Genomic DNA, 57,671 nt, shown 5'->3' with positions numbered 1-57,671 from the left:
AGCATCTTTAATTTGCTGACGCACCCGCTCATAGCTTTCAATCGTTGTGCCATCATAGTCTTGATTATAAAGGGGCAAGTCTGCAATATTGACTTCATTTACCGTGACACTTTCTGGTAACTGCGACACAATATATTCTGCAAACTTGCGGTTAATCGACTCTTCTCGCAAACTACCGATGACTAAGGCAATGGTCGTTGCTGCGCTCATAGCGACTCCTTTTTGTGATGAAATTTCAATGACTATACTGAGGTTTTGCGAGTATGGCTATTATCAATTGAATAAGCCCCCGGACCATGAGCAAATATCATTAGGAAACCACCAGCCATCGCAATGTTTTTCATGAATGGATTCATTTGTGACTCATCCAACCAAAATTGGTGGAACATAAACGCTGATAAAATACTGAAACCTGCAATTAAGACAGCAAACAAACGAGCTTTGAAGCCGATTAGAATAGCGATACCACCTAGCAATTCAAGCGCAATGACTAGCGGTAATAGCATACCAGGCACACCCATCGAATCCATATAACCTTGCGTCGCTGCATAACCTGAGATTTTACCAAAGCCTGAAAAGATAAAAATCATCGATAAAAATAGGCGACCAATTGGTGCGCTAAGATTCTGTAAATTGTTCATAAGTATTCTCCAGTAAAGTGTTTGTTAGTGTTTGACTAAGTAATAGCGCCATTGTATATATTGACTGAACCTAGATAAACGGCAATAATCACAAATATGAGTTCTGATTTTGATAACAATTGTGAGGCATCAATAATGGGACAGCTAGAGGATATGGCGATGTTTGTACGCATCGTCGAAGCAGGTAGTATCACTAAAGCTGCAGAACAGCTAAACATTGCCAAGTCTGCCGTCAGCCGTCGTTTAAAGGATTTGGAAACACGTTTGGGTAGCCAATTAATCAGCCGAACCACGCGCCAATCCAACTTAACGCAGGCTGGTGAGCAATATTATCAGCAAGTGAACAATATCTTGAGTGAGGTGGATGCGCTCAATGAGCAAACCAGTGGTGCCCCCACGCGTATTGAAGGTACGCTAAAAATGACCGCGCCCTTGTCATTTGGACTGATGCACTTAAATGATGTCATCGCAGAATACGCCGACCAGCATCCTAACCTGAACTTTGAATTAGACTTTTCTGATCGACACGTTGACTTGATTGAAGAAGGATATGAGTTGGCCATTCGTATTAGGGAGCTACAAGACTCCAGTTATCAAGCAAAGCGTATGGCGCTGATTCGTTATGCACTCTGCGCCAGCCCTGAGTATTTAGAAAAGATGGGTATGCCTGAGACACTAGAAGAGCTACAAGAACACGAGTTTTTGCAGTATGGTCTTAGTAAAACCAGCAATCTCGAGCTGACTGATGCGACAGGAAAAAAACATAACCATACTATTAATGCCAAGATCAAAGCGACTAATGGTGAGTTCTTAGTTGATTTGGCGGTAAAAGGCCACGGCATCGTTTTTATCCCAACTTTTATCGCTTATAAAAGATTGGCCAAAGGTGAGCTAGTACCTATTCTCAAGCAATATAAATTACCCACACTCCATGCCTATGCCGTTTACCCAAAGAACCGCTTTTTATCACAGCGCTGCCGCTATCTAATTGAATTTATTGCAGAACGTTTTGGTGATAACCCTTATTGGGATGAATTTTGATACGCTCAATAGAGCTATTTAATATGCCTTATTAACCTACTTGATAAAACTTGGTAAACCTAGCAGTATTCTAAATACTGCTATCAAGAACAAAATAATGTTGCTACTATAATCTTCAGAAACCTATCCATTGGTCATAAGGAGATGCATTATGGATTTAACATCAATCGGCATGAAAGCCATTCAGGAATTTGATGATATTCGTCAAAGTCCATTACCACAAGAGCGGCTCAATGCCGCCCGCAAGCAAGCATTGGCATTTAGAGAGCGCTTTATTGATGAGCCTTGCGTTCAGTTTTACCAAAGTGCGGACATGGTTAGAGTCCCCTATCCCACTTGGTATGCCTACAGTGGCGTCTATACGCAGAGTACTTATAAATTCCCCTACCTTCACATCCTCAATCGTCTGTTCATCGTGCAGTTCCGTAACTTTTTGGGCGAATTAAAGACCTTGCTATTTTCGCCATCTGACATCGATGCTGACCGTGAGACGCCTTTTTTTAAACGCCTAACGAATAAGATGCCGAATTGGTCACCGCTCGAAAACATGGTCGCCCCCATCACTCGTGACGTCACACAGGCACTAGCAGAAGTGGGTCTCGCCCCAGAAGATATTGACTACATCAGCTACGATCACTTGCATACTCAAGACGTCCGTCAATGGCTAGGCACGACGGCTGATACGACCGACCGACCCGCTTACTTTCCCAATGCCAAGCTATTGGTACACGAAAAAGAATGGCTTAGCGCCACAGCCCTACTGCCCGTGCAGGCGGAGTGGTATTGCCCTAATGGTATCGACGGCGTTGATCCTGCCAAAGTCATTAAATTTACTGGCAGCATTCAGCTGGGCGAAGGCTTGGCGCTAGTGCATACTCCCGGTCATACCGAAGGCAACCATTCATTGGTCGCGCGCGTACCAGACGGCATACGCGTGACCTCAGAAAACGGCGTCGGCGCAGACGCTTATGCACCTATGAACTCAAAGGTCAATGCTATCCGTGATTATGCCAAAAGCACTGGTATGGAAGTCATCTTAAACGGTAACACCTTAGAAGGCAGTAATGAGCAATATATCTCTATGGTCGTCGAAAAAACCATTGCGGGTCCGTCGAAAAACCCCGACTTTCCTAACTGTGCCTCAAGCAGTGAAGCAACTCCCTATTGGCTTATCCCCGGTCATAAAGTCAGCCATTTGATTGGTGAAGCCAAGTTCGGCACCTTACAGGCAGAGGCTTTAAGAAGTAGCTCGTTACAGAAGGAAAGCGCTTAATGGGTTATTTTACGAATAAAACGGTCTATATCACTGGTGCCGCTTCAGGCATCGGCTTTGAGACCGCCAAGCAGCTAATCCAGAAAGGTTCCAATCTAGTATTGTTCGACGTACAGTCGCTTGATGAAGCGGTATCTGCTTTGCAAGCCATGAATAAAAACGATGCCTCGATTGCAACTTATAAGCTCGATGTCACCGATGCAGAGATGACTACCAAGCAAATGACCACTGCCGCTGACATACTAGCGCCAGATATCTTGATGCATTTTGTGGGCATTACAGGTCCTTGGACGTTTGATGACATGAGCCAAGAGCAATTCGAGCGTGTCATGACTATCAATCTATTTGGCACGCGCAACGTCTTAGCTGCGATACGTCCGTTCTTATCACGTGGCAAGCAAGTGATGGTGACTGCCTCGATGGCATCGTTTACTGGTAGCTACGGTTACAGCTCTTACAGCGCCTCCAAATTTGCTATCTGGGGCATGATGCAGTCAATCAGCTTTGAATGGAAACCACTCGGTATCGACATCACCGTTTTTGCGCCGCCGCCGATAGACACACCACTCACGCAAGCCGAAGTCGGTGTCATGGCAGAAGCTGGCGTCGGTATGAAAAAGCTGGCAGGCGAGCTCAAAATTGAAGATGCGGTCAAATCCATGCTAAAAGGCGTAGAAAAACGGGAGTTCCTCGTGGTGCCAGGTGTCATGGCAAATTTAATTAGACTGCAGTTACGCTTTTTCCCCGTCAGTTGGGTCAATTGGATCGGCAATAAAACTGTAGCATGGTCTATGAAAAAGTAAGCAGTTTGAGGTTTGGATTCTAAAGATAAGCTGAGCGAATTGCTCGGCTTTTTTTATGAAAAAACAATCAGTAGTGCGTGATGTATCGATATTAGGGTCTGGAATAACTTTAGTGCTCAACATCTCCTAACAGCACTCTCAAATTTTACCCATAAAAAAAGCCTCACTGTGAAGTGAGGCTTTAGTGCTCTAAACGAGCCATATTTGGAGCGGGAAAAGAGATTCGAACTCTCGACCCCAACCTTGGCAAGGTTATGCTCTACCACTGAGCTATTCCCGCTTAATATCAAAGCGTAATGTTGCTAACAACTTGTTAACTACTACGTCTCGATAGGCTGGCTATTTTAGCAAATATTCTGTGTGTGTCAATCACTTTTTTCACATTTCTATCCAGTCTCAGCGTTTTTTGGTTGTATTTGTATGCACGCTTATCATAAACGTTTGATTTTACAATCAATCCAGCCATCAGAACTGTTAAAATTATTTAATAAAATAATAGCAAAATAACCACTATTTCTCTTTGTTTTTTTATCTGCCACGAATCTGACTATTAACAAGTCATTATCAACCCGCTGTTATATAGTCTTACGAAAAAAGATGAAAGGATGAAAAATGAATAAAAGTGACGTCATTCTTGTCGATACCTATTTCATTTGATCAATACCGCTTTATTACTGCCACTTACAATCATACGCTGTATTGTTACTTTTTCTGCCTTGGTTTTAGGTTGTTAACATTATTATACTTATGGCTTATTGTCATTCGGGTAAAATTTCACTGATCAAGTAGATTGGTAGACGGTAGTAAAACTTTAATAATAAACTGCCCTTCTATCCGCTCTGCTGTTACCGGACTACTCCGCTACTACTAACTTTGTTTAACTTTACTTTTTATCATTTACAGCGAGGATGTTTATTATGAAAAAAATACTTACCACCACCGTGATGGCCGCGTCATTGTCGGCACTTACTTTGACTGGCTGTACCAGCACTACCACTACTGGTGCTGTCGGCGTTGATCGTCAACAGCTACTTTTGGTCTCTAGTGAACAAGTACAGCAACTATCAGCGCAAAGCTATAATAAAAACTTGCAAGAGGCCAGTAAGCGCGGCGTGCTCGATACCAATAAAGCGCAGCTCAATCGCTTAAAAAGCATCTCTAACCGTCTGATCGGTCAAGTGGGTGTATATCGTCCTGATGCGGCTAATTGGAAATGGGAAGTACATACCATTAAATCCAATGAGCTGAACGCCTTTGTCATGCCGGGCGGTAAAATCATGTTTTACTCAGGTATTATCGATCGTCTAAACCTGACGGATGATGAGATTGCCGCGATTATGGGTCATGAGATGTCTCATGCCCTGCGTGAGCACTCACGTGAGCGTCTGTCACGCGAGTATGCTACTCAGACGGGTATCGGCGTCGCAGCGAGTATCTTTGGGCTATCACAAGGTCAGGCTGAGCTAGCAAACGTCGCTGGGGATTTAGGTTTGAGTCGTCCACACAGTCGTACCCAAGAAGCGGAAGCGGATCAAATCGGTCTTGAGCTAATGGCACGTGCAGGCTACAATCCGCAAGCAGCTATCAGCTTGTGGCAAAAAATGCAGCGCGCCAGTCAAGGCGAGCCACCACAATTCTTAAGCACTCACCCAAACAGTAGCAATCGCATTAGCCAACTGCAAGCATTGATGCCTAAAGTGATGCCACTGTACCAAAAGTCACGTCGTTAATAGCTATTTTGGCTAGTAGTTATCGGCTGTCAGTTATCAGCTGTCAATGTCTTATATAGAGGTTGATAGCTTACCAAAAGCAGAGTACAGCCCATGGGTTGTACTCTGCTTTTTTAGGTTTTTGACTGACAACTTAATGGCGGCATTAGTTTAAAGCGATTGGCTGTGTTATGGTCCGTCTAATAGCTTTCTGTACAGTTATCAGCGTCTGCTATAATGGTCATCATACGGTCTCAAATATTGCTTCAAAGACTGCTAAGCTTCACAAAATAAAGGATTCTTATGAGTACCCACTCACCGACTGCCGACGCGCTCCATCAGGAGCTACAGGGCTTACAACCGCAGCATATCGAATTAATCAATGAATCGATGAATCATGCAGGTTATTTCGAGGGTAAAGAGAGCCATTTTAAACTGACTATTGTGAGCGATGCCTTTGAAGGCAAACGTTTGGTCGCGCGTCATCAGCTCATATATGGCTTGGTTAACGCCTTATTGACCTCACAGGGTGGTCAAGTACATGCCTTGGCGATTCATGCTTATACGCCAACCGAATGGCAAGGTCAAAGTCCTGATAGCCCGCTATGTGCCGGACAAAATAAAAGCTAGGTAAGCTGTAGCCAATTTTTAAGTTAAATAACAATTATTAGAAACACGTTGCTCACGATGTGCTTGCCACTTAAACAGCTGACATCGCGTGCTTTTTTACAAACTTGCAAATTGCCCCGTTAAAGGAAATGACACTCGATGAAACATTTACATATGCTCATGGCAGTATTGGTGATTGTGCTATTTTTATACCAAAGCTATCTGGCATTAAGCGCCAATCGACGAGCGCCACGCGTGTTCAAAATAGCCACCCATGTCCTCTATGCGTTGCTCATCGTGTCAGGCGCCGTGATGCTGATGCAACTGATGAATGCCAATGCGCCAGTACAATGGGTATTTGCCAAAATAATCCTACTCGTAGCGGCTATTAGCGCCAGTATCAAAGCTTTTCATCCTCACGCGACACCGGGGCAAACCAAAATAGGCATTCTTATCGCTGCCGTGGCTTATATCGGCATTGTATTACTGGCCTTTAGCAAACCTGATAATTTATTTTAATCGCCACTCTATATCTGACTGAGCTTGAATAAAGTGATGGCGGGATTGCAAGATAAACGTCTACTAAGGCGTATATTTTTAATATCTTAATCCCGTTATTTTTGCTATCTTAAATAAATACAATGCCTTGCATGCTTGTTTAAGGCATGTTCGTTATTAAAAAGGATCATTTGCAAGCGAATAATTATTAGGGCGTGTCTTCATTGCAAAAATGGTGATAAAAATGAGATAAATTGCCGTCAAACAAGAAAAACAGCGTAGATAATATCGAGATATTAACCAGCTATTTGACGATGTTTGGCAAGATTTAGCCCATTTAGATGACTATCGATAAATTGAAGACACGCCCTAGCAAAGCAATTACGATTATTTGACTTAAAAGTTTAGCAACTGCACCTATCATTACTTAGCCCTATGGAGCCATTATGAAAAACCTTACTATAGCGACACTCTTGGCATCAGCCGGTATGTTGGCTCTCTCAGGCTGCGCCTCTACTGGTAATATCACGCCGCAATATGTGCCGCCAAGTACGTATCAGAGCTATGACTGCCAAGCACTGAGCCAAGAGTACACCCGCGTCAATCGTTACGTTGATGCCGCGCGTAATGAGCAATCAACCTTATCCGCGTCAGGCGTCGGTGTTGGAGTTTCAGCAGGACGCTGGGGCATCTCACCGAATATCAGTTTTGGTGTGGGCAAAAGCAACAATACCAAAGCCCGCGATGCCAAACTATCACGGCTTTATGGTGAGCGTGATGCGATTGTCCAATCGGCCCGTATTCAGCGTTGTAGCTTCGTCAATGGTGTTAAGATTTATGGTGAATAAAATCACTTGATGCTTATTCGCTATCGTTTTGATAGTATGCAGATACCACTGTTTCAGCATTAAAAAAGCCAATACATTGATAGCGTATTGGCTTTTTTGTGTCCAATCATTATGAGTAAAAACTCAAGCAATGCTTAAGAATTTAGGCTTCTTATCCACTGGACAATTTGATTGCTAGGAAGCGCCCCTGATTGACGCGCCACTTCTTTACCGTTTTTGAAGGCCACCATCGTCGGTAGACTACGGATATTATAGGGCGCTGCCGCCTGCTCATATTTATCCGTTTGGATTTTGGCAAACACTACTTGCGGCAGCTGACCAGCAGCGGCTTTGAACTCCGGTGCCATCATAATACAAGGCTGACACCAGCTCGCCCAAAAGTCTACGACAGTCAATAGCTCATTTTTTTGAATAACTTTATTAATACTTTGTCCGTTTAGCTCATGCGGGCTAGCGGTCAATAATGGCTGACCACACTTACCGCAGTTTGGATCAGCCGCCAACTTGGCAGCGGGTACGCGATTGGTGGCTTGGCAATGTGGGCATACCACGTGCGAGTTTTGCTCACTCATTGTATATCTCCTATTCTAATTATTTTGATGGTTTTATTGTCTTAAAAATTCAACTTTGGCATTTTCATCTATAAGCTATTTGCCCAAGTTGGTTGCATCTGAACCGCTGGATCGACACAGATAATATCACTTATTGCAGCACTATTTAGCTTATCCACCAAGGACATTGATCGGTACTTTCAAATAACGCGTGCCATTGTCTTCCGGTGCAGGAAAGTGTCCGGCATCGATATTAACTTGGACAGACGGGATAATCAGACGCGGCATCTCAAGAGTCGAATCGCGGCGCTCACGCATCTGCACAAACTCTGCCTCATTGATACCATCTTTCACATGAATATTTCCTAGCTTCTGCGCCGCTACTGTAGTGGTTGGACAGTGCTTGCGTCCTTGGCCTGGGTAGTCATGACACAGATAGATGACTGTATTATCATCGAGCGCGAGTAGCTTTTGAATAGAATGATAGAGCATTTTGGCATCGCCACCGGGAAAGTCGCAGCGTGCTGTACCGACGTCAGGCGCGAACAAGGTATCGCCAACGAAGACCACTGTTTTTTCTTTGTCAGCCGCCAGATAAGCCATATCCGCCCGTGTGTGACCGGGCACATACATGGCTGTGATCGTAATATCGCCAAGCGCTAACGTGTCGCCTTCGTCGGTCAAAATATCGAATTGGCTGGCATCGGTGCGAAAGCTAGTATCAAAGTTAAAAATTTGCTTAAATATTTTTTGTACTTCGGTAATATGCTGACCGATGACCAATTCTCCGCCGAGATTTTCTTTAACATGGATAGCCGCTGAGAGATGATCGGCATGCGCATGGGTTTCGATGACATACAGCAGTTGCCAACCGTGCTCACGTACAAACTCAATGACCTCGTCTACGCTCTTGGTGCTCGTACGTCCTGACTTTGAGTCAAAGTCCAATACCGGATCGATAATGGCGCACAGCTGCTGCTGAACGTCTGCGAGTACATGGGTATAAGTCTCGGTGTCGCTATGTAAGAACGAATGAACTTGCATGGCCGCCTCTCTGTTTTTATAGGATGATGTCAATCTTCCACCCATTCTTTCAGTATAATGGGTGGTCATATACAATGTTTAATACGTAAACGAACACATCTTGAAAATGGTTATAAATAGTTGCCGTTAATCTTAACGCTGACGGCAACATCAAGAACAATGTCGACATTAGCCTTCAGGTTTTAAACCTGTCCTAATATGCTTTCGTAACGTTAATACCAATATAGCAACCGTCATACAATTTATCAATTTATATAATGTAAATAATGATAACTTGCTATGGATTGCGATATCATTGATAATTAACGGTAATCACACATTACTTTTATACAAGCCGCACGACCTCTATCGCGGTTTTATATAAGGAGCTTACTCTGACAACTTCCACCTCAGCATTGGCTAGCTCTACTGACCGTACTATCGAGTCTGCGTCAGATAGTAACGCAGACTTTGCGCCGATAGATCTTGCCAAACAAATGCAAAAAGCGTCTATGCAAGCCAGCCAATTATTAAAGTCGCTCTCACATCCTGATCGCTTGCTCCTCCTTTGTCAGCTGACACAAGGCGAGTATTGCGTCAGTGAGCTTGAGGGTTTGGTCGGTGTTGGGCAGCCGAGCCTATCACAGCAGTTAGGTATCTTGCGTAAGGATGAGCTGGTCACGACACGGCGCGACGGCAAGCAAATCTATTATAGTATCGCCAGCGACGACGCTTTGGCGGTGCTACATTTACTGTATGAGCGCTTTTGTGCCAAAACAGATGCCTAACTGGTTATTGAGTTCTTAGCTGTTTTTAACTTTATTTATTGTGATGATGTATTGATATGACCTCTATCGCCGCTCGCCTCATTCCCATTTGGCTGCGCCAGTATCAGCTGGCTGCCTTGCCGACTGACGTCATCGCTGGACTGGTGGTGGGCGTACTGGTGATACCGCAGAGTCTTGGCTACGCCGTACTTGCAGGCTTACCACCCGTCTACGGTCTATACGCAGCGATTGTGCCTGTCATCGTTTACGCTTGGCTCGGCTCTAGCAATGTGCAAGCGGTAGGACCGGTTGCCATCACCGCTATTATGACTGCCAGTAGTTTGTTGCCTTACGCTGATCGGGGCCCGGAACAATATGCTCTAATGGCAAGTTTATTGGCACTGATGGTAGGGTCTCTGCTTTGGATCGCAGGATGGCTCAAGCTTGGCTGGATTATGCAGTTTATCAGCCGCGGCGTATCGGCAGGGTTTGTGAGCGGCGCGGCGGTTCTTATCTTCGTCAGTCAGCTAAAATACTTAACGGATATTCCGATAGCAGGTAGTAGCCTAATTAGCTATCTATCGACCATGCAGTTATATGCGCGCCAGCTACACCTGCTGACCTTACTGATTGGCGTGATCGCCTTTGCTCTCTTATTCACGAATCGCTACGGTAGCAAATGGGTGTGGCGAACGTGGCTGTCTTCTTCCTCTGCCAAATGGGCGGAGCGCTTGTTTCCGCTTATTTTACTGGGAATTGCCATTTTACTCAGTATGGCACTGCATTGGGATGCGCGTGGCGTCGCCACTATCGGTAGTATTCCGCAAGGGCTACCGAGTTTTACCCTGCCCCATCTACCAGATATCCAAGAAGCACTTAAACTCTTACCAACCGCAGGACTCATGGCGCTTATTATCTTTGTCTCCAGCAGTTCCGTCGCCAGTACTTATGCGCGGCTACGCGGTGAGAAGTTTGATGCCAATCGTGAACTAACGGGGCTTGGACTCGCCAATATTTCCGGCGGACTTTTTCAGAGCTTTGCCGTGGCAGGCGGGTTTTCACGGACGGCTATCAACGTCGACTCAGGTGCCAAGACGCCACTTGCCAGTCTCATGACGGTACTGGTCATGGTTTTAGCGCTGATAGCATTTAGCAATGCGCTTGCCCCGCTACCCTATGCCTTACTTGGCGCAACCATCATGGCATCAATCATTGGTTTAATCGATATTGCCACCTTAAAGTCCGCTTGGCAACGAGATCGCTTAGATGGGGCAAGCTTTATCGCCGCGTTTACTGGGGTACTGATATTTGGGCTAAATACTGGCCTTGTCATCGGTCTCATGGTGTCATTTGCCAGTCTCATCTGGCAGTCGAGCCAACCTCATGTCGCCATCGTTGGTCAATTGGCTGGCACGGGCCACTTTCGCAATATCAATCGTCACGATGTTGTCACTTTTCATAATTTATTGATGCTACGTATCGATGAGAGTCTGTTCTTTGGTAATAGCGAATCGGTACATCGGCGTATTTTAAATGCTTTACAACAGTATCCAGAAGCGCATGAGCTGGTTCTTATTATGTCTGCTGTCAACCACATTGATCTGACTGCGCAAGAAATGCTCAGCACCTTGAATCAAGAGCTTGCCCTACAAGACAAGCATTTACACTTTAGCTTTATCAAAGGCCCAGTTATGGATATCATCGAGCACACCCCACTGATCACTGAGCTATCAGGACAGGTGTATCTTAGTACCATGGACGCCGTCAATGAGCTAAAGCAAATTTGAATATTTAAGTTGAACATTTAATTTAAATACTGAAGCTGAATACTCAAGCCGTATTGAACATCCCCTAATATTTGCGTCAACCATACAATCACTATTGATGTCTGCAACAAAATATCGTTATGATAGAGCGTATAGTATGCTAGCTTGTTGTATAACTAAATTGAATCTCAACAAGCCAAGCTAAACCAAGCCAAAACGACATAAAACAGCCTCTAAACGTCAAATTGACGCCTTATTGTTTTTTACATTCCTTAATAAACGCAAACGACCCCTTTTATGACCAATGATTTAACGATTTATAAGCAAATTTATCCGAGCCAATGCATCAAGATTGCGGAACTGGGTTATCGCTCAGTGCTCAATATACGCCCTGATGCCGAGGTCGACACTCAGCCCAACAGCTGCGACTTTATTAATGCAACGGCAAAAGCGAATTTGACTTATCACCATCTGCCCTTTGATGATGAGCGCCTGAGTATGCTGACTGTAGAACAGTTTGCCGCCTTTTATCACGCGATGCCAAAACCCATATTGATGTTTTGTGGTACGGGTGCACGTGCCAAACTGCTGTATCAAAGCGCATTGATGCAAGGTCTGCTATAAAACGACTATAACGCTTACATACGGTCTCTTTAGAAATGACGGCAATAAGCCTACCCTTATATGCTGTATTTTTATAACAAACATTTTACTCTTTCATATAAACAATAAAAGGAGCTCCTATGAGCCACGAAATCAGTATTACGGGACAAATTACCCCTGATCAAGTCCCTATGCTTGCCGAAAACGGCTTCAAAACCATTATCAATAATCGTCCTGATGGCGAAGAACCGGGACAACCGACCAGTGCTGATATCGAAGCCGCTGCTACCGAGGCGGGGCTTGCTTATAAAGAAGTCTCATTCGCTGGTAGCGAGCTCAATCAAAACCACGTCGAGGAGTTTGCTGACTTTTTTAATCAAGCCGAGCAACCCGTCTTGATATTTTGCCGTACTGGTGCGCGTTCAACCGGTATCTATGAAGCCGCTAAGCGCATGGATTTGTTAGACGATTGATATTGATCTAAATACAATTACCGCTGTTTTAAAAACGCCCGTCCAAATTTTGGATGGGCATTTTTTATTGGGATTACTAAACTATAGACTGGTCAATTTTCAGCATTGGGTACATAATCAAATTTTATTTATATAATTTGATAGGATTTTATGATGCAAAAACCACTTCTCATCATCGGCAATAAAAACTATTCCTCTTGGTCATTACGAGCTTGGCTATTACTCAAAGCCTTTAATATTGATTTTGAGGAGCAAGTGATTGAGCTGTTTCATCCCTCAGCGACACCGATTCTCGATGAGCATGCGCCAACAGGTAAAGTACCCGTTTTAGTCTATGGCGAGAATGATGAAAGAGTTATGGTATGGGATACTTTAGCGATTGCCATTCACGCCAATGATTATTTGACAAACTTGGATATTTGGATAGGACTGAATAAGTCCAATATTGATAATAGCAACAGAATAAATAGCGCCTACTGCCAAAGTATCGTCGCCGAAATGCATTCAGAGCTGATGGGCATTCGTAGTGACATGCCGATGAATATCCGAGCTACAGCAAGGATACAACCCAGCGCTGCTTGCCTGACTGACATTGCTCGTGTCGAAGAGATTTTTGCAGATTGTTTAAAAAATCGCTCAAAAAACAGTTATCTATTTGGTCAATTTACGGCTGCCGATGCTTTTTTTGCGCCAGTAGTGCTACGCTTGCAGACTTATACTGATGCCTCTGACATAGTATTAAAACCAACGACCAAACAGTATTGTGAGACTATGTTAAACAATCCTCATATACAAGCTTGGATCGATTCAGCGTTAAAAGAGACACGCGTCATCAAAGAGGATGAAGCAGGTGAGATACTGTCGGTGGTTGGGGTGTTGGCTGACCAAAAGTGAATCATTGAAAACAAGCCTAATAATTATCTTTCAAAGGATATTCATTAGGCTCTATATAACCTTTGTCTTTTTGGTAGTTGATGGAAAAGATACTATTTTTATAGGTTTTACCCTGATTATATCCATTCACAGTTAGCTTTAGAGGGTAAAACCCGTTTACCGTTTTACTGGTATCAATTTCTAAATCAGCACTCCTATCATTACACAGACGCTGTCCCTTACCACCGCAACTGTCTGAACCATCACTATCAAAACCTGCGCCAATCCAGTTCTCCATTATACCGCGACCATTTGGCGTCAATATCACAAAGCTGGTACTCGTGTAACCTTGATGCGTATCACCATGCTCGTTCATAAAGCCCCACGTATTTGGGGCAAACTGTTCTAAACCCCAACCCCCTAAACCAAGCCCCCAACTACCTGCATTCATATAAGGATTGGCCGACTCAACTTGCCAACCTTCACCTTTAGGTTTTAAAACAAACATACCGACTAAACCACTAGCGCCATGACCGCGTAAAACTTCTTTACCATCTTCATCAAAGCTAACATCGCCTGTAATTAATATATATAAGCGTTTACCTTTATCCGTCTCTATGACTTTTTGCCGATCAATATCGATGCAATAGCCGGTCATATAAGGTTCTCTAGTTAAACCACTTACGGAACCAGAAGGGGCAATCGCACCATGACACCCTAATGCTTCATTATAAATCGGATAGTACGGCTTGAGGATATCCATCACGCTATCAGCAGCAGAGGCATTTGTGACAAAACCTAGTAATCCAAAACTAAGACATAACCTTAACATGAGTATTGATCCATATAATTTGGCGTGCATCATACCTACCTCAATTGGCTCAGTAAATGACTCTGATGATATCACTATACGGGATAATCTTTGGGCTTTTGATACCCTTTTTTCGGCTCGTATTTTATTTTATAGACCTGATTGTTATAGGTCTTTTTTTCTGAACCGTTATAGTTATACTTATGACCACTGATTGTAATCTCTAGCGGGTAAAAACCATTTATCAGCGTCGTTTTATCGATATTGAGCTTGGCTTTCAATAATGTGCAATATTCTACCTTTCTATCTTTACTACAGCCAGATGGTGCTATAGGATTGTTTTCTGTAGTTGCTTTCGCAGCTATATGACTATATATCACTTTTTTTGACTTAGGGTCTGGTGTCATTAATACGTATTTAGAAAAAGATTGAATGTAGTGCGAATCACTATGAATATTAATAAATCCCCAAATATCAGGGGCAACTCGTATCAGCTTCCAGTCTTTTAGTCCTGCACCAGAAGCGCCTGCATTCATCACTGGATTAGCGTATTCCACCTCCCAACCGGAACCTTGTGGCTTTAAAACGAACATACCCACTAGACCAGTATCAGCGTGAGAACTATATGCCGCAGCACCATTTTCATGAAAAGCGACGTCACCAATGACTGATATGTATAACCGTTTACCTTGCTTGGTTCGTACCTCCAGTTGTCTATCAATCTCTATGCAATATCCGCTTTGATGCGGTGTTTCTTCGCCAGATGATGAACCGTTATTAGCCATAATACCTTGACACTGCTTTGTCTCATTATAGATGGGATAGTATTCATTCAGAATCTCATTGACGGTTTGCCCTGCATAAGCATTGGTTACACTAAATATAAACGATATAAAAACCAGACATTTAGCCCAATGACTATTTTTGTTGATTGCACATTTATTTTTCACTATTAAGTTCTCATAAAAAAAATATTAACAAACATACGTCAACTTATATTATTTAACAAGCAGTAAAACATTTTTCACAAAAAAACCACCTCAAAAGAGGTGGCTTCTCAAACTAACTTTAAAGCTAAATAATCTACTGCATGACCAAGTACTCAAAAGCACTCAACGCCGCTTTTGAACCCTCGCCCATCGCAATGTTAATTTGCTTAAATGGCACAGTCGTGACGTCACCACAAGCAAAGATACCTTTGCGATCCGTACGGCAGCGCTCATCAATCTCAATTTCACCAAAGCGGTTTAAATCAACAAAGCCTTTGATAAATCCAGTATTAGGGACTAAGCCAATCTGTACAAAGACACCGGACAAATCACGCTCATGAGTTTCACCTGTTTTGCGATCTTCAAAGACGATAGAGCTGACTTTACCATCAGTAGCCTTAATCTCTTTGGTCGCCGCCCCAGTGATAAACTCGATGTTTGACTTCTCTTTGGCTTTGTTAATCAATACCTGATCCGCTTTTAGATCATCAGCGAACTCAAGCACCGTCACATGCTGCACGATACCCGCAAGGTCTAACGCCGCTTCGACACCGGAGTTACCACCACCGATGACAGAGATTTCTTTACCTTTAAAGAAGGGTCCATCACAGTGCGCACAGTAAGCCACGCCTTTACCAATGTTTTCTTCTTCGCCCGGTACACCAAGCTTACGCCACTGAGCACCCGTCGCTAGGATGATACTACGCGTCTCAAACGTCTCACCAGTGTTGAGGTGAATACTATAGTTCTCTTCCTTAGTCTCGCCAATTTCTTTGACGCTGACGTGTTCTTTCAGCGTGATATTGTATTCGCCTAAATGTTTGACAAAGTCTGCTGATAGATGCGTACCTGTCGTCAATGGTACAGAAATCAAGTTTTCGATATCTTGGGTATCTTTGACCTGCCCACCGATACGATCAGCGACCATGGTCACTTTTAGGCCTTTACGCGCGGTATAGATAGCAGCGGCAACGCCAGCAGGGCCTGCACCGATAATAGTGACATCTTGCTGCTCTAATTGCTCAGCATCGTCTGCACTACCCTCTGCCAACAAGTCAGGGAACTGCTCTTGCAACTTGGTAATCAACTTGGCCGTATCAATCAAACCATTAGCAAAAGGTTTACCATTTAAAAATACCGCTGGTACGCCTTGGATGTTATTTGCTTCTACTTGCTCTTGGAATAACGCGCCATCGATCATCTCATTGCTGATGCCGTCATTCAATAAGGCAAATTGATTCAACGCTTGCACGACTTCTGGGCAACTGTGGCAAGATAACGACACGTAAGTCTGGAACTGTAGTGGCTTATTAAAACGCTTAATCAGCTTTTGAATGCCTTCGTCTAGTTTTAGCGTATGACCACCCGCTTGCAAGATTGCCAAGATAAGCGAGGTAAACTCATGACCACCAGGAATACCGCTAAAGACGATACCCGTATCAGTCAACGCGTCATCAGCATGGCTGACGACTTTAAAGCTAATGGGACTCGATAAGCTGTCGTCATTAGCGTCGACATCAAAATTAATCTTGTCAGTCGTACCAGCAATTTTGGTCAAAAAATCAATCAACTCTGCGCGCTTTGCATGCTCACCGCTACCCAATACAAAGGTAATGGGACGGGTCATATTCTCGCTATAGCTTTTGACAGCATCTAATAAACTTTGATCTATCATGTTTGTTCCTCATTATTATTCAATATGTAACGACAACTAAGTGGTTGCACGTGTAAAGATGGAAAATCTGGAGTCAGTAATATTGTTTAAAGTGTTATTTGGATAAGGCTTGTACCTTTCGATGTCCCTATTATCATAGGTTTCATGAGTTTGAGCAAGCTGAGAAACCCAAATCTTATGTTTTATAAAACCAATCATTAACTGTCATTTTTAATTAAATTTAAACTTACAAGAAGATTATTCTCATAGTATCAACAGGGTTTTTTCGCTACAATCGAGTAAGAGCAATAGGAATAATTCCTGTTTTCTAGCGGAAACCTGGCTTTTATGCATGCTTATTAAAGGCTATTTTTGCTTGTATTAAGCCTTATCACTATTGAGAGTAATAGCGGTTTGGTTCAATAATAATCGAGTCTCACAATCATAGATCTTAACGACAATGCGCTGATGCTAATCGTTAGCTTGCGCTTCATAACAAGGATGACCAGATGAGAAAGACTGATACAAGGACAGATAACAAAGAAATCATTGCTGAACTTAAGCAAAAAGACAGTCATTTTGCGAGTATTTTTGCCGAGCATACTCAGCTTGATGAAAAGATCAATTATCTTGAGAAGGATTTAATAAAACATAGCAGCTGTGATGATGAAATAGAACAAATGAAGCGGCGCAAGCTACATCTTAAAGATGAGATTTATAAGATAATCGATAAAAACAAAACGCAATCTCACGCTTAATGCTTCATTTATTAGGGCGTATCTTCATTTTGATCTCATCTGAGCATACTCATTCAGATTAAGGAGACGCCCTAAAATTACTGCTAAGAATTTCTTACATCTAGGGAATGTCATCAATTAGCACATTGATACATTTAGTGGTCTTAAAATGGCTAAATTTAGTCAAACATCGTCAGAAATCTTGTCAATATGTTCATATTTACGGCAATTCCTTCCTTGTTTGGCTGCAATTTTCCTCATTTTAAGCCTCACAATCTAAATGATGACACGCCCTAGTTTTATAAATCTTAATTTTATAATCAACAAGTCTCACAATCATAATCTGCCTTAACCACAACGCGTCACTGCTTATGTTAAGCACACGCTAAATAACAAGGATGACAACATGACCATGACTGATAAATGGCAAGACCACAGCGACATCATCGATGAGCTCAAACAAAAAAATACGCACTTTGCGAGTATCTTCGATGAACACACCACGCTGGATAGGCAAATCAACAAGCTTGAAAATGACGTGGTCAAACACGCCAGCCGCGATGAAGAAATCGAACAAATGAAGCGGCGCAAGCTCCAGCTCAAAGATGAGATTTACAAAACCATAGATAAAAATAAAATGCAATCTCAAGCGTAATCGCTTATTTATTATTGACAAACAACAATAAAAATATAGACTGTCAACATAAAAAGACCCCATCAACGTAAGCTGATGGGGTCTTTATTTATAGCGCTGGTTCAAATTAAAAAATCATAAAAACAGCGCACCTCTCTTTAAATAGTTAGATAACTATTTAGATTTTACTGACTTAGATTTTACCCACTAGGTCAAGACTTGGCTTCAATGTATCGCCGCCTTGTTCCCAAGCTGCTGGGCAAACTTCGCCGTCGTTTTCACGAACATACTGTGCTGCTTTTACTTTACGTAGCATGTCTTTTGCACTACGGCCGATACCGCCAGCATGAATCTCAGCAACTTGAATCAAACCATCTGGATCGATTAAGAAAGTACCGCGCTCAGCCAAACCTGCTTCTTCGATCATCACGTTAAAGCCACGGGTGATTTTACCAGTAGGATCACCGATCATTGGATAGGTCACTTTACCGATAGCCTCTGAAGAGTCATGCCATGCTTTGTGCGTGAAATGCGTATCAGTCGATACTGAATACACTTCTACGCCCAAACCTTTAAGCTCTTCATAATGGTTTGCCATGTCTTCAAGTTCAGTTGGGCAAACAAAGGTAAAGTCAGCTGGGTAAAATAGGAAAATCGCCCAGTCACCTTTTACGTCTTCTGAAGTGATGGTTTTGAATTCACCGTTTACATATGCATCTGCTGAAAATTCTGGGATTTCTTGATTGATAATAGACGCCATGATTGGCTCCTTTTTTGATTAAGTATGATTGAATAAAATTGTGATTATTTATTTGATTGTTTCCGTTAAGCCTTGAACTATCTGGGCTACCTGACAAACTATACGCGAATTCTATGGTTAATCCAGTTAAAAGTTTTTAATGTGATGTTTTGTTTTATTAAACTTGTTAAACTATTCTATCTACTTCCTGTCATCAGTGCGCTATCGGTAAGTTTCGATAATGACCAAGAGACATAAGTATCATCACTTGCATAAAAACCAACAATAAAAGAGGTCTTATGATTACCTTACGTCAACTTGAATTTGCCTTAGCAGTCGCTAAACACCGCCATTTCAAACGGGCAGCGGAAGATTGTAATATTTCGCAGTCTGCGCTGAGCTTAGGTATCGCAGAATTAGAAAAACAATTAGACACGCAGATTTTTGAGCGTAATAACAAACAAGTACTTATCACTCCTATTGGGCAAGATATCCTCACGCGGGCGCAGCGTGTATTCTCTGAAGTGAGCGACTTGACCACCCGTGCGCATAGTCATCAAACGCCACTTGCCTACCCGATGACTGTCGGTATTATTCCAACGATTGCGCCTTATTTACTACCAAAAGTCCTGCCAGCGCTGCGAGCCAATTATCCAGAATTTCGTATGACCATCGTTGAGCAGCAAACCGAACGCTTACTCGAGCAAGTGCGTTACGGTCATATTGACACAGCCATCATTGCGCTACCCTATGCCGTAGAGGGCTTGCACAGTTTTGAATTTTGGAGTGAAGACTTCTTTGCGGTATTCCCAAAAGACGATGTCCATGCCAAGCTTGAGACCATTAATTCTGACGAGCTCGCTACGGCCAATCTTATGCTGTTAGGTGAAGGACATTGCCTAACCGATCAGACGCTATCAGTATGTCATTTTGATCGCGCACAGATGAAGTCGAGCTTTTCTGACGCCAGTCTCAACACCCTCATTCAGATGGCACTTGCCAATATGGGTACAACCTTAGTACCTGAAATGGCGCTGGATCAATTACATCTACAAAACCAAAATGCAGTCGCAGTGCCATTGGCAGAAAAAGGCCCACATCGCCACATCGCCTTTGTCACCCGTTTGAATTATGCGCGTGTCGACGATGTAAATTTACTGGGCAAAGTGTTTAAACAAGCTTTTGAAGAATCAGCTAATAAAAGCTGAGTGAACTGTTGAGATTATGAGGCGCTAATCATGTTAGGCAAGTGAGGGTAAATATGAATGATGTCTCGCACGTAACGTCCGACCTTGGTCAGCGCTTCGCCATGCATTTAGCTGCCATTGCTAATAATATTGATCCAAGGGAAGTACAAGCGCTTTGGCAAGCAGTCGCTATCCGCTACAACGAACCTCAACGCGCTTATCATACCTTGCGCCATATTGAGCAGTTGTTTGCCCAATTTGAGCAAGTTAAATCTCATCTTTATGAGCCGCATATTATCGCTTTAGCATTGTATTATCACGATGTGATATACGAGCCGACGCGCTCAGATAATGAGCTTAAAAGTGCAAAATATGCGGTGGAATCGTTAAGTCCTTATCTGACTACTGAGCAATGCCAACTTATCTACGCGCTGATTATGATGACGGCTACCCATCAACTTGATGAATTACTGGATGCTAATAAACGCAGCGATGCGGCTTATTTGTTAGATATGGATTTAAGTATGTTGGGTGCTGCGTGGTCTGAATATGAACTGTATGCATCTGCAGTACGCCAAGAATATGCACATGTGCCAGTGACAGATTACCGTATCGGACGCACAGCTGTGCTAAAAGGACTACTGGCGCACTCAAGACTGTATTTGACTGATTTTTACTTTGAGCGATTAGAAAAGCCAGCTCGGGACAATATCAAGCGTGAGATTACTGCGCTTGCAGCTTGATAAATAACTCGCTGCCTTGGCGTGCAGGATGCGAATTATAGCTGGCCTCCATAATCTCTATATCAAAATACGCCTCAAAGCGCTGCTGATATTCCTCTATTGTGCCACCAAACGGTGGTTCATCACGCCCAAAATCCACATTAAAAAGTAGGCCAACCAGCTTGCCTTGCGGCTTCAATAACGCTGCCATCTGCTCGACATATTCATCACGACGTGACGGATTTATCGCACAAAAGAACGTCTGTTCGAGTATCCAATCAAATTGATATTGCTCAGCTGATAAATGAAAAAAATCTGCACAAATTAAATGCTTGGAGGGAAAATCAGGATAACGTTCAGCAAAAGTCTCAATCGGCGCAGCAGCGAAATCGACCAACGTAACATTGGTAAAACCCTGCTCATGTAGATAACCTACCTCATACGCATTGCCTGCACCCGGCACTAAAATGGCCTGATCTTTCGCAGTGGCTGGCAGTTGGTCGATATAAGCTTTTAGCGGTGGTGACACCTGTCCCATATCCCACTGTATGCTACCAGTCTCATAACGCTGCTGCCAAAATTCGGCTTGATTGACATTTTTCATCTGACATCCTTGTATCTGGCTTGATTATTTAAATAACAGGCGGTGTACCATGAGCATTTATCATATCAGGCTGCGCGCTTATCTTTATATGATTTGCGTGAGACCTTTAGTCTAACTGACCCGTTTTACCCGCCAGCATATTGTGCCACTGCTGATAATCTGGCATCGCTGCTGCTACCGTCTGCCAAAATGCCTTGCTATGATTGGCATGATGCAGGTGACACAGCTCGTGGACGATGACGTATTCGGTGCATTCAATCGGATAAGCAGGAAGATACACGGACAACCAAATTCGGCGCGCGCGAGTGTTACAACTGCCCCAGCGCGTATGCATTTTTTTCAGTCGTACTTCGTTAGCGGTAGCACCGACTATTGGCTGCCACTTAGCGAATAGCGTCGGATTTACTTCCGTAAGTTGTTGCCGATAATAAGCCATTTTTTCATCGTGACTGAGGGTGAACGATTGTACGATACCCCACAAGCTAACGGGGCTGTCTACGCTTGAAGCTTCAGGTTTCGGGGTTTGGTTGCGATGGTAGCGTGCCAATACTTGCGGATGGTGGTCTAGCGCCCATGAGACACGCTTATCGACAGCTTGAGCGATTTGGCTGGCGCTGATAGACATCGGTACAGAAACCATAAGCGCATGAGGCTTTAGGCGAAAATTTATATTTTTGACGCGTTTTTTACTCACGTGTAGCGCAATACCCGCTTGTGCCAGCTGTTGTCTGGCCAAATCTAATACGAGCGACGTACTCGGTTGCGGCATCGTGATTTTATCCTTTTATACCACTTATGCTAAGACTGCCTGCAGATGATTGTCAAAAGACATATTATGTATCTGACTGTCCTGCACAATAATAGCAGCTGTATTCTTGGAATCTAACTCTGCTAAATCCGATGTCTCTACTGATAGCGTATTGACCCACAATCTTGTCAGTTTCCCGTGCCCGTCGCTGACGATAAAACCTGATGTTCCATCCTTGTTTTTGGCCTGACCAGATACCTGACCCGCGAATAGCGAGGCTCCTGCACAATCTGGCAAACGCACAGCATCAATCAGCATACGTGTGTTTAAATCATAAATCGCCGCACAGCCGCCAATTGGTGTGGTCACACACAACAGATTGCGCTCACTATCAACCGCGACACTGGCAATGTATTGATGGAAGCGTTGCCATTGATTGTTAGGCATAATCAATGGTTTAAAGTCGGGATCACCGCGATAGTGGGTCAAGACTAACGGCACATTGATATGTTTTTCACCTTGGAACTGAATACCAATCATCACCGTGCCATCATCATGTATGGCCAAATGGCGCACACTCATCTGATTGTGCTCAGGAGTAATTTGCTCAATCAGCGTTCCGTCATGACGATTCAAATAAGCCAAAGATGGACGCATGGTATCGAGATTCAGCTCTTCACGCGAGGCTTGTTCTGTTTTGATACCGCCATTAGCGATGACCAACGTCTCGCCATCTGGATGCATGATCAACTCATGTGGCCCAATACCATGCGTGTCAAACTCGGCTACTTTGCTATAATTATTACGAGCATCGTAGATACCAATTTTACCCGCCAAGCTTATCGTATCATTCTCAGTGACGTATAGCGTTGAGCCGTCCAAACTGTAGCAAGCATGTCCATAAAAATGGCGATTATCAGCCGCTGTAATAGCGAATTTTACTTGCCCTATCGCCGTATCTAATACCCAAAACTTTTCACTAGGGCGGCGACCCAGCACCACAACATCGCGTGGACAGTTATGAGTATTTGATTTGTTTTGATCGTTTTGTCTATTTTGAATATTAGGGATTGGCTGGACAACGATATCGTGGACACGCTCAGGCATGGTGGTCTGCCAAACGATTTGTCGGTCTGCATCGATACCAACCACCCCAAAGCCAGTTTCATCATTACTACTATCATCATTGCTATCGTCGTTATTTATCAATGAGCGGTTCTGTGGCATCGACGCTACGCCACTGACCCAGCATACTGGACGCGCCAACATAATGGTGCTATGTATTGCCGTCAGCTCAGTGACGATATTTTTACTATCACGATTTTTATCATCGATATCATCATGATAAGCTCGTTGCCACGCAGCAGATGCTTGCTGATAGGCATAGCGAAGGCGGGTCAACTGGGGCTTGGGCGATGCTTGCAATGTATGCAGCTGAGCACGCACACCCGACACATAATCCTGCAATCGTGCTTCAGGCTGATGCTGCTTGCGATAGTGATGATGGATACCAACCAATGCCGCCGTTCCCAGTACGCTACCAAGCGTAGTCAAAGCCGAAGTCATCAGCGGCTCATGATTTGAGCGCTTGTCTGCTGGTCTAGGCGTTGCTTTAGAGGACGCGCTATGACGTTTAGCTATCGCAGCTGTATAGGCTTCAGAGGTTTGCATGACTTAATCGCCATCATTGCTGTTAAAGCCAACACGGATACCGAGGGTCGGAATCAATTGGCGTTTCATCAGGCGGGTAATGGTCGTAAAGTGATCAAACAATTCTTGCTGCTTGGCTTTATCGGCAGTCGCTAAATCCTCTGGCATCTGCGCCAATAGCGTGGTGGTATCAGCCAGCTCGCTTGATAGACTGGCCGCAATAGCATTCTCATCATTGCTACCAAGAATGGCCGTCAATACTGGGTCAGTCAGCGTTTTATTCAAGGTAGCCAACTTAGCATTAATAATAGCGCGGCTTTGTCCAGCGGTAGCAGCAGGCAGATGACCCTTGGCTTTGCCTGTAAGACCTAATGGCTCATCAATAGCATTGGTCTTCATCGTCTCAATCAATGACAATAAAGCGTTAAACCACTGGTTCAAACCTTGATCGCTATCAGCCGTTTTATCAATCGCCAGTAAAGTCGTGGCGTTCTGCTGCCAGTTACTTTCGATGTCTTTTAATCGCGTGCTTAGTGCCGCGCTGGCGCTGACTACATAAGCACATTGAGCAGCATTCAAGCTGTCATTGGCAAATAGCGCCTCTTCCAGACCTGGTACGCCTTGCACAATAGCGCTCTCGTTAGCGAGCTGCTCTGGGGTTAGTTTTGGATTGGCCGCGATTAGCTCTGCAACCCCACTGTGTACCAAGCCGCGCTCGTCAGGATAATAGTTAATGTACAAGTTGCTCATACTAGCAGTCGCAGGACCGAAGTTGATCATCTCAGCACTCGCCCATGCTTGCGCCAGCACCAGCCACTGAGCACGTAACGCTTGTAACTCATCACTGCTGACAGGCGCTTGCTGACAATGCTTCTGCGCCAAATCATGTAACAAACCACTTTGCTTCGCTGCATCTGCATAAGCCGGAATGACAATGTCTTCAGCCACATGGGTCAGATAGGTTTTTTCGGTCTCCGCGCTGATATCTATGGCGACTATCTGTTCGTCATTCGCGCTATCGGCGGCCGTACTATTTGAGGCAGCGCCATCTTGCGCGACGGTTTGGCTATCCACCTCTGCTGTTTTATTCTCATCGGCAGGCTTGACACAACTGATGAGTAATCCAGCACTCAGTGCCGATAACGCCATTGCTAATGCAGGATTTATTTTCATAAGTTTCTCGGTAATGGGATAAGTAATAATTTATATCACCTTTATAATGATTTTAAGAAGGCGTTTAATTCTGCGCGTCCTTGCTTGTCCAACTTCAATACTTTTTGGCGTTGTTTTTCTGCTTCACCGCCATGCCATAGTACCGCTTCCATCAGCGTGCGCGCGCGACCATCATGTAAAAAGGTCGCTTGTGGATCGACGGTTTGAGCCAGACCAATCCCCCACAATGCCGGCGTACGCCATTCATATGAGTTGGCCAAAAACTCAACTTGTGCATCTTTTGCCGGTAGCTTACCCGCTATCGTACGATCGGCAAGATCATCACCCATGTCATGCAGCAGCAAATCTGTGTAAGGATAAATGACTTGTCCATGCTGCTCAAGATGATCGTCGTCAGTTTTTGGCAACTGATATCTTGGCGTATGACAACTCTGGCAGCCCATATCATAAAAGCGTTTTTTACCAGCCAGCACCAATTTATCATCGGCATTGCGGCGATGTGGCACCGCTAAGTTCCGCGTATAAAATTCTACAAACTTCGCGACTTCATCATTCACTTCGACCGGTGTCTTGCCATTACCTTGCTCATCAGCGCCAGTGGTCGCTTTAATACAAGCGGTTTGGCTCGGCATGCAAGACTCATGTGGACGAATGTTTGAGGTCAGCCCCATATCCTCATTAAAGGCACTTTGGTTTTGCGTAATCAGCTTGGTCTGACCGGCCTTCCAACCAAAACGACCGAGCGCATGCTTGCCCGTTTGCGGGTCCATCACCCAATTAAACTTACCACTGATGCCATCGCTATTTTTATTATTAGGCGTTTGGCTGGCTTGTTTTTTAATGTCTGCGTCTGGAATTTGCTCAAGTAGGCCCAGACCAATCATTGGCAAGGCGATGCGCGGCGAGACCATCATCTCATCATCGAATGCGCCATAGCCGGGTTTGGTCAACTCAAAGGTCGGCGCACGTAGGGTTTCAACATAACCATCGGCAAAGGTCACTGGCTTATCAGTCCACTGTACCGCAATTCGCGCTTCGGCCGGTACACCCTGAATACCGCGATCCTGTAACTGACCGCCATACATAGGATGCACCACTTTTTCGATCTGGGAATCCTGCAATTGCTGACGCTGCTCATCTGTTGTCGCTGGCATAGACAGACGTATTAATAAACTATCAGCATCGTCCTCACTGCTCATCGGCGCGTGACCACGACCGTCTTTGACGTGGCACGATTGGCAGGCAGCGACATTGAATAACGCACCAAGACCGTCACGGCTGTCCGTGCTAGCAGGCGCTACCACCCACGGTTGTTGAAAGAATGCATTACCAATAAAAAAAGAGCCTTTACGTGAGGCGGTGAGGTTTGACGAGGGTTTTGAGTAGCTCTCAGCGCTGGTAATACTGATACCAGTATCACCGCCTTGCTTAATCTCTTGCGGGTCAAAGGAAGCAAGCTGCTGCATGGATACCCCAGCCAGCGCTTCGATGTTTTGACTGCGCTCAGTAGACAATGAACTATCATCCTGCTTACCAGCCTGCGTGTCATTCTTATCAGCGGATGAGCTGTCAGTCGGTTGACAAGCCGCAAGTGACCATATGCAGAGCGCACTAAGCGCAAGCTTTAGAGGTGCATTTTTAGACAATAAAAAGGTATGAAGAGACATAGATGATCTGTCTTTCGTGGCAGGAAGGGCGTTCATAAGCATTGCCTTAGCGCTAGTATAGAACCATCAAAATCGCGCACCATAACAATATGTCGTTACAGTCAACAGGGTACAACTGTAAGAAAGCTGGCTGGTAGCGTTATTTTAATAGGGCATAAAAAAACACGTTGCCAACCGAGATTGACAACGTGTGTATTATACATAAATTACTTTCCTATGAAAATAATTCTCATTCACTTATAAAGACTTATCAGGCATTATAAATGAATACAACTGACGCTAGTAAGCGTATAAGCTGAGCTTAAAACTGTGAACCTGCATCAGCATCTAGATTGTCAATGCCAGCCGCTTTTGCCGCATTTTCAATACCAGTCGTCAATTCTTGCAAGCTGGTAATGGCAGTCTCAACCCAACCACGACGCGTATTTTGCTCTTCAGCAGAGATACCTTGTTTACTGGCTTGACCAACAGTCGCAATCATTTGATCAATCTTGATGCCTTCTTTTTCGCCCTTTTCGACGATGATATTAAAATCACTTTCCACCTTACTAAAATCAGCCGCCAGCTTATCAGCAACGTCTTTATGACCAGTATCAATTAGGTAGTTCTTCACGCCATAGCCACCCACGGTTTTACCCGCGACGGTCTTATAGCTACCATTAAAGACATTTTGAATACCGCGAGCATTATTGGCATAACTTAGATGGGTCAAGTCACTAAAGCACTCGTGCTCATCTTCGGTAGAGCCCGTGACAAAGGCGACTTGCATACGCTGAGAGGCCAGCTCGCCAAGTGCTAAACTGCCCATCTGGTACAAAATCTGGCGCAGACCATTGTTATCTTTACGCGCTATCATATCGCTGCGTAAGGTATGTTCGCTATCAGGCTGCCATTGGGCTTCCATTGCGGTTAAATCATCAACCAATAATTGCGCAGCAGCTTTTAAGAACTCGCCACGACGCTCACAAATACTTGCCTCTGTATTTGCGCTTTCGCCACTGGTACATTCACCATCGGTGGTGATATAGTCGCTAACCGGACGGTTGCCTACACCCTCACCGACGCCATTGGTATCTTGTCCCCATAGCATAAACTCAATCGCGTGATAGCCAGTCGTTACGTTGGCTTCACTACCACCAATCTCATTCATGTCTGCTAACAATTGCGGCGTAATGGTGCTGGTATCTTGCTTGATGCTACCGACGGCGATGCTATCACTATTGATGATATTGTCTTGACTGTTATATTCACCTTCGTAATCGTCGCTGACGTAATCAATGAGCGCTTCATCGAGCGGCCATGCATTGACCTGTCCTTCCCAGCTATCGACGCTGCCAATCTCACGCTGGTCATCAGCAGTCACAAAGGCTTCATCAAAACGGAACACTTCAGTTTGTGAGTAAGGCTGACGCGCCGCTTTATAGGCAGCTTTTGCCGCGTCAAGGTTCGCTTCAGTTGGCGTATCTACATAAGTATTTACAGCGGTCTGCAAGGTTTTTGCGCTATCTAATGAGTCTTTATAGGTAGCATGAGCCATATTTGCATAACTAATCACCAAGCGATCGATATTGGCTTTTTCTGCACCGGACGTGGTTTTATTATTAGCGGCTTCTGTGTCTTGTACCTCCGCTTGTGCATCAGTGGCGGCATCGTCATTGGCTTGTTTGGTACAACCCGATACTAGCAGTATCCCTGCAAGCGCAGCGGCTAAAGTAGTCGGTAAAATTTTACGGCTCGTCACTGTGGTCATATTCATACACGTCCTCGATGAGATACATTAGAAAAAGGGTAAATACAGTAAATAACGAATGTCCAGAATAATAATTACTGTCAAATCTGCCAAACGGTATCATTAATATTACTGAAATATTATTGCTAGAATATTCAAATATTTGCGAATTATAATGTTATTGATAACTATTATCAAACATAATTTGCCGTTTTGGTCTAGTCGGTACTCTTGATAATTTAGTGGCGCAAATTTTAAGCACAAAAAAGGCCAGCATATTGCTGACCCTTTTTAACAGTGTTCTTAATGTAAATAGATACTAATATAAATAGCTACTAAGTAATGGCTTAGTTTACGCTCTGTGGCGAGTTAATCGTTAGCTCAACACGGCGGTTTTGTTGACGACCATAATCAGTGTTGTTATCCGCTACTGGGCGTGATTCGCCATAAGCAACAACATTAACACGGTTAGAAGCCACACCGCGAGCTGTCAGATAGTTAGCTACTGAGTAAGCACGATCACGTGATAGACCCATGTTGTATGATGCTGAACCTTTGCTATCAGTGTGACCTGCGATGTTAACAGTGGTCTTATTATACTGATTCATCGTCGATGCTAGCTTATCAAGGGTTGGCTTGAAAGATGAGCTCAATGTAGCATCATCAAATGAGAAGGTAATGCTACCTGGCATAACCAAGTCAATGTTACCAGTCGTAGGGTTTTGTTCAACCGTGACGCCTGTACCAGCCATTTGTTGTTCAAGCTGCTTAGCTTGACGCTCCATGTAGTAACCAACGCCTGCACCCAATGCTGCACCAATAGCAGCATCACGACCAGTTTTGTCGCCGCCCGTTGCTTTTGAGATAGTCGCGCCACCTAAAGCACCCGCTAGTGTACCAACAGCCGTTTTATTCAAACGTTGCTGTCCAGTGTTTGGATCTGTTGTACAACCACTCAATGCTAGACCAGATGCGACTGCGGCAATCATTAATGTATTACGCATAATATTTCCTCTTAAGTTTAAAAAAATGGTTAAATTGTACTTTTTATAGAAGATTATTCATTAATCTTATTTAGGTGCTTATTTACACTCGTCATTATTATGGCAATTACCATCTATTCATGTGTAATATTTTGTCACATCTATGTATGAGAAGTGCAGAAGGCTTGCCAGTTTTTTTCTAACGCTAGCGATGTCTGCCATGACTAGTCACGTTTACAGTCGTACACTATCATTAATTTCTGCTAAAATCATGCAATAAAGTTGACCCTAAAGTAGCGCTAATAAAAGCTATAAGCATATAGCACGCGTTCAACCTTAACAAAACGCCAAAAACTTCGACGATAGCGACTCCAGAAATGGAGCATTTATATATTAATAATATCGATAGAAAAGGGATTAAACATGCGCCTGACCTCTACTATTCAAAAAATACATCAACGCGCGCCTAAATTGGGCAAAGCGGTCTCGCTGACCACCGCAGCCAGTGTCATCGCAGCCAATAGCTTTGGTTATAGTATTCCCTTATGGCTAATGGGTGCGACCAAAATAATTACTGGCGCCCCTATTGCGGATAAAACCGTGATAAAAATTGCTGCCCACTGGATTAGTAGTAATAATGCTTTAATCGATAATATGTTGCCACGCAAAGATTGGCGTATCAATTTGCCCAATGATGTTCATATGGATGGCAAATATCTACTGGTTAGCAATCATCAGTCGTGGGTCGATACCAGTATCGTGCAATACATTGGTGAAAAGCGCCTGCCCCTCACCCGATTTTTTACCAAGTTTGAGCTGATTTATATCCCAATCGTTGGCCAAGCTTTTTATTTTTTAGACTTCCCGATGATGCGCCGCCATTCTAAAGAAAAGGTTGCCAAAAACCCTGCCCTAAAAGGCAAAGACATCGAAGAAGCCAAACGTGCTTGTGCGCTCTTAAAAGACAAGCCATTTACCTTATTGAACTATCTAGAAGGCACGCGCTTTACCCAAGAAAAACACGCCAAACAAGGCTCACCTTATACGCATTTACTGAAACCGCGTGCAGGTGGTTTGGCGCTCGCAGTCAATGCACTAGGAGATGATATCGACGGTATTTTGGACATGACCATCGTTTATCCTGATGGCGTGCCAACCTATGGTGATTTGTGGAAAGGCAATATTAAGCGCTTGGGCGTTGATGTTCGACACATTAAGATACCTGATGAATTGTTTGCTGGTATCAAAAATGGTGGCTACGAAGAAGATGAGTCAATCAAGGCGAAGATGTTTGATTGGGTTGAGCAGATATGGCGTCAAAAAGATGACCTTATTACGACGATGCTGGCTGACTTTGCAGACAATCCGCAGAGCAAATAGGCTAAAGATAACTTATTTTTTCAGTAAACCTTCAAACCACAATGGTGCCATACTTTTTACGCTGCTATTTAAATACTAAAGACTGGCTATGGCGTGTCCTCATTTTGAAAATAGTGATAAAAATAAGATAAATGGCAGCTGAACAGAGAAAATAGTACGGATAATATCGAGAGATTAGCAAGCTACTTGACGAAGTTTGGCAAATATTTAGCCATTTTTAGCGCATTTACTGCTTAAGGTTCAGATTGAGAACACACCCTAATATCAAGGTTACTCAATTTGTATAAAATACCAAATTATAATGGTTGATGGGTTGTTTTTTGATGCCATTCATTGATAATGTGAATAGTCATTAAAACGCTCGCTTATTTAGTAATCATGTCCTCACTAGCAGTGCCTACTGATGACATGATTTCTTATGCCATTTCTTACTAATAAGGTATGACTGTGCCCGCCTCTCCCACTAAAAGCTCGCCGATAGCAGCAATGCCAAATGAGTCATCGAACTTAGCAAACAGTCAGTCTCCGAGCACTCATTCCTCGATCGAGCAGCCGCCACGATTAAATCGTCCCAAGCCAAGTCGCTTTAAGCTGACGTATGACATCTTGATGATTGTTGCTATTAATATTGATCTTTTATTGATCAGTATCGATGCCATCTTGATGAGTGGTTTTAGTAGTAATGTCGCAGGATGGCTGGCATTGAGTGATGCGCTCAACTGGTATCAGAACACCTTGCACGATCCATTGCGTACGGCGGGTGGCTTTTTTACCATATTTTTAATCGTAGAACTGTTGGTACGTTGGGCGATTGCCGTTAAGCAAAAAGCTTATTATCGCTGGTTCTTTTTTCCCTTTGTCCATTGGTATGAAGTGTTAGGCTGTTTTCCACAGCTACGCGCGCTACGGTTATTTCGGGTGGTGGTCATCGGCCGCCGGCTATATCAGCTTGGCTATCAAGTACTGCCGCAGTCATGGATTGCTCGTATCAAGTTCTATATTGAGCTGTTATTAGAAGAGTTGTCAGATCGGGTAATTTTGACGACCATCGACAACTTTCGTCAGCAACTTACCAACCCTGAAACGCACAAGTCCTTTATCGAATCAACGATTGCGCGCAATCGCCATGAGATTGAAGCCGCCCTGTTGTCGCTACTACGCACAGAACTGGCGCCAAAACTACAAGCGCTGACCGCCTCGCCGGGAGGTAGCAATATGATAGCCGGTGCGATGGGCGAAGCGATTAAGGAAGGTTTGGCCAATACGCCTGAGTTGCGTCGCTACTTGCGCATGATACCAATCGCCGGCGGCTTGATTGAGTCACAATTGCAGCATGTCGGACACAATATCGGTGAAAACGTAGTCATTGCTCTAAACGAGCGGCTACTCGATGCAGAACGCCTCGATGCATTGATGGTCGCTATTGCCAGCGGCGTGGCGCAAATCGATACCAATAACACAGCGCTGGATACTTTAATTTCGAGTATCATTGAGGACAGTTTGACAGAGTTTGAGGCACAGGTAAAAGTACAGCAATGGAAGCACCAAGATATGCTTAACTTATAAAATCTTGCTAAAAATAGCTGACAAATAGCTAGTACCTGATAGATAACCAGCACCTAATAAATAACCACTAAATAATAATAAATATAGTACGCATGCAGCAATACGACATTTTTTGAGGATCAATCTTATGACGGTTTCAGACAACGACAGCAGCGCACAAGCCCCGAGTAGCATCCCTGCTCTCGCCTTTTATGGCAAGATGCTCACCTTTTCGCGTTTGCAGTTCAGTACCAATGATTTGAGCGCTATCGAATCTCAGCTTGCCGAAACGCTCAGCAACAAATCCAGCAATATCCCTATCCTTATCGATAGCGAGGTCGAACAAGACCTGTCAGCATTGGTAGAGCTATTATGGTCATGGGGCGTACAACCTATCGGTGTCGTAACAGGTGTATTAGATGCCCAAGCGCGAGAACAACGATTGGCAATCTTCCCTGCTGATGGCAAACGTATCGAGCGTATTTTACCCAGCAAAAAAGCCACTGCTCAGGTCAGTAAAGCATCAGAAGCCAAAAGTACAGAGTCAACCAGCACGAATGACGTAGCCGCAGCGTCTGAACCCGCACTTGAGACAGCGACCGAGACGACTCTCTCTAATATTCCAGCAGAGACTTTAGTCAGCGCTGAGCATATTACCAGCCTCATCTATGATCAAATGCTGCGCTCAGGACAAAGCCTTAACCATGTCGGTGGGGATTTGATTTTGACCAACAGTGTCAATAGTGGCGCTGAAGCCATTACCGACAACAGCTTGCATGTTTATGGCCGCGCCCAAGGCCGTTTGGTCGCAGGAGCCACGGGTGATAAAGATGCTCGTATTTTTTGTCAGGTCTTTAACCCCTCCTTGGTATCGGTCGCCGGCACTTACTGCCTACGAGACAACTTACCCGAACACGTGATCGACAAGCCCGTACAAGTACGCTTTATAGAGGGTCAAGGCTTGGTCTTTACCGTGATGGATGAGGCTTAGACGCCTAGTGGTATATTGCTGCTTATGTATAAATGCCCAAGAAAATCTCTGTAGTGGCTATCTATAGTAGCTACCTTCTGTAATAACTATAGATAGTCAATACTTAGATGGTCACTACTTAGATGGTCACTACTTGATAGTCATAATGCGTTTAGGGCTAGGCGACTCGTTTAATATTGTAGTAAGTTTATTTAACAAAACTGCCCTATCCTAATCTGCTGTCTCTGCCACTATTTACTATGTTTGCGAGCGCTGACAGCCAGTAGCAGCAGTACTTAACACAGATATTGGCTGTTTTTGAGCTTTAGTGCAGACTTGCTATAAATTTTTGTTTATATATGCTAGGCTTACGCTCGCAGGTAGCGCATATATTGCATGTGAATAATAAGTATGCAAAGCATAAGTAAATGCGCTATTTTATTTAATAGATATCCCATTGATTCATAGGAGTGTGCCATTGTGGCGAAGATTGTTGTAATCACTTCAGGTAAAGGCGGTGTGGGCAAAACCACCACGAGTGCCTCTTTTGCTGCCGGTTTGGCGTTGCGTGGCTATAAGACGGTTGTTATCGATTTTGATGTAGGTCTACGTAACCTAGACTTGATCATGGGCTGTGAAAATCGAATTGTTTATGACTTTGTAGACGTCATCAGCGGTAACGCTCGCTTATCACAAGCACTGGTCAAAGATAAGCAGCTTGAAAACTTATATATCCTGCCTGCCAGTCAGACGCGTGATAAAGATGCACTGACCGACGAAGGGGTGTCCGAAGTAATGGCTGAGCTGTCTAAGCAGTTCGACTATATCATTTGTGATTCGCCTGCTGGCATCGAGCGCGGTGCTCAGTTAGCGATGTATCATGCTGATGAAGCGATCATCGTGACCAACCCTGAGATCTCCTCAGTACGTGACTCGGATCGTATCATCGGTATTTTACAAAGCCGCACCAAAAAAATCGAAGAGAACCAAGGCTCTATCCGTGAGCATTTGGTTATCACTCGCTATAATGCCGAACGTGCAGCAGCGAATGAGATGATGGACATCGATACCATCTCTAACGATATCTTAAAAGTACCCCTACTTGGCGTTATTCCTGAAAGCCATTCAGTGCTTGAAGCATCTAACCACGGTGAGCCGGTGATCCATTATACCGATTCTATCGCTGGTCAATGTTATGATGACATTGTCGCCCGTTTCTTAGGCGAAGAGCGTCCATTACGTCATATTGATGTGAAGAAAAAGAGTCTATTACAGCGCTGGTTTGGGGGTTAATGATGAGTAAGAAAAAAGGATTTTGGAGTAGTTTGTTCGGTACTGATGACGGCAACACTGTCGGTAGCGCCAACCTAGCCACTGAGCGTCTCAAGGTTATCGTTGCGAGTGAAAATCGCTTAAACAACCGCTTAACGGCGGATCGTATCGAAAAAATGAAACGTGAAATATTAGAAGTGGTGAATAAGTACGTCAATGGCGTGCAAATTGATGATGTGAACATCAATCATCGTTCTGAAGACAGCTTAGATGTGCTAGAGATGAATATCAATTTGCCTGAGCATAAGAAGTAATCTGCCCAAAAGCATATGAAACAAGCCCGCGTTAAGTCTTAAGTTAAAAATACTTCATCTAAAAAGCCCTCAGTACGATACTGAGGGCTTTTTTGTGGATGTATATTTTTCTAACTCATTGGTTATTTCATGCGAGCTATCAGATTGTCTTTTTTGACGAATTGATGATAAAAAGCCGCGCCAATATGTAGCACAGTAAAAGCAATAATCATGGGCCAAATAATATCGGTATGTAAGTCATTATAAAAACGCGCTAAACCCCTATCTGGCGTGACAAAGATAGGAATCTGAAATAAGCCAAATATGTCTACTGGTCGACCACCATAGACAGACATCAGCAAGCCAGCTAGTGGCATCGCAATTAACAAAGCATAGAGCGCAAAATGAGACAGCTTTGATATTAACAGCTGCCATTTTGGCATCGGTAACGCTGGAGGTGCTTTGGTAAAGATGCGATTAATAACCCGCGCTATCATCCAACATAATAAGCTTATGCCAAACGCCTTATGCAAACCAATATAGAGATTGCTATCAAGATTTTGGTATAACAGGATCATGATCCACGTTACCAGTAATAAAACCGCACTGATCCAGTGAAATAAGCGGCTCGCGACTGACCACTTGGAAACACTTACATTGATATTATTCATAAGCTGCCCTATTACCTCTAACCAATATTTATAGATAAAGACAGCAGCTAACGGCACGACCATCGCGGCTGGGTTAGTCATGACTAGGTTTATAATGAATCGCTATTCACTATCAGCCCCTTACCAAACAAGCTAGCTGTCTAAATCAACCAATTGATGCGCAATTTTATCCAAATCGGGCACCAAGTAAGGAATACTATCAATAATTACGGTTTGAAACAAGTAGGATTGTACAACGTTTTCTTGAAAACGCTCTTTGACATAGTCAATTTCGCCACCGGTCGGGTTTTCACCAGTCGCTTCAACAGTCTTATTATCGCTATTTTTCGCTTTTTTAGCATCGTTATGGCTTAGATTATCAGCGTGATACTGCTCTGGAAGCTCACCATCCTTAACCTCAGAGATACGCACCTGCAGTTGGCGCAGTTCACCAGCTGTCTGTAACGCCATGCGATGGGCCGCCGTATTGCCCTCCAATACGATGATCTTATCTGGCACCTGCTCGCTAGATAGCAAGTGGAATACAACCACTTCTTGTTGTTGCCACAGATAAGTCCAAATATGCTCATCAAGAGCATCCACACTCAGAATCAAACTGCTCGGAATGATCCAGTCAGGCTGGTTGAATGCTGGGACGATAGTGACATCGAGCATACCGTTGTTCGTGGTCAGCAAGCTTACTGCCTCAAACGAATGCTTTAGAATTTCTTTCATAAGTCGCTCACAATAGATTAATACGAAGAGGCAGCCGCCACTCTTTCACCAATATAGTCGGTAAGTTTTTGTGCTAAAGCCACTGGGCTACCAATAAAATCGCAGTATCCAGAATCAATAATTGCCTGTGGTTGGCTGGGACAAGCACTTACCTTTGGATCTTGTGCCCATAACTGACTGTCATTGTCTTGAATTAAGTCCAGATGCTGAGCCCCATCGTTGCCCATACCTGAAAAAATAATGTTAATCAACTCACTACCATATACATCGCTGGTGTTTTTTAGGATTTGACCGATAGCAGGCTTATAATCACCATCCCATGCTTTATCAAGCAATATAATCCGACCAGTAGAATCACAGACAATTTGCTTGTCAATAGGAGCAATTAAACACTGACCTGACTGCAAACGTTGTGACGAGGTAATCACCTGACAGCGCCAGTCATTATGGCGATTAAGTATACGTGGCAGCGTACCAATCATGGTCTGATTGAAATGATGCGCCAATAAGATACAAATAGGTAGCGTGGGTGACAAATTATCTAAGAATTCTTTGACAGCGCTAGGGCCACCCATAGACGCCCCCAAGAACACCACGTAACGCCAATCGCTGGTATCACTCTGGTAAGCTTGGGTATCCACCAATGCTGGTAGAGACAACATCTGCGCAAGTTTACGCTTTAGTTTGCGTTGCCATTTAGCATACTGCTGCGCCTCATTTAGATAAGGCGCTTGACTAAAACCCACCAACACTCCAATCGATTGAGACACAGTAGTAGCCGTGGCAACGCCGTCATCATAATTACTGTCTATTAGCCAGATATCAATAGGTGCTTCATAAAGTTCAAACTTGGTATTCAGCTGCGCCCGTGTCACACAATCAACCAAGATAAAACCACAACTGCGTACGGTATCCGAAAAGGCCATGCGCTGGTGATGGTCTTCTGCGACCACCAGCACCTTGATATCATTTTGGTTTTTTTCTTTGAGCGCTAATAGAGCAGGTACATTATCCTTCATGAGTCAAGCTGACCTCTTCACCCAATAGCGTTTGGATTTTATTGAGTAGCTCGTTTTCTTGGAAGGGTTTACCCATATAATCGTTCACCCCAATTTCCAGAGCACGCTCGCGATGCTTTTCACCAGTACGTGAGGTAATCATGATAATTGGGATATGCTGCAAGCGTTTATTATGACGTATTTGAATGGCCACTTCGAAGCCATCCATGCGCGGCATCTCAATGTCCAAGAGGATGAGATCCGGTATCGTTTCTTGTAGTATCTCAATCGCATCGACACCGTCTTTGGCAACGGCAACTTTGTAGCCTTGACGCTCTAAGAAGCGCGACGTGACTTTACGTACCGTGACCGAGTCATCGACGACCATCACAGTCGGCTGAGACTCCAAACGTCTGTGCTTAGAGCCAGTAGACGAGGCAACTTCTTTGAGCACTGGCGCATTACGCATCAAGGCAATCAAATCTAAGATAAGCATGACCGAGCCATCACCCATGATGGTAGCAGCGGAAATACCTGATAGGTTGGAGAATTGTTGCCCTAACGGTTTTACCACGACTTCGATACGCGAGCCAGCTATCTGATCGACCTGCAGGGCAATATTCTGTCCAGTACGGTTTTTAATGATAATCACTGGCAAGCTCGTATTGGTATTGACCACCAATTCATTGAGTTTATTGCCTGATAAAATCTCATTTAAATAACGCACGCGATAATCATTGTCTTCAAAGTTGAGGGTCGCATCATTTGACTGATAGTAGTCATAAAGCTTTTCTGGGTTAATACGTACCACACGCTCAATCTGAACCAATGGTATGGCATAGTAGCGATCTGCTGCCCGCACTACTAGGGCATCCGACACTGCTACTGTGAGTGGTAAACGCATGGTAAAGCGCGATCCTTGACCAAGCTCAGAGACTACAGATACTACGCCACCTAACTGACGAATCTCGCTGATAACGACATCCATGCCAACGCCGCGCCCTGAGATTTGCGTTAATTGCTTACTGGTACTCAAGCCTGCATTAAAAATATACTGCATGATATCAAGATCCGTCAGACTACTATCGTCTGCATCGATAAGACCTTGAGCAATTGCTTTGCTGCGAACCGCTTCGACATCGATACCGCGCCCATCATCGGACAAGTTGATGACAATTTCACTACCTTCACGCAGTACTTCTAAAGTAATGTTACCACTGCGTGCTTTACCAGCTTTTAGACGGTTTGCGCTGTCTTCGATACCATGATCGACAGCGTTACGTAGCATATGCTCAAGCGGCGACGTAATGCGCTCTAGAATGGTTCTATCCATCTCGTCATCGGCATTAATAATCGTTAGATCAACAGACTTGTTAAGCTCATTGGCCGTTTGACGTACGGTACGCTCAAGGCGCGGTGTCAAGCGCGTAAATGGCACCATACGCGAGTTCATCAAGCCATCTTGTAGCTCAGTTTGCGTCCGCGACAGCTGTAATAATAAGCTCTCGCTATCTCGGGTCTTTTCTAACAGTGTATGATTGATATCAATCAAATCTGATGCCGACTCTGTCAGAGACTTTGATAACTGATTCAAAGAGGAGTACTGATCCATCTCTAACGGGTCAAAGCCTTCATGGCTGATCAGCTCATCATCTATCTGCGATAAAATCTGAGCTTCAAGCTCAATCTCCATTCGACGTAACTGATCCGCCAAACGCTGTACCGTGATGCCCATCTCTTCAAGGCTGTTGGTCAAGCTACTCATACCCATGTCAATACGAGCACGGTTAATCGCTGACTCACCAGACAAGTTAATCATATGCTCGATTAGACCACCTGAGATACGAATCATCTCATTGCTACTAGCGCTCTGCTCTTGCCCAGTGAACTTGCCGACCATCGATGGCATCTTACTGATGTCTTTGACCCTACCATCTGAATTTTGCTTTTCCTTGGCGGTCAAGATAGCTTTTCGCTGCCCTTGCAGCGATTCATCAGGTATTTGTTTTAGGCTATCAGGATTTTTACTGAATACTTGTAGCGCCTCTATCAACAATCCAGGTGTTGGCGGGTTGACCCGCTCTTTTAGAATAAACAGAGCATCTGCTAACCAATCATGACAAGCCACCAGTAACTCTTGGACTTTTTTCGTTGCAGGACGGCGACGACTAGCAAGGTCTTCGTAGACTGCTTCCATTTCGTGTGACAAGTCCGCTATGCCATTTGCTGCGACCATTCTTGCGCCACCTTTAAGGGTATGTAGGTCACGCTGTAGCGCTTGCAAGGCAACGGTATCGCTCACGTTATCTAAGAATAACTGCAAATATTGATTATTATTGGTAAGCGCTGCCGCTTCTTCTAAAAACACTTCTAAGATATCAGGGTCCGGTAAGCCATTGGCCCATGACTGCTTAATCATTCTATCAAGCGTTAATACTTCTGTGGTCTTGACATTACTGTCTGTCGCATCATTAGCAAAAACTTGCGGCTCAGCGTCAGCATGGTTTTTTGGCACCGGTACAATCAGATTGACATTATCTGGTAATGCTTGTGCTTTCTCAAACTGTTGCAGCTGCTCAATAAGTTCAGGTGCAAAAAACGATTGCTGATGCTTGACCATATGCATCACTTGCAACGACAAGGTATCTTGCACGATTTGCATAATCTCAAGCCACTGGGTGGTTGGCTCGCGTCTATGCTCTACAAAGGCTTCGTAAATACTCTCCGCCTCATGAGTCAAGTCTCCAATACTACGGATACCTGCCATGCGCGCACCACCTTTAATGGTATGCAAATGACGCTGCAATACTTTTAGAGTATTGATGTTAGAGATGTCCGCACGCCATTTGTTAAAGCTCTCGGCAAGCGCATCATCGAGCTCTTGCGCTTCTTCTAAAAAGATCTCTAACAATTCAATATCGGTATCGATAGACTCTAGCTGCAACTCAGGGGCAGAGACACTTTGCACGCTAGGCAGATCATCATTATACTCGTCGATAGCCTCATCACTGCTGGCAGTGCCATTAGCAATACGCTGTAAACCTTCAAGCACTTGCTCATCAACTTTTAGTGAGGTACTACCAGCCAAGGCATCGAATAGCCCTACTAGCTGAGCATGTCCAGCCAGTAACGTGGTTTGAATAGCAGCATCAGCTGCTGTTTCAGGATGATCATTTAAGTAAGTATAAGCCGCTGCTAATGCACCAAGAATCGCGCTGAATTTTGGAAACTCTAGCGCTTTGCTAGATAGATAATTTATTTGGGCAAGTTGTTGCTCTATATATGTCTGAACCTGCTCACTATCAGAGTGACTCAGCGCCTCATTTAACTGCCATTCAGCATCGAGCAACTCATCAATATTTTCATCTAATAGCTGATCTATAGTGGGCTTGTTATTCGTAATTTCGCTATGATCGCCGATGGCATACTGCTCACCCAGCATGGCTTGTAATGAGGCAATATCTTGCTGGCTTTGCGACTCTTCTGTCGATATGGTTTGCTGCTGGGCATTCTGTTTGTAATTATTGAGGTAGCCATCCATCAGTGTCACAGACTGGGCTAATGCTTCTAGGTGTTGCGCATTCATAGAAGCATCCTGCTGTTGTAATAGCTCTAAGCTTTGCTCAATCATCGCACTGACTTCGCTAATCGCCGCTAAAGCACTAGAGCCAGACGCGGCTCTTAGGGTATGGAAGGCACGAACAATATCATCACTGACTGCAATGTGAGGCTGGCCTTGATGATCATCAACAAAGGTATTGATATCTTGTAATAGCGCTTCTGCTTCGTCGATAAAAATCTCAAAAAATGCTTTTTCTTCTGCATTTTGATGCGTCAAAATAACGGGTGCTTCTGCCATCATCGCATTAACCGAATGAATTGTCTGCAACATACTATCCATATCTTCAATATCATCATTGCTACTATCATCATGGATACGGTCAATCGTATCATCAGGCTGCACTGCAGAATACTGCTCAGTAGAGCTCAACGCTTGCTTATATAACTCAACATAGCTGAATTCATCGCCTAGTTGCTTACTAAAAGCGTTAGCACAAGTAATCCATAACGGCACCAATGCGGGGTAACCTTGACTGTTATTATTTTCAAAGGCAGTTAGCATGGCGGGATACGCGCCTAGCACATCGGCGATAAGCTGTCTTATATCGGCTGACGCGACGATACTCTTATCCAAAATGCGATTGAGCATGTTTTCTATAGACCATGCCAGCTCGCCACTATAGTTGGCGCCTACCATGCGACCAGAACCTTTTAGCGTATGGAATCCACGACGAATATCCGCCAAATCGCTTAAATCAGTGGGTGACAGCTGCCAATGCTCATATAAAGGCACGATGTCGGCCAGCACTTCATTGGCTTCTTCTATAAAGATTTCTTTAATATCAGGATCAGCATCATTCGCATCCGTTGGTAACTGCTCAGTCTCTTGCATAAAAGGAACGAGTACGGCTGGTAATGCTAAACCAGAAAGAGAGTCTATTGGATTTCTGTCTCCAGCCTCTTTCTGTACAGTTTGAGAATCATTAATCGTATCTGCAGCATCTGCCAACTCAGTAGAGTCAGCAATTGACATGGGCTCACCTAAGTCAAGAGTCTCATCTAATATAGAATCATCTTCGCTGAATACAATGCCTGATGGTGCAGCTATAGAAGTTTCTAAACCCGAGTTAACCGGCTGTCCTGTCATCAAGTTATGACTCTGTAAAATGGTTACCGCAGGATCAAAGCTTGGCGGTTGTTGTGCTGTAAAATCTGTAACCAAGACTGATAATCGCTTAGTGCTCTCTGTCACCAAGTCAACAACATCGTCCGTGACGGGTAATGTCTTATCCAACAGACGATTGAGCAGATCTTCGATGGCCCATGCCATCTCACTGATGCTAAAAGCACCAACCATGCGTCCTGATCCCTTTAAGGTATGAAAACCTCTGCGCACTTCTGTTAATGGCGTTAGATCTTGTGAGTCTTGCTGCCAAATCGGTAAAAAATCTTCTAAGTCCTCGACGACCTCTGTCACCTCTTCGATGAAAATGTCCCGAATGTCTTCATCTATATCAAAAGTGTCAGGTTTCACTTGTTCACGCGCGCGCAGCAAGTCTTCACTATCGCTTGCAGTGTTAAAGTTACCTACTACAGCACTATTCGTTATGAGGTTATCGCTCTCATCTTCTAATACAGTTTCATCGTCTACACTTGCTGTATCAAGGTTTGGCGTATTAGAAGCCTGGATATCAGAAGCTTGGTCATTGACGGCATGCTCAGTAACAGGCGCAATCTCCCCACTATCATCGTAGCGCAGCACATCAGTTGCCACAGGTTTTTGGCTAAGGAAACTGTGCTCAACACTTTCAGGCGCTTGAATATAGTCATTCAGCAGTATGGTAGCATTATCGATATGCTGATTTGCCAGCGCTAATAATGGTTGGTCAAAGACCTGCTGCGCCAGATAGTCTAGCAGCAGCTCTATAGAGGTCAAGCCCTCAGCCAACGCTTGAGTAACATTCCAACTGAGCACATTAACATCATGAGTCGTCAGTTGTACAAATAGGTTGGCTATCGCATCAGTCGCTTCACGGACTGAGGGCAAGCCCATCTCATCAAAAGTGTGGCCGATGTCTGTCAGCTCAGCCGTCTCAGGTAAGAGGGCAATATCTTGACGCTGTATATAGGCGTTAAAGCGCTGTTTTATGTCTTCAACAGCAATGCGCAGTTCACGTAAGTCTTTCGTAGCAGCGCTGCTGTCCGTACTAGCTCCTAACCGCGAGTCAGCGCTATCAGACCTCAAAGTAAAGTCAGCTGCGTCCCCTATTTTGGTAGATATCGTCTGTTCGGTATTATAAATAGCACTATATAGCTCTTGGAGCTGGCGTTCGATCTGCCATTGCTCTTGTGCAAACCCTGTTTCTGAGGAGAGAGCACGTTCGATATCTGCTAGAATAAATGCGACTTGTGACGCATAGAGTGTCCAACCTCGAGCTTCGAGCTGACTATTTATACGCTGTAATGGATTCAATAAAGTTTGCGGCTGATCAAGACTGAATATGAGCGTCTCAAGCTCACTCAATATGCGCGGTAAAAAACGCGAAGCCACAGTCTCACTTTGCGGTAAATTATTGAGAATAGATTGCGTATGCTCGCTACTTTGTGCAAGGCCACTTGACTCAATATAAATACTGGCTATCAAGTCTTTAATAACGCTCGATGCTAGCTTAGTCTGATGACCGCCTGACTCAATCACTTGCTCAAGCTGCGCTAATAATGGCGCATAGTGCTCAGGCAATGGTGTTTTATTGTGGGCAAGATCGTGCAGCCATAACTCGGTTAGATACCATAGACGCTGCACATCACCCTCTTTTGTGCTTTGCCATAAGTACTCACTGACTTTTTGCAAGAGGGCTAGTATAGAGGGCTGATTGCTATTAGCAGCTAACAATGCTTGTACTTGCTGACGCCAAACCAACAATAACTGCTGATATTGCTGAATGTCTAGATGGGCATCTGCCGCCGGGTTTGGTACGATTAATTCAATATCATCGATGACATTTTCAGCGCTAAAATCGCTATTAATCAAATGTTCGTGAGGTGTATTTTTAGTAGTGCTAGATGGCTGTGAAAAAAGATCTGTCGCAATACCTCGTCGTGATAGTGACTGAGTAAGATCAGCAGCGGCTCTATTGATCAAAGCCGTATGATGACTGCCTGTACGCATATACTGCGTCAGCTCACGTTGTAACAGACGATGAGAAAACCGACCACTGCGGCAATCGTCAGTAGTAAAGTCCTCTTGGCGACCAGCACCTGCCAACAGACTTAGCTTAGTCGCTAAGTCTGCCAATAAAGGCAGGTTAACCATAGTTAGAGCGCCACCAACTTGATGGTAGTGCTGTACCATTTGCTCGTAATTAGTGCTATCAGCGCCTAATTGCCAGCCATCAGATACTTGTGATAATTGCTGATTAAAAAGTGGTAGTAGCCACTCGAGCGTCACCATGTCATTGGGCTGGTTTTTCATAGGTTTATCCTAACTCGTCTAGGCGGTAATTTAGGCACTGATCTTTTGCCACGCATTAATCTGTGGGTGCGCAATACGGCGCATATTTGAAGGACGCCAAAACAACGCCTCACCTGGAGCCAATACAATATAACCACCTAAGGCACACTGCTCTGACAGCTTGGTCAGAATATCCCGTTGATCAAACTTACGAAAATATAGCAGCATATTTTGGCAGATAATGACCTGTTGTAGATGCGGGGTGGGTGGTTCTTGATTGATGATATTGTGTAAAGCAAAGCTAACATACTGCTGTAAAGTTGGCGCGATTTGCCAATGTACTCGAGTGTGACTGCTAGCATTTTTTAGTATAGATAAATCACAGGCAGTCGATTGTTCAGTCATAGTCTCAGGACGTAATGGATGAATAAATGGCTGGCAACAAGACGGAATTAACGTTTTTTGGCGTTGGTCGTACTGTGCCATACGTGCTTTTGTCAGTGCTTGCTGGCTGACATCAGTGCCTAATATGACATAGTTAACCAGCTGCTTCGATGCCAAACTCATGGCAAGCGACCAAGTCTCCTGCCCACTGGCACAACCGACACTCCAAATGCGAAACGTCTCATCAATACTATCATCTGTTAGCGTCAGGCACTGATGCTGCAAGGCACACTCTGTGACAAAATCTATAGAAGGCAAGTGGCGAAAGAAGCGACTTTCGTGAATCAGCACTTTATCCAATAGTTGCTGGCGCAGCGCATCGTTGTTCGGCAATTGACGCCATAGTTGCAGCGCTGATAATCCATTCGCAACAGCGGTACGATCAATCGCATTTACTAGCCACTGGCGTTGAATATCGGGTAAAACAAAGCCGATTTCTTGCTCTATATAGCGTTGCCATTGCTGCGTATCAAAACTATCATCTTGCCTTAAAGCTGTTACCGAATCGGAACTGGCTTTATCGACTATATTAGCGTCTTGTTGAGTACGATTATCCACGTGACCTGCTCTTGCTCCTGCTGCCCACTCTTAATATTAGAGCAGTCCTTTGATTAAAATCTCAAGATAACAACACCCTAAGCTTAATGGCTATTTATGATGGCTAATGGCTAATTATTGCTTATTAATCATTAAGCAAGAGTGCTTGATTAAGCGTTGGCCACTAAGCTTTCTTCAGCTTCTAACTGTTCATCATCGTTTGATACTTTAAAGCCAGTAACCGACTCTTGGAGAGCGGCAGCCATTTCACTTAGCTCGCCAATAGAGCGCGCTGTGGCCATCGTACCCGATGACGTTTGTGACGTAATGTCTTGAATGATATTCATCGTATGAGAGATGTGTCCAGCAGACTCAGCCTGTTGTTGGGCGGCGTTTGAGATGTTTTGAATCAGATCTGCCAAGGTATTAGAAACGCTCTGTACTTCTTCTAGCGCTTCACCAGCATCTTTGGCCAAACGCGCACCGCGCACAACCTCAGAAGTCGTTGATTCCATTGACATCACGGCTTCGTTGGTATCTGCCTGAATGGTCTTCACCAAGGTTTCAATCTGTTTGGTGGCATTGGCTGAACGCTCAGCCAGACGTTGAACTTCATCAGCAACGACCGCAAAACCTCGACCAGCCTCCCCTGCCATTGATGCCTGAATAGCCGCGTTCAATGCCAATACGTTGGTCTGATCCGCAATATCATTAATCAAACCAACGATATCACCAATTTCTTGCGAAGATTCACCAAGACGTTTAATACGCTTTGAGGTCTCTTGAATCTGGTCACGAATAACATTCATGCCTTCAATAGAGCGCTGTACAACCTCTGCCCCGTTATAAGAGATGGCAACCGAGCGCTGGGCAACCGTTGCAGACTCTGCCGCGTTGTTCGAAACTTGGTCAATCGAGACGGTCATCTCATTAATCGCAGCCGATACGCCCGCGATTTCTTGCGCTTGGTTTTCTGAGGCTTCAGCAAGCTCAACGGCATTCATCTGGGTTTGTTCTGAGGACTGCGAGACGCGATCAGCCGTGCTGTTAATAACCAATACCAACTGACGCAATTGGTCAATGGCAAAGTTTACCGAATCAGCAATCGCCCCCGTAAAGTCTTCTGATACGGTCGCATTAACCGTCAAATCACCATCTGCCAAATCACCCAATTCATCAAGCAAACGCAAAATTGCGATCTGGTTACGCTCGTTTTCTTCTTGAATTTGACGAGCACGCTCAGATTCCGCTTCTGCTTCTTGGCGACGACGCAAGGTCTCTTTTTCGATGAGTAGACGCTCTGAGCCGCCACGTTGCTTGAGTAATTGGTATAGGGCAAATAAAATACCTACGACACCTATCACAAACAAAATCACCGGCAATACCACTGATTGATTGAAATTGGTCAGATATTGACTCACTGATGATAGTGAATTGACCAGCCAAATCAGACAGGCCACAGTCAATATAGCAAAAAGCCCTAATAATAACTTCCAAGTATTATTAGCGTCTTTCACCGTGAGGGTCGTTTTACTATTACCAGCTACAGGGTTATTTATAACATCACTCATCTTGCGTATTCCTTTCGAACAATCGTCAAAGTCTTATCGTGACTGACTTCGACAATCATATTGTTATCAAAACAACAGTGATTAACAAAGCCTGTATGAATGCTGACATACAACCGTATCATGTCAGTCGGTATTTATTTTTATCGTGCTAGGTGCTAGCAGTCGAGTATTTTATGACAGCAAATACTCTATGACAGACAGTTATAGCGCCGCATCAGCGTACTGCAAATCTTGCACCAACAAGCTTGGCATAAAAATATACCAATCTTGTTCATTTTTAAAAAACTTGCCATGATTGTAAGGTGCAAATGGCGAGTCGTTTTCAAGGGCTTCTGGACGATATTGACCACGAGTAAACTGTTCAATACCTAGCACTTGATCGACAAGCAAGCCTGAGAACACATTGTCATGATCGATGACAATAACTTTACGTTGACTCATTTGTGCCAAGCGACTGGGCACCTGCAAAAACTCGGACAAGTCCGTCAGTGGTAATAGGCGTCCGCGAATATTAGCGATGCCGAGCATCCAGGGCTTTACTAAGGGCAAACTGGTGAACTCCGGCATGGTCAGTACTTCTGAAACCTGACCCATTGGTGCGACCAAACGCTGACCACCAATCTCGAATACTACCCCTTGCCAGTCGGATTCTTGTCCGCCGTGACGGCCACTTTTGCGCGCGCGTGCCAAATCTGCTAAACGCAGAAGCTCAATAAATCCTCTGGAAGCCACAAGTTACCCCATTACTTTGCGAATGACATTGACCAGACCATTTTCGTCAACTGGCTTGGTGATATATTCTTTAGCGCCTTGACGCTTACCCCAAACACGATCCGTTTCTTGATTTTTGGTGCTGATCATGATGACCGGAATATGCGACGTTGTTTTGCCACGTGTTATCTTACGGGTGGCCTGAAAACCATTCATTTCAGGCATAACCACATCCATCAAGATGACATCTGGTAAATGATCGGCTGCCATTTGACAACCTTGCTCACCATTTGTCGCTTCAAGGACTTGATAGTTGTTTTTTGCAAGCATGTCGCGAAATTTCGCCATCTCAGATGGCGAGTCGTCAATGACTAAAACAGTAGCCATGGAAATTTCCTTTATTTTTGATGATATCCGTTGGGATATATTGTTGAGACAAATCTATTAAAAATAATGCCTAATGCTTTGTTGGCAACACTATTTTTACGATGATACCTATTTTTACGGTAGTACCTATGAGACGACAAACACTGATTGATAACTATCATGATCACTGGGCTGTTTATAACGTGGTTATTCAACATTAACACTTTATTTATAAAGTATTTAATAATCACGGTAGCAACAGTCCACTTTCTTATAACAGTCCTCTCAGCTACTTGACTAGCCATACCGCTATGCGCATTAATCTTGCCAATATAACTGTCTAATCAACTGCCCAGCTATCAATTATATAAGCCGTTATGTATTAGCGATATTGGTTGATTGCCTCAAACAGCTCATCTTTACTAAATGGCTTAGTCAAGTATTCATCCGAACCTACGATACGTCCACGTGCTTTATCAAATAAACCATCTTTAGACGACAGCATAATCACAGGCTTACTGGCATAGTCAGGGTTATTCTTTATCAATGCACATGTCTGATAACCATCCAAACGTGGCATCATGATATCAACAAAAATGATATCGGGATTGTTATCAACAATCTTGGCTAAAGCATCAAAACCATCAATAGCGGTCACTACTTCGCAGCCCGCTTTTTGTAATAAAGTCTCTGCAGTACGGCGAATGGTTTTAGAGTCATCGATAACCATGACTTTCAAACCTTCAAAATTATTTTCCATTATCATTGTCCTATAAACGGCTATTATTCGTAGCACTATCTGCCAGTGCAAAATTTTAACAGTTATTTCAATTTATAAAATGGTTTATTCTTGGATTGAGATGAACGGTTAAGTTTGTATTTTACGCTGTCACGATCGCTAACATGTTCTCTATCAGTATTCGCCTATCAAGCATGGCGTTACCATCGGTTACTATACGCACTTTAGCGACAATTATCTTCGTGTATTAAGCGCTATTTTTGGCTTTTATTTTTTAAAAAACTGCCAGATGCTTGTCTTTATAAAGCAGCCTATCTGCTGACTCACTTTGCTTATAGAAATTTTTAGACTTGCTCAAAACTGGCAAGCCTAAACCTTGTCAGCATCATAAATTTAACTGGCTCGATATCTGTTGAAATGTACACAAAGGGTCAAAAGGGTTTAAGGTTGAGTAAAAACAATACTTACCTTACCGAATAATCTTCATTTGTGACAAATATGTATCATTATATTTTTATATGTTCGTTTTAGCACAGTTACTCGTTGTTTTCCAGTCATTTAGTGAATTTATGTTCAAATTAATCATTGAGTTAGTGAGAGTCTTTTGATTATGCTCTCTAATTTGTCTCAGGTTACTTTTGCCATCTACCGTCTGGGCATGTTGCATAAATATAATACTGTTATTTGCCCTTACCTCAATTCACTATATAATAAAATGACGTTTACGAGAGTGCTTGGTATGAGAGTTTTGAGAGGTCGAAAAAATAGAGGTTTAAGAAATAGTGCGTATTTATGCAGCGCTTTGTTACTGCTGGCAGGCTGTCAGCCCTCGCCCCCTACTGATGAACCGGTGACGGCTGAAAATAGCGAAACAGTAGAAACCCCCATTATTATTGACGATGATAGCGTTACTATGACGCCTGACCATATTCTGAGTATAAAGCCCTCACGCTATCAGCCAAGCATGGGACTGCAAGGCGTGATTGAACCGATCAAAAAAACTCAATTCATCGCTGCGAACGCACTTACTGTGCAGCAAGTCTTGGTAGAAAAAGGCCAATGGGTAGAAAAAGGCACACCTCTGCTAATCGTTCAGCGTCAGGGCACAGCAAGTAAACCGCTAGAGTCAGCGGATACCTCAGTTGCCGCAGCCGCAGATGCAGAGTTCGCAACCTTAAATGAGCCTACGAAAAACAATAATACAGAAAACACTGCCCAAAAAACGCCACCAGAAAACGATGCAAATGTAGAGAGCAGTCAGCCTAGCGTTGATAAAAGCACGGTAACAACCAGTAATGACACCTCTGCTAACCTCAAACAGCCCTATCAATTAACCACTGTACGTGCCAGTTTTTCAGGTCGCGTCGAAAAGCTGTATGCTAAAGCTGGACAAGGGCTAGCCGCGCGTCAACCGCTACTGCTACTCAGTGATGAGACTGAATTACACTTTATGGCCACTGTCCCTATTCAAGCTGAGCCTCAGCTTTCGGTCGGTCAGACAGTGAATTTTAGTGCTAAAGGCATGTCGGATAAGTTCACTGGGCAGGTCAGCAAATTGACAGCAACGGTTCAGCCCAAACAGCTTCTGGTTCATGTAAATGTCGTCAATAATGAAATCAGCCGTGAAAAACTACAGCCTAATATGCAGGTGACGGGGCGAGTGAATTATGGTCAAATCGACGTCGGTACGATTGTCCCCGAGCGCGCGTTGCATGATGTTGACTTAACAGAATTGCAGCGACCACCGTATAAGCCACTAAGACCCTTGAGCGCCAATGTATGGATTATTAAGCAAGATCAGCGTTTAACTCGTCAGCCAGTCGAGGTCGTCGAGTACGATCCAAGTACCAAACAGTACTTAATAGCTGGCATTAGCAATGACAGTTTAATTTGCCTTGCTGACTTAACCATTGAATCTAAAGGCAAAAAGGTGGTGGTTTCCTAAGAAATGAGAAAGAAGAGAAAAAGACAGTTACATTGTGTAGAAACATTAACAAAGCGTGTCTTGTTTAGTCATAGCTGAATTAGGCACTATAGTATTATTACCCTTTCCTATATTGGCTGAGGCCTTAATCATATTTTCTTAACCCTATCTTAACGGTGACTGTCTTATGGTTTAGAACCCTATCAATTTATGACAACTTACCTTTAAAATAACCTGAATTTAAATTAACGTAAATATCGAGGCGCGCTAGAATTTTAATAAAAAGCGATTTCTTGACAAACCATAACAACAACTAGAGGACAAGCCATGAGTAAGCAGATTTTGTTAATTGAAGATGATCCAGATCTAGCAGAGTTAATTAGTGATTATCTGACCATGAATTATTATGACGTCCATCATGCAGGACTTGGTCAAGAGGGTCTGGAGTTATTAGATACCAAAGAGCGCGATATTGACTTAGTCGTGCTTGATTTAATGCTACCTGATATGGATGGTATGCAAGTTTGTCAAAAGATACGTGGCAACAAAAATAATATGACCAACAAAGTGCCGATTATCATGCTAACGGCCAAAGGCGACACTACCGATCGTGTATTGGGTCTAGAAATGGGTGCTGATGACTACATCGCAAAACCCTTCGAGCCACGTGAGCTCTTGGCCCGTATACGCGCGGTCATTCGTCGTCACGAGCAGCCAAACCAAGCAGATAGCCAATCGGACAGCTTGACTTTTGGTCGTCTCAGCGTGTTCCCTGATAGCCATGAAGTGACTATTGATGAGCAACCTGTGCGTTTGACGACGCATCAGTTTCAATTGTTGCACTACTTTGCCACCCATTCTGGTAAAGTATTGAATCGTGAGCAGTTATGGCAGGCTATGCCGAATGATGACAGCTCGGACAATATTGATCGCGCGATTGATGTTCATATCTCGCGTTTGCGTGCGCTGATTGAAGACAATCCACGTCAGCCAAAGCGTATTATTACCGTACGTGGCGTCGGTTATCAGTTCGCGACCGATCAGGTATAGTCCTAAATAGCTAAATTCCTAGATAGTTGATGATGGCGGCTGATTTGATTTATCGAGACACTTATCGTGGCAAACCAGTCGCCATTGTTTTTATTAAACCACACAAATATTTATTAAATACTATAAATGGCAAGATATGAATCGATATGAGCCTCTGATAATAGAGATGATTTAATGCAGCAATTGGGTTTTCGTTCCGTATTTGCTAAGTTATTTGCTAGCGTCATGTTGGCACTTATCCTATTTGCGGTTGCCATGGTGCTATTGACGCAACTGGTGCATGACAAAGATGCGGGTATTCGCTCAGAAGTATTGGCGACCCAAATTTTGGGTCAAATCGATCCCTTCTTACATGAGCTCAATATCGCCATCAGCAAGGACAACCGTTTACAGTCACGCTTTATGCTCGCTGTAGTCAAAAAAAGTTTTGATATTTTTGATGAATCCTTACAAGCAAAAATGGGCTTATACGACAATGAAGGTCATTTGCTCATGCAGACTGACAATAGCGACTTGCCGTTAGAGCTGCCGCCCACGCCCTCCTTATTTTCACGTGTTTTTCCTTCTCTTTCAGACACCTCCCCTACGAAGCAAGCTCAAGTATATAGTAGCACTGGCTATACTTTACTGTACGAATCACGCTTGCCACCTAAAAAACCTGTACTCTCCGCAGCTTTAAATTTATTTACGGGTACTCTACTATTGCTCTTAATTATGGCGGGCGTTCTATGGCTGATTGCTCGCACCATGACTTGGCGCATCAATCAGATGAGCCAGCAGATGACCCAATTGGGTGACGGTGACTTTACCGTACGAGTCAATGCACGCGGCAGTGATGAAATCGCCTCGTTAGCACGCGGATTTAACCAAGCGGCACAAAAAATTGAGCATCTTATCAATGCCAACAATCTGCTCTTGGCGCATGCCTCTCACGAGCTGCGGACGCCGATTACCCGTATCCGTCTACAAATCGAGATGATGGATATGCTGGCGGATGCGATGCCAATGGATACCAAAGCGAAATTTGACAAACGCGCGCAAGCGATCAACCGTGATTTATCAGGGCTTAATGACTTGGTTGAAAGTATCTTATTGGTCAGTCGCTTAGATGCCGGTCATGTCATGCAGCAAGTCGAGCATTTGGACTTATATGACTTAGTGAATCAAGAACGCCAACATTACCCTGAAGCCACTTTGATTGGTGAGCATATAGTCATCGATGGTCAGGCACCGATGTTGACCCATCTTATTCGCAACCTTTTGACCAATGCTATGTTACATGGTAAACCACCCGTTACCGTGCTGATTTATGGCGTTCAGACTATTGACGAAGCCGATACCGTTCCAGATTATTTACTGCAAACGTTGGTTTCTAGTAGCTTTGCTGATTATAACCGTTCGGATTTTGAGCATTATTACGAATCAAACGAGTCCGATAACTTAGCGCTGCAAACATCAACACAACCAGGCGAGGTTTCTGACGACTCTCATATAACCAATACTGAGAAAGAAAAAGCAGAGATGGTTGTGATATTACCGGCGCCGCCTATTTATCGAAATGGTGAAAACCTTGCGCTCGATAGTAACGATGCTGCAGCTGACGCTTCAAATGCGGATGTCACTGATATCATTGCTGAAAGCACTGATGTTATGGGCAACGCTGATATAAAGGGGTTAGAAACTAGCCCCTCAGCAACAGACGCTAGTAAAGATGCAAAAGTGAAAGAAAATACTGCTAAAAATCCTATACTCACTGACGATACCACTGCTATTAATCCTGAAGCATCACTAATCCCCAACTACCAAAGCTTTACCACAGATTTGACTGAAAAAATTAAAAAGGTTATTTGGAGAGCCGTGCCGGATAACGAAGAAGACGTCCAAAAATCTGCGGAAACTCATAACGATAATGAAATGACCGTTAATAGCGAAGGAGCTCGTAAAGCCAACGATGCGTTGCTAACTAGCAATGGTCAATCTCGAAAAACTGATAAACTCGCGACGGATAAAACTGCTAGCAAAGACGACGTTAAAGCCAACACCCAAAATGAGAGTGACGCGCCGATTGCCGCGCGTAAAGAGAATCTATTTACCAAACATATCAAAAAGTCTAAAGCCGAACCCATACGTCCGTTACCAAAATACGCCGTGCTGGCGGTTATTGATGAAGGCGAAGGCATTCCTAAAGACAAACGCGAGGAAGTATTCAGTCCATTCGTGCGCTTGCAGCAAAAGAACAAAGGCTCAGGTTTGGGATTATCCTTGGTCTCACAAATCGCTACTGCTCACCAAGGGCGTATCGTGACCGATACTATTAATGGCCACACCAGATTTTTGGTCGTTATACCCGTAAAGCAAGATCCTCATTACAACTACCACGACAATAATAATTAAGATATGGCTGTACCTCTTTTATCGTCATCCTTCTGAGTAATCACGCCCTTTGCACCCCGCCATTTACATTTTTCATATTTCTTAGAGCTAATAGCCATTATTCATAAGCAAGTCACGGATGTGCATATCCAAAACATTGCATAATATGCTATATTACTGCCCCTTATTACCATTGTTAATGGTAGCAAACATCTAGTTTTGCGCTGCCATCGGTACGTTGCAGTCTAATTTTTCTATAACCCTCATAAACCTATTGAATTTTGAGCCCTCCATGAGTGACATGATTGTCTTAAACGATGTGACCAAAAGTTTTTTAAGCGACCGATCAATCAAAGACAAAGACGGCAAGCCGCATTGGTTTACCGCTGTCGAACCGACCTCGTTGTCTGTTCAACAAGGTGAGATTTTTGGTTTGATGGGTTATTCAGGTGCTGGGAAATCGACCCTTTTGCGCTTAATTAATTTGCTCGAACGCCCAGATTCAGGTCAAGTGGTGATAGATGGGACGGATTTGACCACCTTGTCTGCCAGTGATTTGCGTATCGCTCGTCACAACATTGGTATGATTTTTCAGCAATTTAACCTCATGTCCAATCGCACCGTCTTTGATAACGTCGCATTTAACTTGATGGTTTCTGGCTATCCGCGTCGCGATATTCACAAGCGAGTGATGGATTGTCTTGAGATTGTAGACTTAACCGATCGCGCTGGTCACTATCCGGCGCAGCTGTCGGGCGGACAAAAACAGCGTGTTGGTATCGCCCGCGCGATTGCGCCCAGCCCCAAAGTATTATTGGCTGATGAGCCGACCAGCGCCCTTGATCCAGCGACGACGCGAAGTCTGCTGACTTGTCTACGTGATATTAATGAGCAACTCGGCGTCACTATTGTCATCGTGACTCATGAGATGAGCGTCATTCGTAGGCTGTGCCATCGTGCGGCGCTATTACACCAAGGGCAATTACTTGAAGTGGCAGATATTCGCGATGGTCTGATTCAGGCCACTACACCAATTGGCAAAGGCTTAGTGCACGAAGACTAATGAGGCAGGAGAAATACATATGTTAACTGGTGCTGAATTATCCGCCTCAATCGACAAGCTATTGCTGCTACGCAAAGAGATTGTAAAGGCGTTTATTGATACCTTCATTATGCTTGGTATCTCAACGACAGTCGCGATTGTAATCGGCGGACTGTTCGGAATATTCTTATTTTTGTCGAGCGATCGGCAGTTTTTGCAAAACAAAACCCTCTACGGCATACTGGGCGGCATTACCAACTTTATGCGCGCCTTCCCATTTGTGATTTTGATGATAGCCATGAGCCCATTTACTAAGGCTATCGTCGGCACAGGTATTGGCCCCATCGCTGCCTCTTTGGTACTAGCGATTGCAGGTTCATTCTACTTTGCCCGCTTGGTCGAGCAAAACTTGCGAGAAGTACCACGCGGTATCATTGAAGCGACAGAGTCTATGGGCGCTCGTCCCTTTACCATTATCAAAGTATTGCTCAATGAAGCACGCTCAGGTTTGGTGTTATCCGTGACCATCCTTTGTATCAGTCTGCTGTCTTATTCAGCGGCGGCTGGTATGATTGGTGGCGGTGGTCTGGGTGATTTGGCCATTCGTTACGGCTACTATCGTTATCAGACAGAGGTGATGATTTTTATTGTCATTATGCTATCGATTATGGTCATATCTATTCAAGCCTCTGGTAACTGGCTGGCGACGCGTTTAGACAAACGTTAAACCGCTTTAGCAAATACTTGACATTGTCAGCGACTAGGGTTATTTTTGGCAGTAATTAATCCTTGTCTCAGCTCATAAGAAAGCAGCATTACTACATTAGAATGTTGCTTTTTTAATGCTCAGACGATAACTATCTTACCCAATCCCATGTATTAATAAGGAAATTTTATGAAATTAACAGATATTAGCCGTCAACTGGCGACGGCATTTGCTGCGGTTGGCGTATCAGGCCTAGTCTTAGTTGGTTGCAACAACTCGTCAGCACCAGAAGCGACCAAAGAGCCCGTTACCGAAGGCTCAACGGCTGAAACGGCTGCTAGCGACATCGATCCTGACCATACCAAAATCGTCATCGGTACGACCGAAGGTGATTTTGCTGATATGGTACGTAACCAAGTGAAAGGCTCGCTAGAAGCGCAAGGTTACGAAGTTGAACTGATTCCTTTTACGGATTATGTACGTCCTAACTTGGCATTGGCTGAAGGCGACTTGGACATCAACATCTTTCAGCACAAGCCTTATCTAGATACTTTCAAAAAAGAAAACAACCTTGATTTGGTTGAAGTATTCCAAGTACCAACGGCGCCTCTTGGCATCTATTCAGGCAAAAAGACTAGCCTCGATGATGTATATAAAGGCATGAGCGTCTCTGCACCGAACGATCCAAGTAACTTTGCGCGTGCGTTAGTGATGATGAGCGACCTTGGCTGGCTTACTCTAAAAGACAATGTAGATCCATTGACAGCGTCAAAAGCAGACATCGCTGATAACAGTAAATACGATATCAAAATTGTTGAATTAGAAGCGGCGCAATTGCCACGCGCCCGTGATGAAGTTGACTTTGCAGTGATTAATGGTAACTATGCCACTGATTCTGGTATTAAACTGACCGAAGCGCTGTTCCAAGAGCCAAGCTTTGCTTATGTCAACTGGTCAGCGGTTAAATCTGCAGATGTAGGCAAAAAATGGGTCGAAGACGTGACGGCTGCTTATAACTCAGAAGCCTTTAAAAAGTATGCGCATGATAGCTTCCCAGGTTACAAGTACCCAAAAATTTGGGGTGAAAATGCGGCTACCGATAAGGCCGTCGCTACCACGACAGCACCTACTACCGAAGCAGCTGCTCAATAGTTGATAGCTTAGTAATTGATAGACTAATAGTTGATAACTTAGTCATTAAATTTTTAGATATTTAAAGAGTATTCATTCATATCAACGAATAGCGCTAACAAGCCGAAATATAAATACAAAGATGCCCATTACTTATAAGTAATGGGTATTTTTTATGGTCTGCATTCTATAGTCAGTGGAAAGTAGGCGTATCTAAGGTTTTTTTAGAGATTACCGTAATAATAATGGCCGGAACAAAACAAAGAATAGACAGATATACAATGCCGAAAACACCTGTCTCTGGCAGGTGCACCAAAATCAAACCCGCCAACCATGTCGCAATCATAATTGAAAAGTTAAACACACTAGATTGTACTGACGTGGCGATAGCTTTTGCCTCGGTGACCTGATGGCTAACGGCTGTTTGAAACATCGTGACCAAAGGTCCGAATGCTAAGCCCCACAGTAAAAAGGCAAAATGCGCAAACCCATTAGTCCCGCCAAAGAAGACAAACAGCAGCATCGTCATAGCACCGCAAGCCAACATTCCAACGATTAAACCCCGTAAATGGGTGTCAATAATCTTGGCCGATAGTATGACTGAGATGACAGAACCAATGCCAAAAATCAACAGCGCTAAGCTGATACCACCGACAAACTCTATGGTTTCGACCAGTAGCGTAATATAGGTGTAGGTACTGTAATGCGCGACGACTG

The 57,671-nt window shown here is 44.0% G+C and carries 52 protein-coding genes and 1 tRNA gene (2 of these 53 running past the window's edge); 27 read left to right on the top strand and 26 right to left on the bottom strand.

Features of this window, described 5'->3' with window-relative positions; all coding sequences use genetic code 11:
- A protein-coding gene (locus W293_RS0110415) for an NADPH-dependent FMN reductase (RefSeq protein ID WP_025652373.1) crosses the window boundary here: on the bottom strand, window positions 1-210 show its start. 345 nt of this gene lie to the left of the window's left edge; the window shows 210 of its 555 coding nt (coding positions 1-210); the start codon lies at window positions 208-210; its stop codon lies off the left edge, out of view.
- 32 nt (window positions 211-242) lie between these two features.
- Window positions 243-641, bottom strand: a complete 399-nt coding sequence (locus W293_RS0110410) for a DoxX family protein (RefSeq protein ID WP_025652372.1) — start codon at window positions 639-641, stop codon at window positions 243-245.
- Between the two features lie 135 nt (window positions 642-776).
- Between W293_RS0110410 and W293_RS0110405 the strand changes: the two genes are divergently transcribed.
- From W293_RS0110405 to W293_RS0110395, 3 genes are all read left to right on the top strand, one after another.
- Window positions 777-1,682, top strand: a complete 906-nt coding sequence (locus W293_RS0110405) for a LysR family transcriptional regulator (RefSeq protein ID WP_025652371.1) — start codon at window positions 777-779, stop codon at window positions 1,680-1,682.
- Window positions 1,683-1,833: 151 nt separating this feature from the next.
- Complete coding sequence (locus tag W293_RS0110400) at window positions 1,834-2,955, top strand: hypothetical protein (RefSeq protein ID WP_025652370.1); 1,122 nt, start codon at window positions 1,834-1,836, stop codon at window positions 2,953-2,955.
- Window positions 2,955-3,758, top strand: a complete 804-nt coding sequence (locus W293_RS0110395; protein WP_025652369.1) for an SDR family NAD(P)-dependent oxidoreductase — start codon at window positions 2,955-2,957, stop codon at window positions 3,756-3,758. Before W293_RS0110400 ends, W293_RS0110395 begins: the two co-directional genes overlap by 1 nt.
- A gap of 205 nt (window positions 3,759-3,963) precedes the next feature.
- Here W293_RS0110395 and W293_RS0110390 read toward each other — a convergent pair.
- A tRNA-Gly gene (locus W293_RS0110390) sits at window positions 3,964-4,038 on the bottom strand.
- 637 nt (window positions 4,039-4,675) lie between these two features.
- Between W293_RS0110390 and W293_RS0110385 the strand changes: the two genes are divergently transcribed.
- From W293_RS0110385 to W293_RS0110370, 4 genes are all read left to right on the top strand, one after another.
- Window positions 4,676-5,488: a M48 family metallopeptidase gene (locus tag W293_RS0110385; protein WP_025652368.1), complete on the top strand. Its 813-nt coding sequence runs from the start codon at window positions 4,676-4,678 to the stop codon at window positions 5,486-5,488.
- 282 nt (window positions 5,489-5,770) lie between these two features.
- Complete coding sequence (locus W293_RS0110380; protein ID WP_025652367.1) at window positions 5,771-6,097, top strand: BolA family protein; 327 nt, start codon at window positions 5,771-5,773, stop codon at window positions 6,095-6,097.
- Between the two features lie 138 nt (window positions 6,098-6,235).
- A complete protein-coding gene (locus W293_RS0110375) occupies window positions 6,236-6,595 on the top strand; it encodes a SirB2 family protein (protein ID WP_025652366.1) in 360 nt (119 codons plus the stop codon).
- A gap of 425 nt (window positions 6,596-7,020) precedes the next feature.
- Entirely contained in the window at window positions 7,021-7,422 is a 402-nt protein-coding gene (locus W293_RS0110370; protein WP_025652365.1) for a hypothetical protein, read from the top strand.
- Between the two features lie 134 nt (window positions 7,423-7,556).
- On the opposite strand, the gene trxA is transcribed toward W293_RS0110370, so the two are convergent.
- On the bottom strand, window positions 7,557-7,994 hold the full coding sequence (gene trxA / locus W293_RS0110365) for a thioredoxin (RefSeq protein ID WP_025652364.1): 438 nt from the start codon (window positions 7,992-7,994) through the stop codon (window positions 7,557-7,559).
- A 150-nt stretch (window positions 7,995-8,144) separates the two neighbouring features.
- Complete coding sequence (locus tag W293_RS0110360) at window positions 8,145-9,017, bottom strand: MBL fold metallo-hydrolase (RefSeq protein WP_025652362.1); 873 nt, start codon at window positions 9,015-9,017, stop codon at window positions 8,145-8,147.
- A gap of 395 nt (window positions 9,018-9,412) precedes the next feature.
- On the opposite strand from W293_RS0110360, the gene W293_RS0110355 reads away from it, so the two are divergent.
- From W293_RS0110355 to W293_RS0110335, 5 genes are all read left to right on the top strand, one after another.
- On the top strand, window positions 9,413-9,784 hold the full coding sequence (locus W293_RS0110355; protein WP_319802578.1) for a metalloregulator ArsR/SmtB family transcription factor: 372 nt from the start codon (window positions 9,413-9,415) through the stop codon (window positions 9,782-9,784).
- A 56-nt stretch (window positions 9,785-9,840) separates the two neighbouring features.
- Window positions 9,841-11,550: a SulP family inorganic anion transporter gene (locus W293_RS0110350; protein ID WP_025652360.1), complete on the top strand. Its 1,710-nt coding sequence runs from the start codon at window positions 9,841-9,843 to the stop codon at window positions 11,548-11,550.
- Window positions 11,551-11,826: 276 nt separating this feature from the next.
- Window positions 11,827-12,153, top strand: a complete 327-nt coding sequence (locus tag W293_RS0110345) for a beta-lactamase hydrolase domain-containing protein (RefSeq protein WP_025652359.1) — start codon at window positions 11,827-11,829, stop codon at window positions 12,151-12,153.
- A 119-nt stretch (window positions 12,154-12,272) separates the two neighbouring features.
- Entirely contained in the window at window positions 12,273-12,605 is a 333-nt protein-coding gene (locus W293_RS0110340; protein ID WP_025652358.1) for a TIGR01244 family sulfur transferase, read from the top strand.
- A 153-nt stretch (window positions 12,606-12,758) separates the two neighbouring features.
- Window positions 12,759-13,499, top strand: a complete 741-nt coding sequence (locus W293_RS0110335; protein WP_025652357.1) for a glutathione S-transferase family protein — start codon at window positions 12,759-12,761, stop codon at window positions 13,497-13,499.
- 16 nt (window positions 13,500-13,515) lie between these two features.
- Here W293_RS0110335 and W293_RS0110330 read toward each other — a convergent pair whose 3' ends face one another.
- The 3 genes from W293_RS0110330 to ahpF all read right to left on the bottom strand — a co-directional run bounded on the left by W293_RS0110330 (window position 13,516) and on the right by ahpF (window position 16,953).
- A complete protein-coding gene (locus W293_RS0110330) occupies window positions 13,516-14,310 on the bottom strand; it encodes a hypothetical protein (RefSeq protein ID WP_025652356.1) in 795 nt (264 codons plus the stop codon).
- Window positions 14,311-14,384: 74 nt separating this feature from the next.
- Window positions 14,385-15,239 carry a hypothetical protein gene (locus W293_RS0110325; protein WP_025652355.1) on the bottom strand — a complete coding sequence of 285 codons (855 nt, stop codon included), beginning with the start codon at window positions 15,237-15,239 and terminating at the stop codon, window positions 14,385-14,387.
- 133 nt (window positions 15,240-15,372) lie between these two features.
- Window positions 15,373-16,953 carry an alkyl hydroperoxide reductase subunit F gene (gene ahpF, locus W293_RS0110320; RefSeq protein ID WP_025652354.1) on the bottom strand — a complete coding sequence of 527 codons (1,581 nt, stop codon included), beginning with the start codon at window positions 16,951-16,953 and terminating at the stop codon, window positions 15,373-15,375.
- 488 nt (window positions 16,954-17,441) lie between these two features.
- On the opposite strand from ahpF, the gene W293_RS0110315 reads away from it, so the two are divergent.
- Entirely contained in the window at window positions 17,442-17,690 is a 249-nt protein-coding gene (locus W293_RS0110315; protein WP_025652353.1) for a YdcH family protein, read from the top strand.
- A gap of 385 nt (window positions 17,691-18,075) precedes the next feature.
- Window positions 18,076-18,324: a YdcH family protein gene (locus tag W293_RS0110310; protein WP_025652352.1), complete on the top strand. Its 249-nt coding sequence runs from the start codon at window positions 18,076-18,078 to the stop codon at window positions 18,322-18,324.
- Window positions 18,325-18,496: 172 nt separating this feature from the next.
- Here the strand turns inward: W293_RS0110310 and ahpC are convergent, their stop codons facing one another.
- Window positions 18,497-19,063, bottom strand: coding sequence for an alkyl hydroperoxide reductase subunit C (gene ahpC / locus W293_RS0110305; protein ID WP_025652351.1), 567 nt, complete (start codon window positions 19,061-19,063; stop codon window positions 18,497-18,499).
- A gap of 278 nt (window positions 19,064-19,341) precedes the next feature.
- Between ahpC and W293_RS0110300 the strand changes: the two genes are divergently transcribed.
- Complete coding sequence (locus W293_RS0110300) at window positions 19,342-20,250, top strand: hydrogen peroxide-inducible genes activator (RefSeq protein WP_025652350.1); 909 nt, start codon at window positions 19,342-19,344, stop codon at window positions 20,248-20,250.
- A gap of 53 nt (window positions 20,251-20,303) precedes the next feature.
- Window positions 20,304-20,972: a hypothetical protein gene (locus tag W293_RS0110295; protein WP_025652349.1), complete on the top strand. Its 669-nt coding sequence runs from the start codon at window positions 20,304-20,306 to the stop codon at window positions 20,970-20,972.
- On the opposite strand, the gene W293_RS0110290 is transcribed toward W293_RS0110295, so the two are convergent.
- The 7 genes from W293_RS0110290 to W293_RS0110260 form a co-directional block, all read right to left on the bottom strand.
- Window positions 20,953-21,555, bottom strand: a complete 603-nt coding sequence (locus W293_RS0110290) for a methyltransferase domain-containing protein (RefSeq protein WP_025652348.1) — start codon at window positions 21,553-21,555, stop codon at window positions 20,953-20,955. The genes W293_RS0110295 and W293_RS0110290 overlap by 20 nt on opposite strands.
- A 106-nt stretch (window positions 21,556-21,661) precedes the next feature.
- The gene (locus W293_RS0110285; RefSeq protein ID WP_025652347.1) at window positions 21,662-22,324 is read right to left on the bottom strand and encodes a M48 family metallopeptidase; all 663 of its coding nucleotides are present in this window, start codon (window positions 22,322-22,324) and stop codon (window positions 21,662-21,664) included.
- A gap of 24 nt (window positions 22,325-22,348) precedes the next feature.
- Window positions 22,349-23,974, bottom strand: coding sequence for a DUF1513 domain-containing protein (locus W293_RS0110280; protein ID WP_025652346.1), 1,626 nt, complete (start codon window positions 23,972-23,974; stop codon window positions 22,349-22,351).
- A 3-nt stretch (window positions 23,975-23,977) separates the two neighbouring features.
- The gene (locus tag W293_RS0110275) at window positions 23,978-25,126 is read right to left on the bottom strand and encodes an imelysin family protein (protein ID WP_025652344.1); all 1,149 of its coding nucleotides are present in this window, start codon (window positions 25,124-25,126) and stop codon (window positions 23,978-23,980) included.
- 41 nt (window positions 25,127-25,167) lie between these two features.
- Window positions 25,168-26,829 (bottom strand): di-heme oxidoredictase family protein, encoded by a 1,662-nt coding sequence (locus W293_RS0110270; protein WP_025652343.1) that lies wholly within the window; start codon window positions 26,827-26,829, stop codon window positions 25,168-25,170.
- A gap of 265 nt (window positions 26,830-27,094) precedes the next feature.
- Window positions 27,095-28,549 (bottom strand): imelysin family protein, encoded by a 1,455-nt coding sequence (locus tag W293_RS0110265; RefSeq protein ID WP_025652342.1) that lies wholly within the window; start codon window positions 28,547-28,549, stop codon window positions 27,095-27,097.
- A 320-nt stretch (window positions 28,550-28,869) separates the two neighbouring features.
- Window positions 28,870-29,526, bottom strand: a complete 657-nt coding sequence (locus W293_RS0110260) for an OmpA family protein (protein ID WP_025652341.1) — start codon at window positions 29,524-29,526, stop codon at window positions 28,870-28,872.
- Between the two features lie 402 nt (window positions 29,527-29,928).
- Here W293_RS0110260 and W293_RS0110255 point away from each other — a divergent pair, with 402 nt between their 5' ends.
- The 5 genes from W293_RS0110255 (at window position 29,929) to minE (ending at window position 34,986) form a co-directional block, all read left to right on the top strand.
- Complete coding sequence (locus W293_RS0110255) at window positions 29,929-30,885, top strand: acyltransferase (RefSeq protein ID WP_025652340.1); 957 nt, start codon at window positions 29,929-29,931, stop codon at window positions 30,883-30,885.
- A gap of 447 nt (window positions 30,886-31,332) precedes the next feature.
- Window positions 31,333-32,451: a hypothetical protein gene (locus W293_RS0110250; protein ID WP_025652339.1), complete on the top strand. Its 1,119-nt coding sequence runs from the start codon at window positions 31,333-31,335 to the stop codon at window positions 32,449-32,451.
- 127 nt (window positions 32,452-32,578) lie between these two features.
- Window positions 32,579-33,421 carry a septum site-determining protein MinC gene (minC, locus tag W293_RS0110245; RefSeq protein ID WP_025652338.1) on the top strand — a complete coding sequence of 281 codons (843 nt, stop codon included), beginning with the start codon at window positions 32,579-32,581 and terminating at the stop codon, window positions 33,419-33,421.
- A gap of 459 nt (window positions 33,422-33,880) precedes the next feature.
- Window positions 33,881-34,693: a septum site-determining protein MinD gene (gene minD / locus W293_RS0110240; RefSeq protein WP_010201589.1), complete on the top strand. Its 813-nt coding sequence runs from the start codon at window positions 33,881-33,883 to the stop codon at window positions 34,691-34,693.
- A 2-nt stretch (window positions 34,694-34,695) separates the two neighbouring features.
- The gene (minE, locus tag W293_RS0110235; protein WP_025652337.1) at window positions 34,696-34,986 is read left to right on the top strand and encodes a cell division topological specificity factor MinE; all 291 of its coding nucleotides are present in this window, start codon (window positions 34,696-34,698) and stop codon (window positions 34,984-34,986) included.
- A gap of 122 nt (window positions 34,987-35,108) precedes the next feature.
- On the opposite strand, the gene W293_RS0110230 is transcribed toward minE, so the two are convergent.
- The 9 genes from W293_RS0110230 to pilG all read right to left on the bottom strand — a co-directional run bounded on the left by W293_RS0110230 (window position 35,109) and on the right by pilG (window position 48,749).
- A complete protein-coding gene (locus W293_RS0110230) occupies window positions 35,109-35,717 on the bottom strand; it encodes a cytochrome b (RefSeq protein WP_319802577.1) in 609 nt (202 codons plus the stop codon).
- Window positions 35,718-35,768: 51 nt separating this feature from the next.
- Complete coding sequence (locus W293_RS0110225) at window positions 35,769-36,350, bottom strand: hypothetical protein (protein WP_025652335.1); 582 nt, start codon at window positions 36,348-36,350, stop codon at window positions 35,769-35,771.
- Window positions 36,351-36,367: 17 nt separating this feature from the next.
- Window positions 36,368-37,369: a chemotaxis protein CheB gene (locus W293_RS16360; RefSeq protein WP_037025376.1), complete on the bottom strand. Its 1,002-nt coding sequence runs from the start codon at window positions 37,367-37,369 to the stop codon at window positions 36,368-36,370.
- The gene (locus tag W293_RS0110215) at window positions 37,359-44,381 is read right to left on the bottom strand and encodes an Hpt domain-containing protein (protein WP_025652334.1); all 7,023 of its coding nucleotides are present in this window, start codon (window positions 44,379-44,381) and stop codon (window positions 37,359-37,361) included. Before W293_RS0110215 ends, W293_RS16360 begins: the two co-directional genes overlap by 11 nt.
- A gap of 30 nt (window positions 44,382-44,411) precedes the next feature.
- Window positions 44,412-45,362 carry a CheR family methyltransferase gene (locus tag W293_RS0110210; protein WP_025652333.1) on the bottom strand — a complete coding sequence of 317 codons (951 nt, stop codon included), beginning with the start codon at window positions 45,360-45,362 and terminating at the stop codon, window positions 44,412-44,414.
- Between the two features lie 149 nt (window positions 45,363-45,511).
- A complete protein-coding gene (locus W293_RS0110205) occupies window positions 45,512-46,912 on the bottom strand; it encodes a methyl-accepting chemotaxis protein (RefSeq protein ID WP_025652332.1) in 1,401 nt (466 codons plus the stop codon).
- A 201-nt stretch (window positions 46,913-47,113) separates the two neighbouring features.
- The gene (locus W293_RS0110200) at window positions 47,114-47,644 is read right to left on the bottom strand and encodes a chemotaxis protein CheW (protein ID WP_025652331.1); all 531 of its coding nucleotides are present in this window, start codon (window positions 47,642-47,644) and stop codon (window positions 47,114-47,116) included.
- 3 nt (window positions 47,645-47,647) lie between these two features.
- The gene (locus W293_RS0110195; RefSeq protein ID WP_025652330.1) at window positions 47,648-48,010 is read right to left on the bottom strand and encodes a response regulator; all 363 of its coding nucleotides are present in this window, start codon (window positions 48,008-48,010) and stop codon (window positions 47,648-47,650) included.
- 361 nt (window positions 48,011-48,371) lie between these two features.
- A complete protein-coding gene (gene pilG, locus W293_RS0110190) occupies window positions 48,372-48,749 on the bottom strand; it encodes a twitching motility response regulator PilG (protein ID WP_010201623.1) in 378 nt (125 codons plus the stop codon).
- 718 nt (window positions 48,750-49,467) lie between these two features.
- Between pilG and W293_RS0110185 the strand changes: the two genes are divergently transcribed.
- From W293_RS0110185 to W293_RS0110155, 6 genes are all read left to right on the top strand, one after another.
- Window positions 49,468-50,673, top strand: coding sequence for an efflux RND transporter periplasmic adaptor subunit (locus W293_RS0110185; RefSeq protein ID WP_025652329.1), 1,206 nt, complete (start codon window positions 49,468-49,470; stop codon window positions 50,671-50,673).
- A gap of 306 nt (window positions 50,674-50,979) precedes the next feature.
- Window positions 50,980-51,702, top strand: coding sequence for a response regulator transcription factor (locus tag W293_RS0110180; RefSeq protein WP_025652328.1), 723 nt, complete (start codon window positions 50,980-50,982; stop codon window positions 51,700-51,702).
- A 174-nt stretch (window positions 51,703-51,876) separates the two neighbouring features.
- Window positions 51,877-54,096, top strand: a complete 2,220-nt coding sequence (locus W293_RS0110175; protein ID WP_025652327.1) for a sensor histidine kinase — start codon at window positions 51,877-51,879, stop codon at window positions 54,094-54,096.
- Between the two features lie 271 nt (window positions 54,097-54,367).
- A complete protein-coding gene (locus W293_RS0110165; protein WP_037025372.1) occupies window positions 54,368-55,138 on the top strand; it encodes a methionine ABC transporter ATP-binding protein in 771 nt (256 codons plus the stop codon).
- 49 nt (window positions 55,139-55,187) lie between these two features.
- On the top strand, window positions 55,188-55,844 hold the full coding sequence (locus W293_RS0110160) for a methionine ABC transporter permease (RefSeq protein ID WP_407074201.1): 657 nt from the start codon (window positions 55,188-55,190) through the stop codon (window positions 55,842-55,844).
- 168 nt (window positions 55,845-56,012) lie between these two features.
- Window positions 56,013-56,975 carry a MetQ/NlpA family ABC transporter substrate-binding protein gene (locus tag W293_RS0110155; protein WP_025652324.1) on the top strand — a complete coding sequence of 321 codons (963 nt, stop codon included), beginning with the start codon at window positions 56,013-56,015 and terminating at the stop codon, window positions 56,973-56,975.
- A gap of 172 nt (window positions 56,976-57,147) precedes the next feature.
- On the opposite strand, the gene W293_RS0110150 is transcribed toward W293_RS0110155, so the two are convergent.
- Window positions 57,148-57,671, bottom strand: the end of a protein-coding gene (locus tag W293_RS0110150; RefSeq protein WP_240990875.1) for an MFS transporter. It continues 706 nt past the right edge of the window; the window shows 524 of its 1,230 coding nt (coding positions 707-1,230); its start codon lies off the right edge, out of view — the gene reads right to left on this strand; the stop codon is at window positions 57,148-57,150.

Source organism: Psychrobacter sp. TB67, assembly GCF_000511065.1.
Taxonomy (GTDB): Bacteria; Pseudomonadota; Gammaproteobacteria; order Pseudomonadales; family Moraxellaceae; genus Psychrobacter; species Psychrobacter okhotskensis.
Note: the sequence above shows the minus strand (reverse complement) of the source record. Positions and strands in the feature narration are given on the sequence as shown.

Bases quoted from the DNA above. Each gene is read 5' to 3' on its own strand.
- W293_RS0110385 (WP_025652368.1), top strand. From the start codon at position 4,676: ATGAAAAAAATACTTACCACCACCGTGATGGCCGCGTCATTGTCGGCA.
- W293_RS0110345 (WP_025652359.1), top strand. From the start codon at position 11,827: ATGACCAATGATTTAACGATTTATAAGCAAATTTATCCGAGCCAATGC.
- W293_RS0110370 (WP_025652365.1), top strand. From the start codon at position 7,021: ATGAAAAACCTTACTATAGCGACACTCTTGGCATCAGCCGGTATGTTG.
- W293_RS0110330 (WP_025652356.1), bottom strand. From the start codon at position 14,310: ATGTTAAGGTTATGTCTTAGTTTTGGATTACTAGGTTTTGTCACAAAT.
- W293_RS0110405 (WP_025652371.1), top strand. From the start codon at position 777: ATGGGACAGCTAGAGGATATGGCGATGTTTGTACGCATCGTCGAAGCA.
- W293_RS0110300 (WP_025652350.1), top strand. From the start codon at position 19,342: ATGATTACCTTACGTCAACTTGAATTTGCCTTAGCAGTCGCTAAACAC.
- W293_RS0110270 (WP_025652343.1), bottom strand. From the start codon at position 26,829: ATGAACGCCCTTCCTGCCACGAAAGACAGATCATCTATGTCTCTTCAT.
- W293_RS0110155 (WP_025652324.1), top strand. From the start codon at position 56,013: ATGAAATTAACAGATATTAGCCGTCAACTGGCGACGGCATTTGCTGCG.
- W293_RS16360 (WP_037025376.1), bottom strand. From the start codon at position 37,369: ATGAAGGATAATGTACCTGCTCTATTAGCGCTCAAAGAAAAAAACCAA.
- W293_RS0110350 (WP_025652360.1), top strand. From the start codon at position 9,841: ATGACCTCTATCGCCGCTCGCCTCATTCCCATTTGGCTGCGCCAGTAT.
- trxA (WP_025652364.1), bottom strand. From the start codon at position 7,994: ATGAGTGAGCAAAACTCGCACGTGGTATGCCCACATTGCCAAGCCACC.
- W293_RS0110315 (WP_025652353.1), top strand. From the start codon at position 17,442: ATGAGAAAGACTGATACAAGGACAGATAACAAAGAAATCATTGCTGAA.
- W293_RS0110410 (WP_025652372.1), bottom strand. From the start codon at position 641: ATGAACAATTTACAGAATCTTAGCGCACCAATTGGTCGCCTATTTTTA.
- W293_RS0110180 (WP_025652328.1), top strand. From the start codon at position 50,980: ATGAGTAAGCAGATTTTGTTAATTGAAGATGATCCAGATCTAGCAGAG.
- W293_RS0110275 (WP_025652344.1), bottom strand. From the start codon at position 25,126: ATGAAAATAAATCCTGCATTAGCAATGGCGTTATCGGCACTGAGTGCT.
- W293_RS0110280 (WP_025652346.1), bottom strand. From the start codon at position 23,974: ATGCAAACCTCTGAAGCCTATACAGCTGCGATAGCTAAACGTCATAGC.
- pilG (WP_010201623.1), bottom strand. From the start codon at position 48,749: ATGGAAAATAATTTTGAAGGTTTGAAAGTCATGGTTATCGATGACTCT.
- W293_RS0110215 (WP_025652334.1), bottom strand. From the start codon at position 44,381: ATGAAAAACCAGCCCAATGACATGGTGACGCTCGAGTGGCTACTACCA.
- minE (WP_025652337.1), top strand. From the start codon at position 34,696: ATGAGTAAGAAAAAAGGATTTTGGAGTAGTTTGTTCGGTACTGATGAC.
- W293_RS0110340 (WP_025652358.1), top strand. From the start codon at position 12,273: ATGAGCCACGAAATCAGTATTACGGGACAAATTACCCCTGATCAAGTC.
- W293_RS0110375 (WP_025652366.1), top strand. From the start codon at position 6,236: ATGAAACATTTACATATGCTCATGGCAGTATTGGTGATTGTGCTATTT.
- W293_RS0110205 (WP_025652332.1), bottom strand. From the start codon at position 46,912: ATGAGTGATGTTATAAATAACCCTGTAGCTGGTAATAGTAAAACGACC.
- W293_RS0110255 (WP_025652340.1), top strand. From the start codon at position 29,929: ATGCGCCTGACCTCTACTATTCAAAAAATACATCAACGCGCGCCTAAA.
- W293_RS0110165 (WP_037025372.1), top strand. From the start codon at position 54,368: ATGAGTGACATGATTGTCTTAAACGATGTGACCAAAAGTTTTTTAAGC.
- W293_RS0110395 (WP_025652369.1), top strand. From the start codon at position 2,955: ATGGGTTATTTTACGAATAAAACGGTCTATATCACTGGTGCCGCTTCA.
- ahpF (WP_025652354.1), bottom strand. From the start codon at position 16,953: ATGATAGATCAAAGTTTATTAGATGCTGTCAAAAGCTATAGCGAGAAT.
- W293_RS0110310 (WP_025652352.1), top strand. From the start codon at position 18,076: ATGACCATGACTGATAAATGGCAAGACCACAGCGACATCATCGATGAG.
- W293_RS0110295 (WP_025652349.1), top strand. From the start codon at position 20,304: ATGAATGATGTCTCGCACGTAACGTCCGACCTTGGTCAGCGCTTCGCC.
- W293_RS0110400 (WP_025652370.1), top strand. From the start codon at position 1,834: ATGGATTTAACATCAATCGGCATGAAAGCCATTCAGGAATTTGATGAT.
- ahpC (WP_025652351.1), bottom strand. From the start codon at position 19,063: ATGGCGTCTATTATCAATCAAGAAATCCCAGAATTTTCAGCAGATGCA.
- W293_RS0110335 (WP_025652357.1), top strand. From the start codon at position 12,759: ATGCAAAAACCACTTCTCATCATCGGCAATAAAAACTATTCCTCTTGG.
- W293_RS0110175 (WP_025652327.1), top strand. From the start codon at position 51,877: ATGCAGCAATTGGGTTTTCGTTCCGTATTTGCTAAGTTATTTGCTAGC.
- W293_RS0110285 (WP_025652347.1), bottom strand. From the start codon at position 22,324: ATGCCGCAACCGAGTACGTCGCTCGTATTAGATTTGGCCAGACAACAG.
- minC (WP_025652338.1), top strand. From the start codon at position 32,579: ATGACGGTTTCAGACAACGACAGCAGCGCACAAGCCCCGAGTAGCATC.
- W293_RS0110260 (WP_025652341.1), bottom strand. From the start codon at position 29,526: ATGCGTAATACATTAATGATTGCCGCAGTCGCATCTGGTCTAGCATTG.
- W293_RS0110185 (WP_025652329.1), top strand. From the start codon at position 49,468: ATGAGAGTTTTGAGAGGTCGAAAAAATAGAGGTTTAAGAAATAGTGCG.
- W293_RS0110265 (WP_025652342.1), bottom strand. From the start codon at position 28,549: ATGAATATGACCACAGTGACGAGCCGTAAAATTTTACCGACTACTTTA.
- W293_RS0110230 (WP_319802577.1), bottom strand. From the start codon at position 35,717: ATGACTAACCCAGCCGCGATGGTCGTGCCGTTAGCTGCTGTCTTTATC.
- W293_RS0110225 (WP_025652335.1), bottom strand. From the start codon at position 36,350: ATGAAAGAAATTCTAAAGCATTCGTTTGAGGCAGTAAGCTTGCTGACC.
- W293_RS0110380 (WP_025652367.1), top strand. From the start codon at position 5,771: ATGAGTACCCACTCACCGACTGCCGACGCGCTCCATCAGGAGCTACAG.
- W293_RS0110360 (WP_025652362.1), bottom strand. From the start codon at position 9,017: ATGCAAGTTCATTCGTTCTTACATAGCGACACCGAGACTTATACCCAT.
- W293_RS0110290 (WP_025652348.1), bottom strand. From the start codon at position 21,555: ATGAAAAATGTCAATCAAGCCGAATTTTGGCAGCAGCGTTATGAGACT.
- W293_RS0110195 (WP_025652330.1), bottom strand. From the start codon at position 48,010: ATGGCTACTGTTTTAGTCATTGACGACTCGCCATCTGAGATGGCGAAA.